This window comes from Collinsella sp. BA40 (assembly GCF_008014645.1).
In the GTDB taxonomy this organism is placed as follows: Bacteria; Actinomycetota; Coriobacteriia; order Coriobacteriales; family Coriobacteriaceae; genus Collinsella.
In genome coordinates this window covers 1-57,671 of sequence record NZ_VOWY01000006.1, presented here as the reverse complement: position 1 = coordinate 57,671, position 57,671 = coordinate 1, and the positions used below count along the sequence as shown (strand labels likewise).

The 57,671-nt window shown below is 59.9% G+C and carries 34 protein-coding genes and 1 pseudogene (1 of these 35 running past the window's edge); 21 read left to right on the top strand and 14 right to left on the bottom strand.

What is annotated here, in order from left to right:
- Positions 1 to 248 carry the 5' portion of a hypothetical protein gene (locus tag E4J93_RS02420; RefSeq protein WP_147587898.1) on the bottom strand. It extends 649 nt beyond the left edge of the window, so 248 of the gene's 897 nt are visible here — the first part of the coding sequence; the start codon lies at positions 246 to 248; its stop codon lies off the left edge, out of view.
- Between the two features lie 241 nt (positions 249 to 489).
- Between E4J93_RS02420 and E4J93_RS02415 the strand changes: the two genes are divergently transcribed.
- Positions 490 to 2,655 carry an NAD(+) synthase gene (locus E4J93_RS02415; RefSeq protein WP_147587897.1) on the top strand — a complete coding sequence of 722 codons (2,166 nt, stop codon included), beginning with the start codon at positions 490 to 492 and terminating at the stop codon, positions 2,653 to 2,655.
- A 153-nt stretch (positions 2,656 to 2,808) separates the two neighbouring features.
- On the opposite strand, the gene E4J93_RS02410 is transcribed toward E4J93_RS02415, so the two are convergent.
- Positions 2,809 to 3,693 (bottom strand): MurR/RpiR family transcriptional regulator, encoded by an 885-nt coding sequence (locus E4J93_RS02410; protein WP_147587896.1) that lies wholly within the window; start codon positions 3,691 to 3,693, stop codon positions 2,809 to 2,811.
- Between the two features lie 255 nt (positions 3,694 to 3,948).
- Here E4J93_RS02410 and E4J93_RS02405 point away from each other — a divergent pair, with 255 nt between their 5' ends.
- From E4J93_RS02405 to E4J93_RS02380, 6 genes are all read left to right on the top strand, one after another.
- Positions 3,949 to 5,973 (top strand): fructose-specific PTS transporter subunit EIIC, encoded by a 2,025-nt coding sequence (locus tag E4J93_RS02405; protein WP_147587895.1) that lies wholly within the window; start codon positions 3,949 to 3,951, stop codon positions 5,971 to 5,973.
- A gap of 101 nt (positions 5,974 to 6,074) precedes the next feature.
- Positions 6,075 to 7,007 carry a 1-phosphofructokinase family hexose kinase gene (locus E4J93_RS02400; protein ID WP_147587894.1) on the top strand — a complete coding sequence of 311 codons (933 nt, stop codon included), beginning with the start codon at positions 6,075 to 6,077 and terminating at the stop codon, positions 7,005 to 7,007.
- Between the two features lie 211 nt (positions 7,008 to 7,218).
- Positions 7,219 to 8,385, top strand: coding sequence for a pyridoxal phosphate-dependent aminotransferase (locus E4J93_RS02395; protein ID WP_147587893.1), 1,167 nt, complete (start codon positions 7,219 to 7,221; stop codon positions 8,383 to 8,385).
- A gap of 162 nt (positions 8,386 to 8,547) precedes the next feature.
- Complete coding sequence (locus E4J93_RS02390; RefSeq protein WP_147587892.1) at positions 8,548 to 9,498, top strand: L-lactate dehydrogenase; 951 nt, start codon at positions 8,548 to 8,550, stop codon at positions 9,496 to 9,498.
- Between the two features lie 222 nt (positions 9,499 to 9,720).
- Positions 9,721 to 10,281 (top strand): PTS glucose transporter subunit IIA, encoded by a 561-nt coding sequence (locus E4J93_RS02385; protein ID WP_147587891.1) that lies wholly within the window; start codon positions 9,721 to 9,723, stop codon positions 10,279 to 10,281.
- 164 nt (positions 10,282 to 10,445) lie between these two features.
- On the top strand, positions 10,446 to 11,450 hold the full coding sequence (locus E4J93_RS02380) for a nucleoid-associated protein (protein ID WP_147587890.1): 1,005 nt from the start codon (positions 10,446 to 10,448) through the stop codon (positions 11,448 to 11,450).
- Between the two features lie 77 nt (positions 11,451 to 11,527).
- Here E4J93_RS02380 and E4J93_RS02375 read toward each other — a convergent pair whose 3' ends face one another.
- A complete protein-coding gene (locus E4J93_RS02375; RefSeq protein WP_147587889.1) occupies positions 11,528 to 12,565 on the bottom strand; it encodes a hypothetical protein in 1,038 nt (345 codons plus the stop codon).
- Positions 12,566 to 13,034: 469 nt separating this feature from the next.
- On the opposite strand from E4J93_RS02375, the gene E4J93_RS02370 reads away from it, so the two are divergent.
- Positions 13,035 to 18,149, top strand: a complete 5,115-nt coding sequence (locus E4J93_RS02370) for an InlB B-repeat-containing protein (RefSeq protein WP_147587888.1) — start codon at positions 13,035 to 13,037, stop codon at positions 18,147 to 18,149.
- A gap of 15 nt (positions 18,150 to 18,164) precedes the next feature.
- Positions 18,165 to 18,986: a DUF4430 domain-containing protein gene (locus E4J93_RS02365; RefSeq protein WP_147587887.1), complete on the top strand. Its 822-nt coding sequence runs from the start codon at positions 18,165 to 18,167 to the stop codon at positions 18,984 to 18,986.
- A 73-nt stretch (positions 18,987 to 19,059) separates the two neighbouring features.
- Here the strand turns inward: E4J93_RS02365 and E4J93_RS02360 are convergent, their stop codons facing one another.
- Positions 19,060 to 19,470, bottom strand: a complete 411-nt coding sequence (locus tag E4J93_RS02360; RefSeq protein WP_229056361.1) for a GtrA family protein — start codon at positions 19,468 to 19,470, stop codon at positions 19,060 to 19,062.
- Between the two features lie 183 nt (positions 19,471 to 19,653).
- Complete coding sequence (locus E4J93_RS02355; RefSeq protein ID WP_147587886.1) at positions 19,654 to 20,055, bottom strand: GtrA family protein; 402 nt, start codon at positions 20,053 to 20,055, stop codon at positions 19,654 to 19,656.
- A gap of 143 nt (positions 20,056 to 20,198) precedes the next feature.
- Between E4J93_RS02355 and E4J93_RS02350 the strand changes: the two genes are divergently transcribed.
- From E4J93_RS02350 to E4J93_RS02340, 3 genes are read left to right on the top strand one after another with little or no spacing between them, the layout of a single operon-like run.
- Positions 20,199 to 21,284 carry a glycosyltransferase family 2 protein gene (locus tag E4J93_RS02350; protein WP_147587885.1) on the top strand — a complete coding sequence of 362 codons (1,086 nt, stop codon included), beginning with the start codon at positions 20,199 to 20,201 and terminating at the stop codon, positions 21,282 to 21,284.
- Between the two features lie 6 nt (positions 21,285 to 21,290).
- A complete protein-coding gene (locus tag E4J93_RS02345; RefSeq protein ID WP_147587884.1) occupies positions 21,291 to 22,358 on the top strand; it encodes a glycosyltransferase family 2 protein in 1,068 nt (355 codons plus the stop codon).
- Positions 22,359 to 22,388: 30 nt separating this feature from the next.
- Positions 22,389 to 23,618: a glycosyltransferase family 4 protein gene (locus E4J93_RS02340; RefSeq protein ID WP_187231576.1), complete on the top strand. Its 1,230-nt coding sequence runs from the start codon at positions 22,389 to 22,391 to the stop codon at positions 23,616 to 23,618.
- On the opposite strand, the gene E4J93_RS02335 is transcribed toward E4J93_RS02340, so the two are convergent.
- Both E4J93_RS02335 and E4J93_RS02330 read right to left on the bottom strand, forming a co-directional pair.
- Positions 23,599 to 25,359, bottom strand: a complete 1,761-nt coding sequence (locus tag E4J93_RS02335) for a DUF6020 family protein (protein WP_222705677.1) — start codon at positions 25,357 to 25,359, stop codon at positions 23,599 to 23,601. The two genes, E4J93_RS02340 and E4J93_RS02335, sit on opposite strands and share 20 nt — an antisense overlap.
- Positions 25,360 to 25,395: 36 nt before the next feature.
- Entirely contained in the window at positions 25,396 to 26,340 is a 945-nt protein-coding gene (locus tag E4J93_RS02330; RefSeq protein ID WP_147587882.1) for a glycosyltransferase family 2 protein, read from the bottom strand.
- Between the two features lie 125 nt (positions 26,341 to 26,465).
- Here E4J93_RS02330 and E4J93_RS02325 point away from each other — a divergent pair, with 125 nt between their 5' ends.
- Together E4J93_RS02325 and E4J93_RS02320 are read left to right on the top strand one after the other, a co-directional pair.
- Positions 26,466 to 27,533: an acyltransferase gene (locus E4J93_RS02325; RefSeq protein ID WP_147587881.1), complete on the top strand. Its 1,068-nt coding sequence runs from the start codon at positions 26,466 to 26,468 to the stop codon at positions 27,531 to 27,533.
- Between the two features lie 61 nt (positions 27,534 to 27,594).
- The gene (locus tag E4J93_RS02320) at positions 27,595 to 29,331 is read left to right on the top strand and encodes a DUF6020 family protein (protein WP_147587880.1); all 1,737 of its coding nucleotides are present in this window, start codon (positions 27,595 to 27,597) and stop codon (positions 29,329 to 29,331) included.
- Between the two features lie 124 nt (positions 29,332 to 29,455).
- On the opposite strand, the gene E4J93_RS08235 is transcribed toward E4J93_RS02320, so the two are convergent.
- The 3 genes and pseudogenes from E4J93_RS08235 to E4J93_RS02310 form a co-directional block, all read right to left on the bottom strand.
- Positions 29,456 to 30,082, bottom strand: a complete 627-nt coding sequence (locus E4J93_RS08235; RefSeq protein ID WP_255431879.1) for an S-layer homology domain-containing protein — start codon at positions 30,080 to 30,082, stop codon at positions 29,456 to 29,458.
- A pseudogene (locus E4J93_RS08230) lies at positions 30,056 to 30,811 on the bottom strand (ABC transporter ATP-binding protein); the annotation flags it as partial. The pseudogene E4J93_RS08230 and the gene E4J93_RS08235, both read right to left, overlap by 27 nt.
- Positions 30,812 to 30,819: 8 nt before the next feature.
- Entirely contained in the window at positions 30,820 to 31,644 is an 825-nt protein-coding gene (locus tag E4J93_RS02310) for an ABC transporter permease (protein ID WP_255431874.1), read from the bottom strand.
- Between the two features lie 151 nt (positions 31,645 to 31,795).
- Between E4J93_RS02310 and E4J93_RS02305 the strand changes: the two genes are divergently transcribed.
- From E4J93_RS02305 to E4J93_RS02295, 3 genes are read left to right on the top strand one after another with little or no spacing between them, the layout of a single operon-like run.
- Positions 31,796 to 33,208 (top strand): polysaccharide pyruvyl transferase family protein, encoded by a 1,413-nt coding sequence (locus E4J93_RS02305; protein ID WP_187231575.1) that lies wholly within the window; start codon positions 31,796 to 31,798, stop codon positions 33,206 to 33,208.
- A 41-nt stretch (positions 33,209 to 33,249) separates the two neighbouring features.
- Positions 33,250 to 34,329, top strand: coding sequence for a glycosyltransferase (locus tag E4J93_RS02300; protein WP_147587876.1), 1,080 nt, complete (start codon positions 33,250 to 33,252; stop codon positions 34,327 to 34,329).
- Positions 34,330 to 34,353: 24 nt separating this feature from the next.
- Positions 34,354 to 35,391 (top strand): glycosyltransferase, encoded by a 1,038-nt coding sequence (locus E4J93_RS02295; RefSeq protein ID WP_147587875.1) that lies wholly within the window; start codon positions 34,354 to 34,356, stop codon positions 35,389 to 35,391.
- Positions 35,392 to 35,584: 193 nt separating this feature from the next.
- Here the strand turns inward: E4J93_RS02295 and E4J93_RS02290 are convergent, their stop codons facing one another.
- Positions 35,585 to 38,191, bottom strand: coding sequence for an S-layer homology domain-containing protein (locus E4J93_RS02290; RefSeq protein ID WP_147587874.1), 2,607 nt, complete (start codon positions 38,189 to 38,191; stop codon positions 35,585 to 35,587).
- Between the two features lie 314 nt (positions 38,192 to 38,505).
- On the opposite strand from E4J93_RS02290, the gene E4J93_RS02285 reads away from it, so the two are divergent.
- Positions 38,506 to 40,125, top strand: coding sequence for an S-layer homology domain-containing protein (locus tag E4J93_RS02285; RefSeq protein ID WP_147587873.1), 1,620 nt, complete (start codon positions 38,506 to 38,508; stop codon positions 40,123 to 40,125).
- A 295-nt stretch (positions 40,126 to 40,420) separates the two neighbouring features.
- Positions 40,421 to 42,022, top strand: coding sequence for an S-layer homology domain-containing protein (locus E4J93_RS02280; RefSeq protein ID WP_187231574.1), 1,602 nt, complete (start codon positions 40,421 to 40,423; stop codon positions 42,020 to 42,022).
- A gap of 334 nt (positions 42,023 to 42,356) precedes the next feature.
- On the opposite strand, the gene E4J93_RS02275 is transcribed toward E4J93_RS02280, so the two are convergent.
- Positions 42,357 to 44,699: an S-layer homology domain-containing protein gene (locus E4J93_RS02275; RefSeq protein ID WP_147587871.1), complete on the bottom strand. Its 2,343-nt coding sequence runs from the start codon at positions 44,697 to 44,699 to the stop codon at positions 42,357 to 42,359.
- 178 nt (positions 44,700 to 44,877) lie between these two features.
- Positions 44,878 to 46,683, bottom strand: a complete 1,806-nt coding sequence (locus tag E4J93_RS02270) for an O-antigen ligase (protein WP_147587870.1) — start codon at positions 46,681 to 46,683, stop codon at positions 44,878 to 44,880.
- A 240-nt stretch (positions 46,684 to 46,923) separates the two neighbouring features.
- On the opposite strand from E4J93_RS02270, the gene E4J93_RS02265 reads away from it, so the two are divergent.
- Positions 46,924 to 52,713, top strand: a complete 5,790-nt coding sequence (locus tag E4J93_RS02265; protein WP_147587869.1) for a leucine-rich repeat protein — start codon at positions 46,924 to 46,926, stop codon at positions 52,711 to 52,713.
- A 368-nt stretch (positions 52,714 to 53,081) separates the two neighbouring features.
- On the top strand, positions 53,082 to 54,578 hold the full coding sequence (locus E4J93_RS02260; RefSeq protein ID WP_222705676.1) for an S-layer homology domain-containing protein: 1,497 nt from the start codon (positions 53,082 to 53,084) through the stop codon (positions 54,576 to 54,578).
- A 235-nt stretch (positions 54,579 to 54,813) separates the two neighbouring features.
- On the opposite strand, the gene E4J93_RS02255 is transcribed toward E4J93_RS02260, so the two are convergent.
- Positions 54,814 to 57,135 carry an S-layer homology domain-containing protein gene (locus E4J93_RS02255; protein WP_187231573.1) on the bottom strand — a complete coding sequence of 774 codons (2,322 nt, stop codon included), beginning with the start codon at positions 57,133 to 57,135 and terminating at the stop codon, positions 54,814 to 54,816.
- Between the last annotated feature and the right edge of the window lie 536 nt (positions 57,136 to 57,671).

Below are 57,671 nucleotides of genomic sequence, written 5' to 3'. Positions count from 1 at the left end.
GAGCTTACGGCGGCTCCGATCACCGAGCCGGCGATGCCGATCTTCGAGGCCAGCAGCATCGAGGTGGCCGCCGCCGCAGCGCTTGCCAGGACCTGGGGCACCGAAATGCCGGCGAATAGGCCCTCTTGCTTCATGATGGGCTGCGTGCTTCCGATCGATGCGTTTTCACGCGGGCGCGTGTATACGCTGCCCTGCGCTACGACGCGCGTGCGCTGTTGGTCGGTGTACTTGGGGAATTCCGATGCCATGTGTGCTCCTATGGTTGGGGCGGCGGGGCCGTCCGATGCAAATTGGTTTTGGTCTCGCTATTTTGGTACCCGTGGGCGCCCGGTGGAACGCGAATGTACGCGTTAACAGAAAGAAGCAACACACAAGGAGAGCGTGTGGAGAATGGCGGATGCGGTCTTGCACCGGCGCACGGCTGCCCTGCGCGCCACGGGGTGCCCGCGCGTATAATGAGAGAAGCTGACTATCTAGATGGGAGCCTTCATGGACGAGCTGTTCTTCTACGGGCCGTGCGGCCAGGCGGGCGTGGGCGCCGGCGACGGATTCTTCCGTATCGCCGCCGCGACGCCCAAGATCCGCGTCGCGGATGTCGCCGGCAACGCCGCGGCGATTCTCGAGTGCGTCTACGCTGCCGCGCGCGAGGGCGTGGGCGCGCTGGTTCTACCAGAGCTCTGCCTTACGGGCTATACGTGTGCAGATCTGTTCCATGACCGCACCTTGATCCGCGCGAGCGAGGTCGCGCTGGCGGGTTTGCTCGAGGATACCGCCGACGTGCCCATGCTCTTCACCGTGGGCCTTCCCGTGGCCGTCGGCTCCGCGGTCTACAACTGCGTCGCCGCGTGCTGCGCCGGCGAACTGCTGGGCCTCACGGTCAAGCAGCACCTTCCCAACTACGGTGAGTTCTACGAGCGCCGCTGGTTCGCCCCCGCGCCCCTCAACGTGACCTGGGTGCCGTTCCTCGGCGCGAGCGTGCCCCTCGGCTCGAACATCGTCTATCGCTGCTCCGATACGGGGCTGGGCGACATCGCCATCGGTGTCGAGGTGTGCGAGGACCTGTGGGTTCCCGCTCCGCCGTCGACCGACATGGCCACGGGCCAGGGCGCGACCGTCATCCTCAACGCGAGCGCCTCGAGCGAGGTCATCGGCAAGGCAGCTTACCGTCGCGACCTGGTATGCGGCCAGTCGGCGCGCCTGTACTGCGCGTATGCCTACGCGAACGCGGGGGAGGGCGAGTCCACCACGGACCTTGTCTTCTCCGGTCAAAACCTAATCGCCGAGAACGGTTCGCTGCTCGCCTCCACCGATCTGTTCACCTGCGATATGGTCGTGGCCGATGTCGACCTCGACCGCCTGATGGCCGAGCGCCGGCGCTCCACCACGTGGGGCCCGTCCGCCCTTGGCCCCTCGTGCGGCCAGGCGGTGTCGTTCTCGTTCGCGGGCGCGGCCTCCTGCGCTGGCTGCCCGTGCGAGGGCGGCACGGCGGACGCGGAATCTCCCGGCAATGCTGGGGACGCGGCCGATGCCGCTTGCGCGCCTGCGCTCGAGGCGTCCGTCGATCCCGATTCCGAGGGCGCCGCGCGCCTGTTCGGCGGCTACCCGCTGCTGTATTCCGCGCTTGAGACCTCCCGCGTCGCACCACGCAAGCCCTTCGTGCCCGCTGGCGCCGACGACCTGGCCGATCGCTGCGAGACCATCTTCAACCTGCAGGCCGCGGGCCTGAAGACCCGCCTTGCGCACACGTCCACCCGCTCGGCCGTCATCGGCCTTTCGGGCGGTCTCGACTCCACGCTCGCCCTGCTCGTCACGGTTCGCGCCTTCGACGCGCTCGGGCTGCCGCGCACGGGCATCCACGCCGTGTCCATGCCCGGCTTCGGCACGACGAGCCGCACCAAGTCCAATGCCGAGCGACTCGCCGAGCACCTGGGCGTCGACTTCCGCACGATCCCCATCGCCGATGCCGTGCGCGGCCATTTCGCCGACATCGGGCACGACCCGGCTGTCACGGACGTCACCTACGAGAACGCGCAGGCGCGCGAGCGAACCCAGATTCTCATGGACCTCTCCAACGAGCTTGGCGGCTTCGTGATCGGCACGGGCGACCTTTCCGAGCTCGCGCTGGGCTGGGCTACCTACAACGCCGACCATATGAGCATGTACGGCGTGAACGCCAGCGTGCCCAAGACCCTCGTGCGACATCTGGTCGCCCATGCGGCTGACGTCTTCGGCGGCGATACCGCCGAGACCCTGCGCGACATCCTGGACACCCCGGTCTCCCCGGAGCTGCTGCCGCCCACGGGCGACGGGCGGATCGCCCAGTGCACCGAGGAGCTCGTGGGGCCCTACGAGCTGCACGACTTCTTTTTGTTCCACATGCTGCGCTTCGGCTTCTCGCCTTCCAAGATCTACCGCATGGCCCGCCGCACGTTCGCCGAGCCCCCCGCCGACGGCGAGCCCTCCTACGAGCCCGCGGTCATCCTGGCCTGGCTCCGCACGTTCTACCGCCGTTTCTTCGCCCAGCAGTTCAAGCGCAGCTGTCTGCCCGACGGTCCCAAGGTGGGCTCGGTGAGCGTGAGCCCGCGCGGCGACCTGCGCATGCCCAGCGACGCCTCCGCGGCGCTATGGCTCGCCGAGGTCGACGCGCTGGCGTAGGGAAATGGAGCGCCCGCAGGGCCGCTTGGCTCGTGCGGGCGCCTCTTCCATCTTGAGAACGACGAACCTTCCGCCGGCGCCGCCCTCTTCCCGTGGGGAATTGCCGCCGCTGCCATGGCGGGGCCTATCGCGCGCTTCGAGCGCGCCGCCTTGCTACTCCATCTCCTTATCGGGTTGGATGAGTTCCTCGTATCCGCTAATTGCGTCGCGCGCCTCCGGCATGAGCGGCAGGAGAAAGTTGTAGATCACCTCGATGACGAGCGTGGCGGGGATTTTAGAGAACGTGAAGTCGGCCGTGGTGAGGAGCGCCTCGTAGTTTACGGTCTGCAGCACGATATCAGCCTGCCGCGCAAGCGGCGACGCGGTATTGCCCGTGATGAGGATGACGGTGCACGCGCCGTTGCGGGCGGCGTGCAAGACCCGCTGGAGGCGCTGGGATTTTCCCGAATTCGAGATGAGCACCAGAAGGTCTCCGGCGCCCAGGGTGAGCGCCAGCGAGGTCGAGCTCTCGGTGATGGTGTTGGCGATGCTCCTAAGGCCGAGCTGGCCGAATTTGATCGAGGCGTCGATGGCGACCGCCGTGGTGTTGCCGACGGCGGCGAATAGGATCGTCCCCGCTTCGGCGAAGAGGTTGACGACCCGGCGAAGCGTGCTTTCGTCGAGCGCTTCGAGGGTGGACTCGATCTCGCGGTTTTTCGCGTTCTTGATGTTGGCGATCGACTGCGCGATATCGTCGATCGAGACTTCGCGGGTGATCTGCACGTCGTCCGCCTGCGTGGCGAGGTCGTGAGCGAGCGAGAACTGGAACGCACGATAGTTTTTGAAGCCGAGCTTCTTGCAGAAACGCGATACGGAGGCTTCCGAGGTCTTGCTGGCGCGGGCGAGCTGCGCGCTCGTCATATGGGGGGCATGGTCGGTGTTGCCGAGGATGAAGTCGACGATGCGCTGCTCGCTGCCGAGGAAATCGCGGGACGAGGTGATCAGCGGCAGGGCGCTCGGCTGCTCGTGGGTACGTGCTTGTTGGGTTGCTCCCGACATGACGGCTCCTTTTGACATCTTGTTTCTCCAATAAGAAGCATAGCGAATCATGTTCCATTTGACGAATGACTTTCATCAATAAACCAATGAATGGAAGTTTCATACCGTTCACCGACTCAAAAGTACCTTTCACAATTGATGAGGAACATGAAAGAAACCCGTCAAATACGTCATGCTACATTCGGGTTGTCGATAAACGCCCCATATGGGACGAAGGAGCGCTCCGATCGGGGCGCACGAGTATAGGGAGGGAACATGGCAGAAACGTTCGACATCATTGCTGCCACGGGCTGCCCCACAGGCATCGCCCACACCTTCATGGCGAAGGAGGCGCTCGAGAAGGCCGCGGCCGAGCGCGGCCTTACCATCAAGGTCGAGACCCATGGCCAGGTCGGCGTCGAGAACGCGCTGACGCCGGTCGAGATCGCCGGCGCGCGCGCCGTCGTGGTCGCGGCGGACAAGGACGTGCAGGCCCAGCGCTTCGCGGGCAAGCCGATGGTGTCCGTCGGCGTGTCGAAGGCTATCGACGTCGAGGCCGCGGGCAAGTTGATCGACGCGGCGCTTGCCGCGAAGGCGGATCCGGCTGCCGCGGCCGCGGCGGTCGCGGTCGAGGAGGCTGCCGAGAAGGAGTCCCTGGGCCACCAGCTCTACAAGCATCTTATGAACGGCGTGTCCCACATGCTGGTGTTCGTCGTCGCGGGCGGCGTTCTCACGGCGCTGTCGTTCCTGTGGGGTATCACCTCGTTCGATTCGACGGCGGCCGACTACAACTCCTTCGCCGCCATGCTCAAGATCATCGGCGGCATCGCGATGAACCTCATGGTTCCCGTTCTGTCCGCCTATATCGCCGAGTCCATCGGCAAGCGTCCCGCGCTCGTGCCCGGCTTCGTGGCCGGTATGATCGCCATCCAGGGCCTGCCCGTCAACGCCGCGACCGGCATGATCGATGCGGGCGGCTCCGGTGTGGGCTTCGGCTTCCTCGGCGGCATCGTCGGCGGTTTCCTGTCCGGCTACGTGATTGTGCTGCTCGAGAAGGTCTTCTCCAGGCTCCCCGCCAACCTCAACGGCCTCAAGGCGATCTTCCTCTATCCGTTGTTCTCCACACTCATCGTCGGCCTCGTGATGCTCGGCATCTCCGGCCCCATGGTCACGATCAACAACGCCATGATGGACTTCCTGCGCAGCCTGCAGCACGCCGGCGCCATCCCGCTGGGCATCGCCATCGGCTGCATGTGCGCGGTCGATATGGGCGGTCCGGTCAACAAGGCCGCCTACGTCACCGGCACCATGCTGCTCGGTGCCGGCCTCGAAGCGGGCGTCGGCACCGACGCCTACGCCGACGGCACCGCGTTCATGGCCGCCGTTTCCGCCGCCTGCATCGTTCCGCCCCTGGTCACGAGCTTCGCCGTCATCGCGGGCAAGAAGTATTTCTCCCAGGAGGACCACGACGCTGGCATCGTCAACATCATCCTTGGCTGCACGCACATCACCGAGGGCGCCATTCCGTTCATGACCAAGAACATCTGGCCCGTCATGCCGATCATGATGCTGTCCGCCGCGATCGCCTCCGTCCTTACCCTGCTGCTCGGCGTCCACGTCCCCGCCCCCCACGGTGGCTTCCTGGTCCTGCCCGTCGTCGACGGCGGCATCCAGTGGGTGCTCGCCATCCTCGCCGGCACCGTCGTGGGCGGCATCCTGTTCACCATCTTCAAGAAGCGCGAGTGGACGCGTGCCCAGCAGCAGCGCTCCGCTTCCGCCACTGACGACGCCGTCGTCGCTGGGAACGCCGCGGAAACGGCCGTCGCGGTCGCTCCCAAGGCAGCTGCCGATGGTTTCGTCTCCGCCGAGAACGTCCTCTTCGCCTCGAGCGACCTCGATCGAGACGCGGCGCTCGATGCGATCGTCGCCGCAGCCGTCGATCAGGGGATCGTCGACGACGCCGCTGCCCTGCGTGCCGCCTTCCTTAAACGCGAGGCCGAGGGCACCACGGGCATGGTAGACGGATATGCCATTCCCCATGCCAAGACGGATGCCGTGAAGCGCGCCTCCGTGCTCGTTCTCAAGGCCGATGGCCCCGTCGCCTCCTGGGAGACCCTCGACGGCGCCCCCGTCACCTGCGCCATCGCCCTGCTCGTTCCCGAGTCCGAGGCGGGAACCTCCCACCTTCAGATCCTTTCCAAGGTGGCGACCGCCCTCACCGACGACTCCTTCCGCGCCGCCTTCAAGGCCGAGTCCGACCCGGCTCGCCTCGCCGAGCTGATCAACGCCCGCCTCGATTAGCACGCTGAGCCGTACCGCATGCCCGCCCGGTTTCGCTGCCGCGGCGGGCATGCCCCTAGAGCTTCCGATCATGGAAGCGGACTGTTTGTCAGGAGGAGTTCATGATCTATACGCTTACGGCAAACCCCGCGATCGATTACAACGTTTCGTCCGACGGGCTTTCGCCCAACACCGTCACGCGCACGAGGGATGCTGTCTACACGCCCAACGGCAAGGGTCTCAACGTCTCGTTCACGCTCGACCATTTCGGGATCCCCACGGCCATCCTCGGGTTCTTCGCAGGCTTCTCCGGGCGCTTCATCGTCGAGGGCGCGCGGGAGCGCGGCGTCGAGGTCCATCCCGTGTGGACCGAGGGCATCACGCGCGTCAACGTGTTCCTGAACGCCGGCGACGATACCGAGTACAACATGGTGAACGCCGGCGCGGCCATCGATGCTTCGGACGAGCGGGCCATGTTCGAGCTGATCGACGGGCTCGAGGGGCTCGATTGCCTCGTCATCTCCGGCTCGCTGCCCCCGAATACCTCGGAAGGCTTCCTGCACGGGGTGATCGAGCGGGTTCGCGCACGGGGCGCCGAATTCGTGCTCGATATCTCCAGCCCCCAGCTCGCCGATCTGCTCGCGTTGCGCCCGCTGCTCATCAAGCCCAACGACGACGAGCTTCGCGACATCTTCGGCATCGAGGTGTCCGGCGGAGACGACGCGTCCGTCGAGGCGGCCATGCGCGAGCTCCACGGGCGCGGAGTCAAGAACGTGCTGCTCACGCTCGGTGGCGACGGTGCCTATTTCTCGAATGGGGAGCACCTGTGGTTCGCGAACCGCACGTTCGACGTCCAGGTCCTCTCCACGGTGTGCGCCGGCGATTCCTCGCTCGCGGCCTTCCTGTCCGTTTGGGCCGCCGAGCCCGCGCGCGTCGAGGATGCCCTGCGGCGATCCATGGCCACCGGCGCCAACGTCGTCGAATGCGCCGGCCTCGGCGACTTCGCCCACGTGGACGCGTACGAGCCCCGTATCCTCGTCCGCCGGGTGCGGTAGCGCCCCGCCGTGGCGTTCGCATGCGCCTTGCTTTCAAGATGTCCGCAAAAGCGCCGTCGTTCCTCGGCGGCGCTTTTGCGTGAACTGGCGCATAATGGGGATGTGCCGCATGCTCCGAGGTGCTTCGCTGTTCCGGGCATTCCGCGGCGCTCATCGATATGGGCTGTCTTATCGGTCGGTTCGGTAGGATTCGAATATAGGAGGGATTCCCATGCAGTTCGCAGATAAGCTCGACCTCTTCGGCGAAGAGGTCTTCGCCTCGCTCAACCACAAGCGCCTCAAACTCGAGGCGGAGGGCCGTACCATCTTCAACCTGTCCGTGGGAACGCCCGATTTCGCGCCGTACCATCATGTGGTGGATGCGCTTACCAGCGCGGCCTCCGATCCCGAGATGTGGAAGTACAGCCTGCGCGACCTGCCCGAGATGAAGCAGGCCGTGTGCGATTACTACGCCCGCCGTTTCGGCGTGGAGGCCATCACGCCCGACATGGTCGCCTCCTGCAACGGCACGCAGGAGGGGGTGGGCCATCTGGGCTTGGCGCTGCTCGATCCCGGCGATACCATTCTGGTTCCCGACCCCTGCTACCCCGTTTTCGAGGCCGGCGCCAAGATCGCCGGCGCTCAGCTGGCATACTACCCGCTCAACGCCGAGCATGACTTCCTGCCCTACGTTGCCGGCATCGACCCGGCTCTGGCCGATCGCGCCAAGTACATGATCGTATCGTTGCCCGCGAATCCCGTGGGCTCCGTGGGCACGCCGGAGCTGTACGAGGAGATCATCGCGTTCGCGCGCGAGCACGACCTGCTGATCGTGCACGATAACGCGTATTCCGACATCACCTATGACGGCCCGCGCGGCGGCAGCTTCCTGTCCTATCCCGGCGCGCTCGAGGTGGGCGTGGAGTTTTTCTCCCTTTCCAAATCGTTTAACGTCACCGGCGCGCGCATCGGCTTCATCGTGGGTCGCGCCGATGTGGTGGCCGCGTTCTCCAAGCTGCGCAGCCAGATCGATTTCGGCATGTTCCTGCCCATCCAGAAGGCGGCCATCGCCGCGCTCGAGGGTCCTCTCGACGAGGTCGAGGCGCAGCGCCTGGCATACCAGGAGCGCCGCGACGCTCTGTGCTCGGGACTCGAGTCGCTGGGTTGGGAGCGGCCCAACGCACACGGCTCCATGTTCATCTGGTGCAAGCTGCCGGGCGGCCGGACGGATTCGATGGCGTTTTGCGAGGAGCTCATGGAGCGCGCCGGCGTCATCGTCACGCCCGGTGCGAGCTTCGGACCGCATGGCGAGGGCTATGTGCGCATGGCGCTCGTGCTGCCTCCCGACGGGCTGCGCGCCGCGGTCGAAGCGATTCGCGAAGCTGGTATCACTGGATAGAACCGCTTTCAGAAACCGATAAAACTGTCAATAAAAAATCGGTATACGGCTCTTTATTTTCAGTGGCCGAGCGCTACAATCGGAATTGTTATTCGATATGAGGAGCGGTGCGGGCTGGTTCGACGCCCTTGCCCCCGCGTCTCGATAGGGAAGGAAACACCCATGGTTAATGACAGGAAAGTCGCTATCGTCGGTTGCGGTTTCGTTGGTTCTTCCTCCGCGTTCGCCCTGATGCAGAGCGGCCTGTTCAGCGAGATGGTCCTCATCGACGTCGATCGCGATCGCGCTGAGGGCGAGGCGCTCGACATCAGCCATGGTGCCCCGTTTGCCAGCCCCATGAAGATCTATGCCGGCGACTACAAGGACGCCGCCGACGCCGCCATCATCGTCGTGACTGCCGGCGCCGCCCAGAAGCCCGGCGAGACCCGTCTCGACCTCGTGAACAAGAACGTCAACATCTTCAAGTCCATCATCCCGCAGATCCGCGAGGTGGGCTTCGAGGGCATCCTGCTCATCGTTTCCAACCCGGTCGACGTGCTTACCTACGCCGCCATCAAGATGTCAGGCCTGCCCGAGAGCCACGTCATCGGTTCCGGCACCGTCCTCGATTCCGCGCGCCTCAAGGACGCGCTCGGCGCGCACCTGGGCGTCGACCCGCGCAACGTCCATGCCTATATCATCGGCGAGCACGGCGATTCCGAGCTGGCCGTCTGGTCCAGCGCTAACGTCTCCGGCGTGCCCCTGCACGATTTCTGCGAGATGCGCGGCCACTTCGACCACGAGGCCGCGCAGGAGCGCATCGCCGACGAGGTGAAGAACGCTGCATACGAGATCATCTCCAAGAAGCATGCCACCTACTACGGCATCGCTATGTCCGTGAAGCGCCTGTGCACCGCCATCATGCGCGATGAGAAGCACATCCTGCCGGTCTCCAGCCTCATGGTTGGCGAGTACGGCCTCGAGGATATCGCCATCTCCATGCCGACCATCGTCGGCCGCAACGGTGTCGAGTGCCGCGTGCCCGTTTCTCTTGATGAGGGCGAGCTCGCTGAGCTCCATCGCTCGGCTGCCGCGCTCAAGAACGTCATCGAGCAGGTTGATTTCGAGGCGTAGGCGCTTCGTTACCAAGCGGTCTGCTGAGCGGACGGCCATCGCGTCGGCGACGAAATCCCCAACGGAAGGAGTGAGGAGTCGCCGGCGCGACGGGCCGTCCGCTTATTCTTTTGTTCGGCGCTTGTACGGCATTCTGGCCTTTTCCTGCGCGGTGCTTGGGTACCATGTATCCAATGGCGAGCGCGCCCGGGCGGGCGGCTTATGTACGCTGCAGGAGGTAGTATGGTGCTGTTTGAAAAGATCAAGAAAACGCTCGGCCTTTCCACCGAGGAGCGGGATTATCCCAGCGCGACGTTTGCCACCAGGCCCGATTCGCTGTACGCACCCATCAACGGCGTACTGGTCGAGCTGTCCGAGATAGGCGATGAGACCATCTCGTCCGGTCTCTTCGGTCGCGGTTACGGTATCGTTCCCGTGGGCAACGTCATCTACGCGCCCGCTTCGGGCCGCATCGCCGCCACCACGGTGAGCAACCATTCCATCGGCATTCGCACCGACTCGGGTATCGAGCTCATCATCCACGTGGGCATCGGTACCGTGAAGCTCGAGGGCAAGGGCTTCAAACGCCTCGTCGAGTCCGAGCAGCGCGTCGCCGCCGGCGAGCCCATCCTCGTGTTCGACGACGAGGCCATCAAGGCCGCGGGGTACGATGACGTGATCACCGTTATCGTTACGAGCCCCTCGCTGCTCGATAAGGTAAAGCTTGTCGGACAGTCCAACACGCTGTTTGCCGGCCATCCGCTTGTCAAGGTCGGCGATCCGCTGGTCATCGTGAAGGAATAGGCGCTTTCCAGCGTGTGCGCAGCGCGCGCGAACCCGCTTTCCAGGCTTATGGTCGGCCTTCGGATGCCGTCCGTCCCGCTGTTCACCGTCTCGCCCCCTTGCATTCACCCTCCGTTGCGCTGCCGTGCCTTCGCGCGGCAGCGCTGTTCATCAGAAAGGCGCCCATGAAGGTCAATCACGCTATCTTGCACATTCTTGACTTCGAGTCGGCGGTCAACGTGTTCTCGCAGCGCGAGCTCGACCTGGATGCGCGCACGGTGCGCTCGTTCGTCACCTCGCATCTGCGTCGCGCGAGAACGTCGGGAGACAACAGGCGCGGCTCCTTTGCGGAGAATAGCGGGTTTGCCTCCGAGCTGAAGTCGTACTTCTTTGGCGAGCACGATTTTATCGACCTATCGCTGCAGATCGCCGAGTTCGTTTCCGGCGAACTCGCCAAGGCCGAGAAGGCGGAGTCCACGGATGTGTTCGTGGCTGATTTCGAGGATGACGACGACGTGCGCTGGTTTGCCGTGATGCTCATGGGCAGCCGCATGGCGTTCATGCATGAGGTGGCGCGCGAGGGGGGAGAGGTGCGCAACGATATCGCGCGCCACTATGCCATCCTGCCGAGCCCCTCGCAGAAGGTGGCGTCCTACGCGTTGGTGCGCGCGAGCACGCTCGAGGTGTTCTATCAGGAGAAGAAGCGTAAGATCGCCGGCGAGGACGTCTATTTGATTCCCGATGGCCTGTTGCAGTGCGAGACGGGTGTGTCGGGCAAGGAAGTCATCGATACGGTGACGCGCGTCGTCGAGCAGGTTGCCGAGGAGCATGGTGCAAACACCGCGGTGGCGCTTGCTAAGGCTAAAGCCGCCGTTGCCGAGGCCGTTGAAGAGGATGAGGAGCTTCCGCCCTGGGACATCGTCGACGAGGCCTTCGAGGACGAACCGGTTATCCGCGATGCCATCAAGGCTACGTTGCGCGAGGAGAAGCTCCCCGAGCGGGTACCCGTCGAGCGCGCCCAGGTAGAGCGCGCGGCCGTGCGCAACCACAAGATCCGTACCGACACGGGTATCGAGATCAGCTTCCCGGCGGAGATGGGCAACAACCCCGAGTACATCGAGTTCGTGAACGAGCCCAATGGTTTGATCACGCTTGCACTGAAGAATATCGGGAGCATCGAGAACCGCTGACGGCATGTCCGCTCATGCGAATGGATGCGCGCGCTTGAGAAAACGCCCCCTCGGTCGAGGGGGCGTTTTCTTGAATCTTAGATGCGGTTCATCTCGGAGAGCGTCGTGGTGTACCAGTGGTACCAGTTGGGCGGGCAGTACTTCTTCGCCGCCTCGACGCTGATGGTGTAGCCGTAGCCGCGCGCCAGTCCGCGCACGTGCGTGTCGATAGCCTGTTCCCAGCTGTCGAAATCCATGGAACCCCAGCCCCAGGCGTTGAAATCGCGGAAGCAGTAGCGGCCTTTTGAACTCTCGGTGTTGGAGATGGCGGGGGACCAACGGGGGTCGACGCCGTACTTCCACGCGGCGGCGGCGAAGGTGGCACCCTGGCCCTCGAGCGGTGAGCCGGCAAGGTAGGCATCGATACGCGCCGACCACTCGGCTACGAACGCGGCCTGATCGGAGCCCCAGTCTACGCCGTCGGCACCGGGGGCGGCGGGCAGGGGGGCATCCGCGGGCGCGCTCTGAGCAGCCCGCTGAAGCTCGGCGAGCTCGGCGGCCGCTTCGGCGTCGGCCTGCTGCTGCGCCTGCTCGCGCAGGGCCTGGGCCTCCTGTAGCGCCTGCTCGGCGATCCTGGTTTCGCTTTCGGCCTTGGCCTTGGCCTGCTCGAGCTCGATTTTCTGCTTTTCAAGGTTGCCCTGCGCGGCGTCCAACGCCTTCAGAGCGTCCAGGTTGGACTCTTGCACGTGGTCGCGGTAGGCCATCGTGGTGATGAGGTCGTCAAGCGTCTGCGACCCGAAGAGGAAGCTCATGAAGCTGTTGCCGGCATGGTTTGATTTATACATATCGCGCATGGCGATACCGGCCTTTTTCTGAAGGGCGGGAAGCCGGTCCTCGAGCTCGGCTATGCGTGCGGCGGTCTCATCGATCTTCGCCTGCAGCGCGCTGGCGTTCTTCGACGCCTCGTCGTACGCGGCTGCGGATTGCTCGACCTTCTTCTGTGTTTCGCTGAGCTTGGCCTCGGTGGCCTGGGTGGCGGCATATGCTCCATGCGGGGCCAGCGCGGTGCCCGAGAGGGCCACGGTAAGGGCCGCGCCCACAACGAGCGCCCGGCGAGCGTGTCCAAAATCGTGCATATATCATCCCTTGATATCGCAACGTGTCGTCCTTGCTGCAGTATAGCGCAAGTTTAGAGTTGAACTTGAACCTTAGACAATGTTTAAGGGTCAAGTTGAAGGTTTAGGATAGGTTGTACCTGCGCGTCTGTTGAAATGTGGAGCAGCTGTAGAGTTTCAAGTTCATCTTTAAGGTTAGGCTTACAGCTGCGATATCGCGTAGCGGTGCGCACAAGATCGCATCGGCGCTATGTTAGGATGAATGAACTTATGGCCAAGATGGTGGTGCGGAGACGCACGAGCTCGCCTCCCGATGGGGCTGGCTTGGGAGAATAGGGGTGTGAATCCCCAGCTGTACCAGTAACCGTGATGCAAGCGTCCATGGTGTAAACGTCGTAGATCGGGCGGCGTTCATGGGGGCGAATTGCTCAGCCGGATCGCCTCCCATCTGCGCGCGCAGGCGCGTGGCTCTGGATAGAAGGGATCCGCTATGTTCGGATGGCACGACGCTCGTTTGGGCGATTCGGGCTCCGATGCGGCGCGCCGCAGGCGCCTGGTGCTGCATCGGTGTATAACCGCTGTACTTATTTCATCGTTGGTTCTGGGCCAGACCCCGGCGGTCCTGTGGGCGAACGGCCTTGCGGACGAGGACGCTGCCACCCAGGCTCTCGACCAGGAACTCGTCACGCCGCGTGACGGGAGCCCGTCTTTGCAAGATGAGCCCTCGGCGCCGGTGGACGAGGGGGCCGACGAGTCGCCTGCGGCTCCGTCGCTCGAGAGTCCCGCGCCCTCCGTTGGTGCTGCGGACTCCGACGCCGCCGTGCCGTCGGCGCCCGCGCAGCCGGACGCGCGGGATGAGCGCGCGCTCGACGACGACTGCTACATCATGGTGCAGGACGAGAAGGATAAGGACGACAGCTATTCCAAGCTCACCGGTGCGCTCGATGCGGGCGCCGTGCTGTGGGCCAACGCGTACGACTGGGACGACTGGGTCGTTCCCGCCGAGTCCGGTTGGACATACCAGTGGATGTGGTCGCCTACCAAGACCGCCGATACGGGCGCGTTCGCTCCCATAGAGGGCGAGACCAAGCAGAGCCTCCTCCTTACCGACGAGCTCGCCTCCAAGATCGCGGGCGGCTATATAGCGGTGAAGGTCAATGCGGGCGATGTCGAGCTATGGGGCCCTGCTCGCAGCTACGGCTCGCTCTCTTCGTTCGACCTGCCTGGTCCCGTGAACGCGGTGGACGCTATCAACTTGTCGCGTGTCGAGCTGCGTCGTTCCGGAGCCAAGATCAGCGGCGATATCGACGCCATCCTCGCTCCGGGCGATGCGGTGGAGGCGGTGGCCATCACAGGTGGATCGCCTGCGGATACGGCCACCAACGGCTCCACGGTCGACTCCGACAAGGTGTCGTTTGCCTGGACGCTTCTTGAGTCCAAGGACGCTGCGACCGGGCAGGCGCTGGGCACCGCGCCGTCTGCGGTCATCCCTGCGGGCGATGCCGTCCTGGGCCGCTATCTTAACGTCAAGGCTACTGCCGGCGTGAACACCGTCTCTTACACGATGGGCCCCATCTGCCGCGCCGGAGCGCTGCGCCTGGCGAACATCTCCATCGTCGCGAGCGGCGATGGAACGACTGTCGAGGGTGCGACCCTCACCGCGAAGCCCGTTCTTACTGCAGGCAAGGTGCCGCCCACGGGCTCCGTAAGCTATCAGTGGTGGATATCGCGCGCAGCCGCCGGCGAGTTCGAGCCCATCGAGGGCGCTACGGACGCGACGCTGCATGTCGATGCGACGATGATCGGCGCGCGGCTGCAGGTTACGGCTTCCGCTGGCGGATACAACGAGGTGCGTGCGACCGCCGGCCCCATTCTACCCGGAGCTTCGGCCGCCGCGGCGGCCGCCGCGCTCGATAGCGCCCGTTTCGTGCCCGCGCCCGTTTTCGGTGAAAGCGAGAACGTCCGCGATCTGGTCGAACGGGAGCTTGCTCGCTTGGGCTATCCTGCGGCAACGGTGAGCGTTATCGCGGCTACCGAGGGCGCCGGCGGTGCGACCGTCTCGTCCGCTCCCGGCGAGCGCAACGGCGCCGTTCGGTTTTATTACGAGGATCCCGAGTCCGTTGAAGAGCCCGCCGGTATGGCGAGCGTCAAGGTCGATTTCAGGATCGAGAGCGGCGGCAGCGCGGCCACGTGGACGCGCTTCATCACGGTTCGTTGGGATATGGACCGCGTCCAGCAGCGCTTGGAGCAGCTCGTCGCCGATGAGCTGCGCGCCTCGTCTCTCGTGGCCTACGAAGGCGGTTCGGCGAACAACGAGCTTGATACCATCGAGGCGCGCCGCGACCTGGTGCTGGACGACTGGATTGCGACCTGGGCCGACATCTCCTGGTCGTCTAGCAACGAGGACGTGCTCAAATCCGATGGCACCCTGGTACGCCGGCAATCTGCGGATGGAGAGGCTTCGCTCACCGCGACGGTTCGTTTCAACAAGGGAGCCGATGGCGAGCGGGTTCCCGTTGCCACCAAGGACTTCACCGTCACGGTGAAGTCCATCGATTCCGATCCCACGCTCGAAGAGGTGCTCGACGCCGCCCTCGGCCGCGTGCAGCTGAAGGACTTCGCTTCGAAGCAGCCGGTCGACCCATCGTGCGTCGTGGCAGATATCCAGCTCCCCACCCGTCGCGACCTGGGCATCACGGGTTCCGGGTATGCCCTGGCGTTTGCCGTGGACCCGAGCGGCTCCCAGGCCTGCCGCGTCAACGGCGCCCGCCTGGTGGTTGCCCGCCCCGCGCCCGGCATGCCCGATGCGCACGATACGCTGATCGTAACCGTTTCCAAGAACGGCGTCGCCCGCTCCGCCTCGTTCGACATAGCCGTGAAGGCTTTGGGTACCGAGGAGATCGACGCCGAGCTCGCCTTGATGGCGCGCGTGAAGGAGGCGTACGCCGGTGCGCTTCTGGGGGAGAATGCATCCGCTGACGCCGTCACCGTCGACCTGAAGAGCTTCATCTCCGTCCACGCCGCCGATGACGGCTCGCTGACGTGGGTTCGCTCCGCAGGCGGCACTGTTCCCTCGGGTATCGCGGCCGTGTCGATCGACCCATCTCGTCCAAGCGAGCAGTGGGATCGCTTCAAGTCCAGCAAGCCCGCTATCGTGGAATCTGAGACGCTGCGCCTGGTCAAGCAGCCCCAATACAACACGCGCGTCACCATTACGAGCTGCTTGTCGAGCGAGCGGTTCGGCGATTACTACGCGCGCTACAAGGATGATCCCGCGATCGACCCTGTCGTTCTCGAGAAGTACCGTGCGCTCAGCCGCCAGGAGGTGTCCGCATCCTTCATCGTGCGCGGCACCAGCGGCCTGGATGACCCGGATGCCCCCGCAGCGAAGACCGTCACCGCCCGCATCGTGGGCGTGAGCGAGCACGATGCCCAGGGTTCCTTCCATGCTCAGACGTGGGTCCCGTTGCGCGAGGTCGTCGTCCCCGGCGACGAGCCCGCTACGGCATGGGATGTCTTCGCTCGGCTTTTGGACGAGGCCGGCTATAGCTATAGCCTGGACGGCGGCGTGCCGTATTCCGTCACAACGCCCGATGGGTCGCGCACCCTTGCCATGTCCGATACGGCTCCCTGGTCGTACTGGAGCTTCCTGTACAACGGTGAATACGCGAGCGACTACGCGAACAACGTCGTGGTTGCCGACGGCGACACCATCGAGCTCGTCTACGTGGACGGCTCCGGCACCGCGTTGCCCGAGAACGACATCGTCATCGATGCGGGCGCGGCTCGTCCCGATTGGGGCAGCGAGTGGCCGAGCTTCACCACTTCGAATAAACCCACCTCGTCCCTTACGCCCGTCGAGGCCGCTCAGGAGAAGTGGGTCGTGCAGATAGGCGGCGCCCGCGAGAACCTGTCCGACCCCATCTTGGCGGGCGACTACCTCTACATCGCCTCGACCGACCGCTTGCTGATGGTGGATGCGGCAACCGGGACAACGGTGCGCGAAGCCAAGCTCGCCTCGTCGATCGATTCCACCGCGCGCATGGTTTATGCCGAGGGCGTCGTCATCGTGCCGCTTCACGGCGGCCGCTTGCAGGCGCTCACGGTCGACACCCTCACGACCACTTGGTTGACCGAGCCCCTGCCCGCCGCTACGACGCCGTCCGGCTCGACGGTCGAGCAGCAATCGCTCGGCACGCTCACTGTTCGCGACGGCTACGTGTACGCCGGCACGAGCGACGGCAGCTATGATGGTTCGGGTACGGGCTATCTTTTGAGCGTGAATATCGCGACGGGCGCGGTGCGCTTTACGCGACCGATGGCAGGCGGCTACTACTGGGCCGGTGCCGTGCCGATGGGTGACTATCTGGTTGTTGGCGACGACGCGGGCAACGTCTACGCGTTCGACCCCGTCACGGGCGCGACCGTCGGCACGCCGCTTGCACTTGGCGCGCAGGTCCGTTCCACCATCGTCGCGGAGGGCGGCTACCTGTATGCCGCCGACTATAAGGGCACGCTTCATAAGCTTGCAATGGATGCCGACGGCACCCTCTCCGAGGTAGCCCGCGTGACGTTTGGCAAGTATTGCACGTCCACGCCGAGCATCGTGAACGGGAAGATCGTGTTGTGCGGCCAGTCCGCTACGCAGGGGCCGAGCAAATACATGAAATACGCAGCCGTATTCGTGATCGATGCCGAGACCATGACGGTCGAGCACGAGGTCTGCAAGACCACCGACGGCGGTGCGCTTCCCACGATGTACTCGCAGTCCTCGCCCCTCGTATCGGTCCAGGACGGTGACGCGTTCGTCTATTTCACGGTTAACTGGAATCCGAGCGGCCTCTATCGCTATCGTGTGGGCGATGACGCCGTGGACGTGCTGTATACGCCCGCCGAAGCCAACCAGGAGTATTGCATGAGCTCCGTGGTGGCGGGCGCCGATGGCTCTCTGTATTACATCAACGACTCCGGCGCGTTATTCGCCCTCAAGGGCGCGCCGTCGTGGCGCGTGAGCTTCGATGCGGCTAACGGGACGTCCGCGACAAGCGTATACGTGAAGCGCGGTGCCGCCGTGACCAGGCCCGCCGATCCCGTGCGCGCGGGGTACGATTTCGACGGTTGGTACATCGATCCCGCTTGTAGCACGGCATGGGATTTCGACGCTCCCGTACGTGCCGATATGACGCTGTATGCGAAGTGGATCGAACGCCAGGTGCAGACCCAGCCGCCCGTACCGGAGCGCCCGATCGAGCCTGGGGATGCGCCGTCCGGCAGCAACGGGGGCACCGGCGCTTCGGGCTCGCCGGCCCCGGTTGCCCCTGCGGTTCGTCCGCAGGCGAGCGGTACCGTGGCGCCGGTCGGGCGCCCGGTTGGCGGCCAGCGGAAAACCGCTGCGTCGACATCTGCGGCCGTCCGCCCGCAGGACGAGGCTGCGTCTGAGTCCGAGGCCGGGGCGCCCGCGTCCACCGGCGGCCGAAACGCCGAGGGGGATGTATCGCCCTCGGGAATGTCGATCGTGATGGTCGCTATCGGTTTTGCCGGCCTGGTGGGCCTGGTCGTCACCGGCGCATGGCTGCTGATCGCAGCAGCTCGAAAGCGCAAGTAGAGAGAGGGGAGCGTCGTGACCGACGTACAGGAAGAAACCGAGCAGATCGAGACGGCGTCTGCAATAGGCGGGACGGCGCCGGAGGAGGATGGGCGCGTGTATCCCGGTGCCACCGTAGACGGGTCCGACGGGGACCGTCCGGCGGGGGCGCCGCGGATCGTGCGAGCGCTCTTCGCCATCTCACTCGTTATGGTGGTGTTGGCGGCGGCGTATTTCGTGTTCAACCCGCCTTCGAGCGAGATGGCTCACGATGATGCGTCGTTCCTGCAGACCACGGCGGACGAGGAACCGCAGACGGCTGCAGCCGATGGCGGGGCGTCGGGCGCGGATGGAGCCGCGGCCACAGGCGATGCGCAGGTGGCCGACGATGCCGCGGCCGCGCAAAGCGATACGGCCGCTCAGACGGCACCGGCTGCAGGGGCACCGAGCGGGTCTGGCGCCTCGGCTCCGGATTCCTCGGCCGCATCCGGGCTGTCGGGCTCTTCGGGCGCCGCGGGCGACGCTGCGCCAGCTCCTCAGGCGCCTTCTACCATCAGCGTGCGCGTGCTGGTCGATTCCTCGGCAGCCAATGGCTCGGTGAGCGCTGATACCACGCTTACGTTCGAGGAGGGGGCTACGGTGTACGACGCCCTGTGCGCTACCGGCCTCTCCGTCAACGCGCGCAATTCCGGCTTCGGCGTGTACGTCGCGGGTATCGGCGGACTGGCGGAGTTTGATTTCGGCGGTGAGAGCGGCTGGAAGTACAGCGTGAACGGAAGCTTCCCCGGTCATTCGTGCAGCGTGCATACCCTGCACGACGGCGACGTGGTGAAATGGGTCTACGTCACGTCCCTCTAGCGGGCGTAGATATACGACGAGGGCGGTCCGTTGAAGAACGGGCCGCCCTCGATGCATTCGTTGAGTACGCGCGCTACGACTGATTGCTTAGGAACTTGCGACGCGAGAAGAAGTTGTACCAGGTAACCAAGAACGTGGAGATGAGCTTCATGGCTTGGTAGCCGATGTTGAGCATGCTGACGCCCACGAACATGTAGAAGTCGTTGAGCGCCAGGCCGATGGCGGAGAGGATCGCGAAGATGGTGAACTCGCGCTTGCGGCTGATATCGTCGCGATGTTCGAATACGAAGCGCATGCTGAGCACGTAGTTCACGATGATCGAGGCGATGAAGCTGATGGTGGTGCTGGGCAGCACACCGAGGTGAACGACTTCGACGAGGTAGAGCAGGGCCGTGTATTCGACGGCGAGCGATATAAGCCCCACGACGGCAAACTTGCCGAATTGCTTGGTGGAATCTTTTGCAATGAGCGCGTGCACCCGCATGGTCCTTTCGCCTTCGACTAACGCGAGATGAACTATACGAGCTTTGTGCAGGGCGCGCATCAGGTTTCGTGCAAATCTACCGTTTCTGCACGTTGATGTAGGAAACGGGGCCGCCTGCGCTGCGTGGTGCGCGAGCGCCGCGGGTAGGACGGCGGGCGACTGCGGCCGTTGCGCCATATCGCGTTAAGACGCCTGCTGCTCGCCGCCATCCAGGAACAGCTTGCGCGTAACGAAGTTCCATACCATAACCACCGCCGTCGCGCCGATCTTCACGATGCGGTAGTCGATTGCGACGAGCTCGGTTCCCGCCCACATGAGTCCATCGTTGATAAGCAGGCCGATCACGGAGAGCACGACGAAAATGACGAACTCTCGCTGCTTCGACATGCCCTCTTTGTGCGAGAACACGAACCGCATGCTGGCTACGTAGTTAAACACCACGGATACGATGAACGATACGGTCGCCGACGCGACGGGGGCGAGGCCGACCAGTTCGGTGAGGGCCACCATGAGGCCGTAGTCGATGACGAAGGCGAGCACGCCCACGATGCCGAATTTCATGATCTGCTGGATGAGGCGCTGCATGCGGTTTTGCTCCTTACGTGGCCGGGCGTCGGCCGTGTCGCGGGTTCTTTGGCGTTCGTGGGTAGAAGCCGCCCTATGTAACCGAGCTGCATGGGCGCTGTGTTACCATCGATTGCGTTTCTGTTCGATTGTATAGAGGGGGCATGGTGGATCGCGCTGCGCTAACGGAAGACCCGCTCTTCTCCATTATCATGCCCTGTTATAACGTCGCGTCCTATCTCGACGCCGCGATCGATGCCGTTCAGGCGCAGACGTGCGAGAACTGGGAACTCATCTTGGTCGATGATGGCTCGGCGCCGGACGAGGCCGCCCTGCTCGACGCCCGTGCGCAGGCCGATCCGCGTATTCGCGTGGTAGCGCACGAGGTCAATCGGGGCGTCGCCGCCGCACGCAATACGGGTCTTGCGCACGTGCGCGGCTCCTATGTGTGGATGGCCGATCCCGATGACCGCTGCGATGCGCGCCTGCTCGAGCACGTTGCCGCCGCCCTTGAAACCCCGGATGTCGATTGCGTCGTGTTCGGCTGCACGGAGGTGTACGTCGATGCAGCGGGCGAGGTCTCGCTGAAGCGCGAGGTGTTGCCGCCCGTACAGGGGTATTTCTCTGGCCAGGGTCTGCGTGAACAGGTTTTGCCGCTCGAAGAGTCCACGCTCTACGGCTATCCCTGGAACAAAGTGTATGCGCGCCGCGTCCTGGAGGGGCTGCGATTCGAAAACGTCCCGCTCATCGAGGACATCCTCTTCAGCATCGCCGCATTCGACCGCGCGGATGCCGCCGTCTTCCTGCAGGAGCCCCTCTACGAGTACGCCAAGCGCCAGGCAAGCAACCTTACCAATAGGTTCGAGCCGCGTTACTACGACGTGCACCGCAGGCGCATCGAGGAGCTCTATTGCCAGCAACAGCGCTGGGGTGCCGATACGCCGGAGGTTCGCTCGCGCTTGGGTTCGCTCTACGTGCGCTACATCATGAGCGCGCTCGAGCGCAACTGCGATCCGCGCGCGCACATGTCGCATGCCGATCGCGTTGCGTGGTGCCGCACCGTGTTCGATGACGAGCTGTTCCGCACGCTCGTTCCGGGCGCTGTCTCGCGCGGCGGGCGAGCGCTATCGGCCGGTATCAAGCTTATCTCGCTGCGGTCGCCCTTCGTCGCGTGCGCGCTGGGGCGTGTGATACATCTGGTGCGCCATGGCATGGGAGCCAGCTACGCGAAGCTTAAGATGGAGAGGTAGATGGATATGGCACATAACGTTTCCCCTGCTTGCCATGGGAGCGCTTGCGCGGAATCGCCGGTGCTCACCATCGCCATGCCGTCGTACAACGTCGAGCGCTATCTTGCCCACGGCCTCGCGTCCTTTTGCGACGAGCGCCTGGCCGGCGTGCTCGAGGTGATCGTGGTGGACGATGGCTCTACCGATGGCACGCGCGCTATCGCCGAAGCGTTCGCGCAGCGCGAGCCGCGCATCTTCCGCGTCCTCTCCAAGGAGAACGGCGGGCACGGCTCGGCCATCAACGCGGGCCTCGCCGCCGCGCGCGGCACCTATTTCCGCGTGGTCGACGGCGATGACTGGGTGGACACCGACGGGCTGGTGGCGCTCATCGGTCGCCTCCGTGCGCTTGGCTGCGAGCTCGTGGTCGACAAGAAGCGCGAGGTCCATATGGTAACGGGTGCCACCGAGCTCTTCGAGCTGGCCGACGGCGTGGAGCGCGACGCGGTGCTGCCGTTCGAGCAGGTGTGCGCCAACGACGCGGCCGCCGCGCAGATCATGATCCACACGCTCACGGCGCGTACGGATTACCTGCGCCGCATGGGTCTCCATCTGCTTGAACACACCTTCTACGAGGATTACGAGTACATCGTTAAAGCGAGCGCTCCCGCGCACTCGATCGCGTTCCTCGATATCGAGGTCTACCAGTATCTGGTGGGTAATGCCGGCCAGAGCGTGAGCCAGGCAAATTACGTCAAGCGCTGGGCCGACCACTCGCGCGTGGTCGATGAGATGCTGCGCTACCTATCGGATGCGGAATCCGGCCACCTTGCCGAATCCTTGGAGCCCTGGGCGCTTGCGTACCTGCGGCATAAGGTGCATCTCATCGTTGATACGCACTACAATATCGCCTTGCTGTTCGATGATGATCGGGCCCGCGGCCGCGCTCGCGCCAAAGCGTTTCGCGACGAGCTCAAACGCGCGAACGAGGATCAGTGGAAGATGGGCGAGGAGCGCTATAGGACGGCGCTGCTGCTGAATCGCCTGGGCATTTCGTATACTCGTATGCAGCAGATGCGTGCGAAGCTCGGCCGCTAGGCACGGGATTCGCCTGGGAAGGGATAGGATATGAGCAAGAAGCGCATTGCCATCTTTAGTATCGACGCCAAGCTCGGCCACGAGGTCAAGGGCGCCACGCGCTACGTCTATCTTGCCGAGACGCTCGCCGCCGAGGGCTACGAGGTCGATTTCCTCACCTCTCGCTTCCAGCACTGGGAGAAGCGCCAGCGCGACGTCGAGTCGTTCGATGCAAGCGTGCACTCGTTCAACGTGCGCTTCATCGAGGAGCCCGGCTACCCGAAGAACATGTGCCCGCAGCGCATCTGGGCCCATCACGTGATGGCAAAGAACATGCGCGCATATTTCGAAGAGCATCACGATTACGATCTTATCTATTGCCAGATTCCACCGAACGACGTTGCCCTGGCCGTCGGTCAGTCGGCGAAGCGCTACGGCATCCCCTTCGTGGTCGACGTGAACGACCTGTGGCCCGAAGCGTTTCGCATCGCGCTCGATGTCCCTATCGTTTCCGATATCGCGTTTGCGCCGTTCTACCGACAGGCTCGGCGCACGTATGCGTTGGCCGACGCCATCGTGGGCACGTCCGACGAGTACGCTGCGCGCGGTTTTCGCGATCGCGCGGAGGACATTCCCAAGGTCGTTGCCTATGTGGGCAATGACCTGGCCGCGTTCGACTCCGGGGCGCTGGCATATGGCTCTCAGGTGGCAAAGCCCTCCGGCGAGTTCTGGGTCTCGTATGCGGGCGCGATGAGCAACTGCTACGACCTGCGCACCCTCGTGTACGCGATGTCGCGCCTGCAGCGCTCGCACCCTTTCATGAAGCTCAAGCTCATGGGCGATGGCACCATCCGCGAGGAGCTGGAGGCGCTTGTCGCCGAGACGGGCTGCAACGTCGATTTCTTGGGCTACATGCCGTATCCCCAGATGGCCGCCTATCTGGTTGCCTCGGACGTGCTGGTGAATTCCTTGGTCGAGAACGCGCCGCAGAGCGTTCCCACAAAAATCGGCGACTACCTCGCCGCCGGCAAGCCTATGCTCAGCACCTCTATGAGCCCGGAATTCCGCGCGAAGGTCGAGCGGGACGGATTCGGCGTGAACGTGCGCCCCGGGGACGTCGAGGGCCTGGCTGCGGCTTTGGAGCGCTTGGAGGCCGACGCTTCGGCGCGCGAGCGCATGGGCGCTGCCGCCCGCGCCATCGCCGAGGACCAATTCGATCGCAAGCACTCGTATCGCCAGCTCGTCGAGCTGGTCGAGCAGCTTACGCGCTCGTCACGCTAGGGGGATTGGCACCCGGCTCGCTATTGACAGCTTCTTCAACGTGTTCGCGGATGGATCGGTCAAGCGGTCCGTCCGCGTTTTCGTTGATGCGTCCAAGTGCGAACGCGAGGGTGAAGGGCGCGGTATAGAGGAAGGGGAGCGTATAGCGAAGCGCTTCGAGATTGCTCGAGGCGTCCGAGACCGGAGACACCCATAGCAACGGCAGGGATGCGAGCACGGGGAGCAGCGCTACCAGGCGCTCCTTGGTCAAGCGGCGTATCCGGAAGCTAAGAAGAAGGCAGAATGCGGGGATCAGGGTGGTGTAGAGCGCCGGCGTGAAAAGAGGCCCCAACAGCCGGTCTGTTGCAGTCCGGTTGAGGGCTTCGACGGCGTGCTCGGCTCGTGCGCGCATCGATTCGGGCCGCGAGATGTCGGGGACGCCGTTTTCCGGGGTATCTGCCATGCCGTAGTTGATCGCCACCTGATAGCGCAGGCTCAGATCGAACCATCCCGACTCAAGATCCAAGATGGCCTGCACGTTGTTCTCGGGGTGGCGCAGGAGCTGGGTGGCAAATACCTGAGCGTAGGCGCGAACCATTTCGGTAGACGGGTCGATATCGACGCCTTTTCCGTGGTTCACCATATCGACGATGTCTTTCCGATAGCGCTTGGCCAGCGTTTCGTAGTTCAACAACCGGTCTATGACCTCGCGCTCATCGGGAGCGACCTCTTCGGGATACTCGCGCACATAGCGGGCGGTCTGCTGGTAGAAGAACCCGAGCATCTCGTTTTTCGACCCGGGGGATACATCGAGCAGGGGGAACACCACGGCGGGGAACACCACGGCGGCGAGCACGATGGCGGGCGCCATGCAGGCGAGCAGCTGCTTCCGTAGCGCGCGCTTGAGGACGAGCGCCCCCAGCAGGCAGAGCGCAGCCACATATAATCCCGTACGCTTCGTAAGCGCCAGCAGCACCGTGCAGCAGAACAGGCCGGCGAGCCAAGGAAGACGTGGCGAGTTCGACAGGGCTATCCGCGAGAACTCGACGATAAAGGCCAGGAAAACGATTATGAAAAGCGTGTCTTTCACCGGCGAGGCCGCCATGAAGGGGAAGACGGGAAAGAGCGAGAAGAAGGCGATGGCGATTGCAAGGGATGGCGGTCGCCATGAGAATCGGACCGCGACATGGCAGATCGTTCGGCTGATGCTCAGGGCGAGCAGCACGCTTTGCACGATCACGAGCAGCATGAAGCCGTCGTTGGCCGAGCCGTGCTCCATCCCGATCTTCACCAGGGAGCCCATGATGAGCGTGTCGAGAATGGGATGATGGTCGCTAAACGCGCTGTCGGGCACGATGCAGTATGGTCCGAATTCGGGTGGATTGCCGAAAAACTGGCAAAGCTGGCTTGACGTATCGGAGAACGTGACGCCTGGATACAGCGTGTCCAAGAGGGGCATCCAGCATATAAAGATGATGGCGGCGAAAGCGAGGATGTGGGGAATCCTGACGCGCGAAAGCGCGCCTGCGTTTCGCGACGGCATGCGCGAGGCCAGGTGCTCGCAACCAAGGAACACGACTGCGAACGCAGCGAGGTAGGCGCCGAAGCGCACGGCGCCCTCGTCGAATGAAAAGGCGGCATTCGTCGACTCCGCCATCGTGCAGAGGAGAGATAACGCTGCCAAGACGAGGAGGTAGCCGGCGTAGCCGCGCACCCTGTTGCATCCCCGTATAATCCGGGATGGTTGTTGCGGGGTATCCAAGGGGGCTCCTAGTGGGAAGAGGTTCTTCGCGAGATGCTATCGATCTTGTTCCATGACGCGGTATACGTTGAGCTCCCATTGCTTGCGCTCGTTGCGGGCGACCGTATCGAGAATGAGTCCGGTTGCCAGGGAAAGACCCGAGAGGAAGACGAAGCCCACGGCAAGCACCGCCGTTGGAAGCCTCGGCACGAGTCCGGTCTGTATGAACTCGACGATGACGGGAATGCCGCAGATAAGGCCGAGGGCGAGGAAGAGCGTCGCTATGCTGCCGAAGCAGGCGAGCGGCCGGTAGTTCTTGAAGAGCGTGCCGATCATCAAGATGACCTTGATGCCGTCGCTTACGGTATCAAGCTTCGATTCGCTGCCCTCGGGGCGATCGCGGTAGACGATGGGGACGTCGGCTATGCGCCAGCGCCGGTCTACCGCGTGGATCGATAGCTCGGTTTCGATCTGGAATCCCGTGGAGAGCACGGGAAACGTTTTGACGAACGGGCGGGAGAAGGCCCGGTAGCCGGTCATGACGTCGTCAAACGTGTAGCCGTAGATCCATTTGATCATACGGCGCACCAGGTTGTTGCCAAAGCCGTGGAACGCGCGCTTGTTCTCTTTGGCGTATGTGCCGTTGGAAAGGCGGTCGCCAACGACCATGTCGGCCTTGTTGTCCAAGATGGGTGCGCAGAGCTCGGCGGCCTGTTCGGCAGGGTAGGTGTCGTCGCCGTCGACCATGAGGTAGCAATCCGCTTCGATGTCGCGGAACATCTGACGGCATACGTTGCCTTTGCCCTGGCGGGGTTCGTGGCGCACGATCGCACCGGCGGCACGTGCCTTGTCGGCCGTGCGGTCGCTCGAGTTGTTGTCGTAGACGTAGACGGGCGCGCCGGGCAGCTCGCGGCGGAAATCGGAGACGACCTTCTCGATGGTGACCTCTTCGTTATAGCAGGGAATCAAAACGGCTATACGTGAAGTGTCAACGGTTTTCATAGGGTGCATCTCTCCTGGTTGCTCTGAATGCAAGCTAGCTTTCCAGTATATATCGGTTCCCAAACAGGCTATGATTCTCCTTGAATCTTCTAGCGTTTGCGATCAATTGGAAGGGAAGCGAACGAATGGGCACGAAGCCTCGCTACATCTACTTCGACATCCTGTCGATCGTCGCCAGCCTTGCCGTCATTTTCTTGCACTGCAACGGCATCGTGCACTGGGGGCCCGCAACGCCCCATTGGTCGCAGGCGCTGGCGGTCGAGGTCGCGTTCTATTGGGCGGTCCCCATTTTCTTCATGTGCTCGGGTGCTAAGACGCTGGCGTATCGCGACCGGAAGGATACCAAGGCCTTCCTGGTGTCGCGTATGAAGGGCATCTTCGTGCCGTTCGTGGCCTGGTGCATAATCCAGTACCTTGTGCGGACGAGCGGCCTGCTCAACCCCGTTCCCGAGGGTTGGACGCCATCGCTCGGCCATTTCTTCAACGTGTTTATGAACGGCCAGATCGACGGCACGTACTGGTTCTTCTTTTCCATGCTCGGCGTCACGCTGTCGATGCCGGTGCTCTCGCGCCTGAAAGACCATGCGGATACGATGTGGTACCTGGTGGGGGCCTACGTGCTGCTGTCGGGAACCATCGCGCCGCTCTTCAAGGTGCTGGGGCTGCCGTGGAACGGCGGCATCGCCATCAGCGTTGCCGGCGGCTACATCATGTATACCGTGTTGGGATACCTGCTCTCCCAGGATACGAAGATATTCGCTGTCCGCGGGCGGCGTCTGGCGCTCTACGGCCTCGGCGCCCTGGGCCTGGCGGTCCGTTATGGCTACACCTGGATCTCTTCCCAGCAGGCGGGCGTGCTCGACAACGCGCTGTTCGACTACAACTACCTTACCGCCATCTTGCCCTCCGTTGCGGTATTCATCTTCTTCAAGCAGGTTGATTGGGATGGGTTGCTGGCACGGATCCATGTCAGCGCGAAGCTGGTCAAGCAGGTCGCAGGCCTCACCTTCGGTGTCTACCTCATGCATTATTTCGTGCTCAACGAGATCTTCATCTCGCGCCTCGGTATGGATATGACGTCCCATGTCGTGCGCCTCGGATTGCCCTGGGTGATCTTCGCCCTTTGCCTGGCATGCTCCTATGCGCTCAACCGCATCCCGTTCGTACGTGGTATCGTAGGCGGTTGGCGATAGGGGCGCCTTCTGGTGCAGGCGCGACCATGGGTGAGATTGCAGCGATTCGCAGGGGGATAGCTTGAACGATACGAAGCAGGTCGAACGATTCGGATCCGGTCGAGGTGCGTCCGCTGGGCGCATCGATGCTCGGTTCGCCGTGGTGTCCGTGCTCTTTTCGTTGCTCTATGCCGCCTCGTTGGCGATCGGCCGCAACCTCGCCCGTACGGGTACGTGCGACCTTGGGTCAATGGCTACATGGGTGACGGTGCTCGTGTTGGCCGCACCCTTGTCTATCGCGGGATACGCGATGCTCTCGCGGGCCTCCTCCCGTCATCGCGTGGCGGCATCCGAAGGTCTTCGCATGCGCGTGCGCCATCCGTTCTTACTGGCCTGGAGCGTTATCTGCCTTGCGTGGCTGCCCGTGCTTATTGCGCGCTGGCCTGGCGATTTCTGTTTCGATGCCATGTGGCAGACGGCGTTCGTCGCGCCGGATACAACCAATATCTCCGAGTATTGGTCCCATCTCAACGCGTGGCATCCGCCGCTGCACTCCCTCTGGCTCGGTGGCTCGCTCGTTTTCGGCCAGACGCTGTTTGGCTCCTACGGTGCTGGATTGGCGGTCTATACCGTAAGCCAGACGCTCATCTTCTCGCTGTGCCTCGCGCGCGTCGTCTCTTATGCGTACGAGTCGGGGCACCTTCGTATCTACGTGGCTGCCCTCGCGTTCGCCGCGCTATTCCCGGGCTTCTCGGTCTATGCAACCATGACCACCAAGGACGTTGTGTTCTCGGGTCTATTAGCGCTGGTGGCGCTGTGGGTCTACCGTACGGTACGCGACGATATTCCGTCTACGGGTATACGCAGCTGGCTGGTGTACGGCTTCTTTCTCTTCCTGCTGTCCATGCTCATGCGCAACAACGCGCTCCATGCGTTCCTGGTCGTGGTGCTGCTTGCGCTCGCGCTTCATGCTGGTCGGGCGTTCGATGCGCGCCGCCTGCTCGTTGCACTCGTCTCTGCTATCGCGCTGTCGCTCGTTATCACCGGTCCAGTGTATAGGGCTCTTGATATCAAGCCGGGTCCATCTAAAGAGATCATGAGCGTTCCTTCGGTGCAGCTTGCGAGCGTCTTGGTTGACCATGGAGCCGAACTCGATCCTGCCGACCGCGCCTATATCGAGCAACTTGTTCCCGATTGGCGCAAATACGACCGCAACACGCTCGCCGATGCCACGAAGGAGCACTTCAACACCGGTCTCGTCTCCTCTGATCCGCTGCGGTTTGCTCGTCTCTATCTCGGGCTCGCGCTTCGCTATCCTGGCAATTTCATCAATGCGTGGGCGCTGCTTTCTGCAGGGTACTGGAGTCAGTCGGTATCCTATGCCAACGAGGCGGATGCGGTCCAGCTATCGCTCATGTGCCCGTATGACGCGGTGCGCGGCGCCTTGCCGCAATACCTCGCGGTTCCCTTCGAGCGTCCCGTGCCGCCCTTGAGCGACGCGGTCGACTCTGCTCTGGCATCTCGATTCGAGGCGAACGTCCCCGTTTTGAATCTGCTCTTCAAGGCTTCGACGTGGTTCTGGCTCGCCATGGCCTACGTGTTTGCATGCATAGCCCTGCGCATCCCAGCGAGCCGCATGATACCTGCCGCCGTCCTGCTTGCGTATTGTTTAACGCTCTTCCTTGGTCCGGGGTCGCTGTATAGGTATGCCAGCCCGTTGTTCACGAGCCTGCCTTTGCTGCTCGTCATGATGGCCGACCTTGTCGGGGCGTCCGCTGCGTCCGACTCCGCGTATGTCCCGGCACACATGCGTGCGTAGCGAATGATCGTCACGCGATCGTTTGTCTACGTGCTGCCGAATGCGAAAAGAGGGGCCCGAAGCAGGTCTGTGTGAACTGCTTCGGGCCCCTTCGTCGCGCGCTGCTTAAGGCTGCAACGCGTTTCTAGAACTTACGCTTGGCTTCTTTGCGCTTTTGCTCCTCCTGGATGCGCTTCACGCGAATCTTGTGAACGCTGTAGAACATGATGGCCACATCGCGGCGGGTGATCACGTCGTTGGGCGCGTACATGCCCTCGGGAGTGCCATACTTCACGCCGGAGGAGGCAAGCCACCAGATCTCCTTGGCGCCCGGGGTCTCATCCGTAACGTCTGGATACATGTCGCGCAGGCGCTCGGTGGGCTCGAATGCGGGCTTACCGTCGAGCAGATAGAGCATCCTGGCGAGTTCGTAGCGCTTCACCTGGTCGTGCGGGCGGAATTCGTCGCCGGCCATGATCTGCGCGATTCCGGCATGACCCAGCCACATGATGGACTCTGCGTGCGGCGTCTTGTCGTCAACATCCTTGAACAGGGTGCGATCCTCGTCCGAAGGAGCGTAGTCGACTGCATCGGAGTAGCGGTAGAGCATGGCGGCGACATCGCACCGCGCCACCAGCACATCGGGGCGGAAGGTGTTATCGGGGTAGCCCTTGGAAATCTTCTGGCGGGCGAGCCACCAGATCTCCTTGGCATGCGGCGTGTCCTCGGCGATGTCGGTAAAGGCGAACTGCTCGCGGTACGCCTGGCACACGTCCTCGACGGGGCCGTCCATGCGCATGTCGCCCTTCTCGATCCAGATGGCGCGCTCGCAGATGCGCTCGACCTGGTCCATGGAGTGGCTGACCAGCAGAACGGTTACATCGCCCGAGTCGACGAAGTGCTTGATGCGCTTCTCGCACTTGCGCTGGAAGAATACGTCGCCTACGGAGAGCGTTTCGTCGACGATGAGCACGTCGGGCTCCGTGATGGTGGCGATGGCGAATGCGATGCGCGCGGTCATACCGGAGGAGTAGTTCTTCAGCGGCATGTCCATGAAGTCCTCGAGTTCGGCGAACTCGATGATGTCGTCCATCTTGCTGTCGATGAACTCGCGCGTATAGCCCAGCAACGCGCCGTTGAGGTAGATGTTCTCGCGTGCGGTGAGCTCGTAGTCGAAGCCCGCGCCCAGCTCGATAAGGGGTGCGATGTTGCCGCGGACGATGCAGTTGCCCGAGGTGGGTTCGAGCACGCCGGCGATAACCTTGAGCATGGTGGACTTGCCCGAGCCGTTGGTACCGACGAGGCCGACCGTCTCACCGCGCCTGATCTTGAACGAGATGTTCTTGAGAGCTTTGAACTCCTCAAAGAAGAGCTCGTGCTTCATGATCTTGATGAAATACTCTTTCAAGCTGTTGAGCTGCTCCGATGCCATGTTGAACACCATGGTGACATCGTTGACCTCGATTGCGTATTCTTCGTCCTTCTTGATGTCGGAAGACATGGATGCTCCTAAATGTAGAGGATGAACTTGTGCTCGGTCTTATGGAAGATCAGGTAGCCGATCGCCATGGCGATGACCGCCCAGGCGGTGCAGCTGATGAGCACGGCGGCGCTGGGGCTCGTCTGATACAGGAAGATGTCGCGCATGAACATGACGTAGGCGTACATGGGATTGGCCTTGAGGATGACCTGCATGATCGGGTTCATGCCGTCGATCATGGCGAAGTCCCAGAAGAGGGGGGTGGCGTAGGTCCATGCGGTCATGACGACGCTCCACAGATGGATGACGTCGCGGAAGAATACGGATAGGGCCGAGAGCGCCAGGCCCACGCCCATGCAGAAGAGCATGAGCAGCAGCAGGCCCACGGGCAGCCACAGGATATGCACGGTGGGCATGATGCGGAACCAGAGCATGACGATGGCTACGGCGATGAGCGAGAAGAAGAAGTTGACCAGCGCGAAGAGAACCTTCTGCACCGGGAACACGAAGCGGCGGATCTTGACCTTCTTGAGCAGCGACGACGACCCGATGATGGACATGAGCGACGAGCTGGTGGCGTCGTTCATGAGGCCGAAGGTGATGTTGCCCAGGATGAGGTAGAGCGGGTAGTTCACGATGTTCTCACCGCGCAGGCCCACGAAGAACGTGCTGAACACAGCGGACATGACGATCATCATGAGCAGCGGGTTGAGCACGCTCCAAAGCACGCCCAGGAAGCTGCGGCGGTATTTGAGCTTGAAGTCCTTGCCCACGAGCTGCTTGAGGATATAGATATCCTTCTTCAAGTCGTTCTCATGATGGACGGGAACAGTATTTTGGTTGGTTGAATCCACGGGTCGACCACCTTCATACGCAGACATTTTACAATGGGCTATATTAGCATTAAGGTTTCTGAGTCATAGAATCTGCGCGATGCGAAAGCGGTTCGCTTTCGTCTCTCCAGCCGTTCCGTACGTCCTCTTCGTGAATGCGGGGTACTTATATATGAGTGTCAAGTCGGATGTTCGCTCGGTGCTGCCCGCCAGCAACCGGTATTTCGAGCAGCGCGTCTCCGAGGTCGTCGGGCAGATCGCCGAGGTGCGCGACGAGGCGCGCGGGCTGCACGAGGAATCCCTGCAAAAGATCGATGCGCTGCGCCCCTTGTTCGACCCCGTTTACGGGTCGTTGCGCGAGATGGGCGACCGCCTTTCGGCCTTCGAGGCGGCGCGCGACAAACCCAGTTATTGCAACCTGGAATATCTTGGACTCAACCGCGAGTACACCGGCCGCCGCATCCTTCTTGCCGGCTGGTATGGTGCGAGCAACTGCGGCGACGAGCTCATGATGCGCACCATGCTGCAGCATCTCGAGGGCCGCGGCGTCCGCGTGTCCGTGCTGCTGTGGGACGATCCCGACTACGATTTCAGCCTCCTGCCCGCGTGCGCCGACCAGATACACTATCCGCGTTCCATCTGGGAGCTCCGCCAGCTGGCCGAGTACTTCGATGTTCTCGTATGGGGCGGCGGCGCCATCATCGATGAGCGCCAGTTCAACCACGATCCCAAGAACATCAACACGGGAAACCTGTTTATCTGGCTGAGCGAGGAGATGCTCAAGCGCGACAAGGACGTCTACGCCGTCGGCCTTTCGGCGAACGAGTCTCTCGAGCCCAACACGGAGTTCTCGCGTCGTCTGGGCGGTGTTGTTTCGCGGTGCTCGCACGTATCGCTTCGCGACGGCTACTCCCTTGAAACGCTGCGCCGTGCCGGCGTCGACGTGTCCCATGTCGAGCTGTGCGAGGACATCGTTTTCGGCAACCGCGCCGTCGGCTCGCGCTCGCCGCGCGATGATGATGCTCCCTTCACCGTGGGCATCGTCTTTATGACGGGCGACGTCACCAACGCGCACAACCGTCTGGCCCTTCCGCGCATCCTCGATCGGATGCGTGAACGCTTCGGAGATGCCTGCCGTATCAGGCTCATTCCGTTCTACAACTTCTGGAAGTTCGACACCACGCTTCTGGGCCAGCTGGTTGAGGAGCTCGGTGTGGCCGATCGCGTCGAGGTCGCTCCGTATACCGACGATTTGCGCGAGCTCGCTTTTCTCGATTGCGATGTGGTGGTGGCGTATCGCTACCACGCGTGCCTCGTGTCCGCAGCAGCCGGCATTCCCACGCTGTTCATGTGCGTTGACGACCATCCGCATTACCGAAACAAGATGCGTCGTATCGCCGAGGTATTCGGCATGTCGAACAATCTGCTCATGGCCAGCACGTGCTTAGACGACGGGTCCTTCGATGCCCGCTTCGGCGAGATGCTGTCCGAGCCCGCCATCCCCCTCGTGCCCGCGGGGCTGTTCCAGGAGAGCTTCGATTTCCTGGAGCGTATTTGCAGTTCGATTGTAGAGCCGCGCGCTTAGTTATACTGGTACCCGTTGTGTAGTTCAGGAGATTGGCCGTTATGTCACCCAAAGTTTCTGTTGTCGTGCCCGTTTACAACGTCGCCGCCTTCCTTCCCGCCTGTCTCGATTCCATTTGCGCCCAGACGCTCAAGGATATCGAGATCATCGTGGTGAACGACGGTTCGACCGATAACTCGCTCGAGATCGCGCAGGAGTATGCCGCCAAGGACGATCGCGTCAAGGTGCTTACCAAGGAGAACCGCGGCTACGGCCACACCATGAACCTCGGCTTCTCCCATGCCCGGGGCGAGTACATCGGCATCGTCGAGTCCGATGACTGCGCGCGTCCCGAGATGTTCGAGACCCTGTACAACCTTGCCGTTCAAAACGATGCCGACGTCGTGCGCTCCAATTACTGGAATATGTCTGAGAACGGCACCAAGTTCGATCTGGTCGACGTCCTCAATCTCTGCGATGCGCCGTACGATTCGGCGTTCGACACCGTAAACCACCCCGATATCCTGCGCGGCAGCCCGGCCATCTGGACGGCCATTTACAAAGCCTCGTTCCTCAAGAACAACGGCATCGAGTTCCTCGAGACCCCGGGTGCCTCCTTCCAGGATACCGGCTTCGCCTTGAAGGTCCTTACGTCTGCTCAGCGCATGGTTATCACGCGCAAGGCGTTCCTCAACTATCGCGTGGATAACGCTGGCTCCTCGGTGAAGTCCGGCGCCAAGATGTTCTGCGTGTGCGACGAGTACGACTCCTTCGAGGAGCATCTGGCCCGCAATCCGCAGCGCGCTGAAGCGTTCCGCTACGTTATTCCTTCCAAGAAGTACGAGACGTACGTGTGGAACTACAACCGTCTGGATGATTCCCTCAAGCCCGAGTTCATGGAGCGCATGTCGCGCGAGTTTGCCGAGGCCAAGGCCGCTGGCAACCTCAAGCAATCCGCCTTCCAGGACGTCGAGTGGCTCGAGCTCAACGAGCTTATCGAGAATCCCGCGGCGTTTAGCAACCGCGCCCTTACGGTGCAGTATCCTCCCCAGGATTTCAAGGAGCATCGTCGCACGTGCTGTGCGAACGGTCTCATCTCGCGTCTTCGCATGTACGCTTCGTTCATCAAGCACGCTCTGTAATATCGTTTGACGAAAGCCGTATGTATGAATGTAGATAGCCCCAACGCTTCCCAGCCGCTCGTTTCCATCGTGGTGCCGGTGTATAACTCCGAGCGCTACCTGCCCACGCTTCTCGATTCCCTGCAGAACCAGACGTATCGCAATCTGCAGATCATCTGCGTGAACGACGGATCCAAGGATGGCAGCCTTGCTATTCTGCAGCAGCGCGCGCAAGACGACCCGCGCCTCGTGGTGATCGATAAGGTTAATTCCGGGGCAGCTTCTACGCGTAACGTTGGTATCGACCGCGCGACCGGCGATTACCTGTGCTTCGTCGATTCCGATGACTACGTGGTGCCCACGGCGCTCGAACAGCTCGTCGCGGTCGCGCTCGAGCATGATACCGATGCTGTGATCTTCGATATGGACAACTTCGACGACAAGACGGGGGAGACGGCTCCCACCAACGCCGTCTTCAAGGAGTTCGTCCCCGCGCGCACGGTGTTTGGAACTACCGATATCGATAACTTTTACAAGCGCGTGGTGGGCTTTACGGTCAACAAGCTGTATCGTACCTCCTGCCTAAAGGATATCAACCTCAAGTTCCCCAAGGTGGGTGCGCACGAGGATATGCCCTTCACGTACATCGCCCTTACGGCGGCGCCGCGCCTGTACTATCTAGATGAAACGCTGTACTATTACCGCCGCGCCCGCGAGGGTAGCCTTAGCGATGGCACCAACGACGACTACCGCTATATGCTCGATGCGCTCGAGGCTTTCCGCGATGGCCTTAAGGAGCACGGCTTGTGGGGTGCGTGCGAGCGCAACTTCGTGAACTATGCCCTCCACATGTGCCACTGGAAGTACACGGTGCTTGACGAGCAGGGTCGCCAGACCTTTGCCGACGACCTGCGCACCCGCGTGTTCGATTTGTTCGATATCACGCGCCATGATGCTGAGTACTTCTTCGACTCGGATGACTACGCATTCTACGAGCATATCTCGAGCTCGACGTTCTTCTCGCGTCTGTACGATCGCCTCTACTTCTTCCTGCGTCGCATCTGGCATAAGATTCGCAGGTAGGCTCAAAAGCGGCATTCATGTACCTTTGAGTTGCTACAAGCTGCTGCATGCAAGCGCTCCCGCATCCGGAACCATCTGGGATGTGGGAGCGCTTTTCTTGTGCGAGGCGACGTAATAACCGCGCGGCGTTGCCATCAGGCGCCCCGCGGTCGATGCATCATCGGATGTGGGGCGCCGTCATGTACGGGGCCGATTAGACTCGCTGCGGCGTTGCCATGCCGCTGTGACCGGGTTGCGCCAGCCAAGCTTCGAGGGCGCTTGTATCGGCAATTCGATTGTCTTGGATATAGAGCATCGTCAGGCTCGTGAAGGGGCTTACGTCGAACGATGTGAGCTCGTTTGATTGCAGGAAGAGGTTGTCCAGCTTGGTGCAGCCGCTCAGGTTGATGCTGTGCAGCTTGTTAAAGCCCGCATAGCAGCTAAAGAGCGAGGTGCAGCCGGAACAGTCGAGCGACTGCAGCTTGGTGTTGGCGACGTGCAGGTTGAGCAGGCTGCTTACGCCGGAGAAGTTGAGCGCGGTGAGATTGGGTGCAAATACGGTGATGTCCGTAAGGTCTTTGCAGCCGCGCGCATCTATAGAGGTGATGCCTGTGGCAGCCTTCGGGATGGTAACAAGGACCACCGGTAGCCCGTCGATCGAGGCGGGGAGTGTGGCCGCGCCCGACTTGCTCGTGTTTACGATGTAGATGCCCGAGCCGCGGAACGTGATATCGTTCCCCTCGGCATCCTGGCCAACGACATCGCCCCAGGTGAGCGTTGTGTTCTGGTTCACCTTGATATAGGTGAAGCCGTCTTTCGTATGCTTCGTGGGGGAGCTGGGGTCCTTCTGCGGCAGCACGCTGCCCGTATGGCCCGGTTGCTTCAGCCATCCTTCGAGGGCGCTGGTGTCTGCAATCAGATTGCGCGAGCAGTCCATCTGGAAGAGGTCGGGGCAGGGACTGATGTCAAGCTGCGTGAGCATGTTGTTGCTCACGAGGAGGTTATGCAGCTTGGAAACGTGACGCAGGTCGATGCTGGAGAGCTTGGTGTCATAGATACTCAGCACGTTCAGGTTGCGGCATCCCTGGAGGTCGAGCTGCGTAAGATTGCAGTTGCTCACCGTGAGCTGTTCGAGCTTGGTAAGCGTGTCGGGAGCGATGGTGAGCCCGGAAAGATTGGAATTCGAAACCGTGAGTACGCGCAGCTCGCTCGCCGCATCCACATTGATGCTTGCGAGTTCGGTTTTCTGATAGCCGCAGGCGATGTGCGCGTATACCAGCGGGTGGTTGTCGATGGTGCGGGGCAGCGTAAGGGACTTGGCGTTTTGCGGAATGGACGTGATGTAGGCGCCCGGGCCGTAGTACTGGATGGGGGCGCCGCTTTCGGTTGTCGTGATGACGTCGTACTTCTTATAGCCGCATGCCTCGCTCACGTAGAGGTACGTGCAATCATTCCAGGTGCCGGGGACGGGCTTGGCTGCTGTCTGGCGCTGCGGTTCGAGCGTGCCTGTGCGACCGGGGTGCTCCAGCCACTGCTTGAGGGGCGCTAGGTCCTGGATGTTGTTCATCTCGCATTCGAGCTCGCTTAGCATGGGGGAGTCGCTGATGTCGAGCGATGCAAGCTGGTTGTAGCTGATCGTGAGGAATACCAGCATCGGCAGGTTGCTCAAATCGATGGACGCCAGCTGGGTGTCCTTCACATAGAGCGTCGTGAGGCTCGGGTTGTCGTGGCAGGTGAGGCTGACAAGCGCTTGCGATGTGCTATGCAGGCCGCGCAGCTCGGGCAACCCGTGCGCCGCGATGGACGTGAGCCTGTCCATATCGGCCTGCAGGAACACCAGGTTGCGGGCGGCCGTGGCATCGATACCTTGCAGGTTGGGCGCCTGCTCGGGCGCTACGAAAGGCTTTTGGAACTCAGCCGAGATAACGGGCGTGCCCTTTATGGTGGCGGGCAGCTTCAGCGTGGTGGCAGAGCCCTCGTAGTCGTAGAGATAGATGCCCTCACCGCGGTAAAAGATCGTTGTCGTATAGTCCTTTCCGGGGACTTCAACAACTTGGTCGTAATCGTTGAACCCGCTGCCATCCTTGATGTTCACATAGGAGAATCCGTTATACGTCCCAAGCTCGTAGGGCTTTTCCGCAGGGGGTTGCTGGGAATCGAGGTAGGTATCCAAGCGATGGAGAAACGCCGCCATATCGCAACGGACGATGTCGAGGTAGGGGCGGAAGGTCTTAGTTCCATCTTTCTCGTTCCAGCCCGTTGAGATTTTGGCATCTGCAAGCCATAGGATGGCGCGCTTGTGCGGCGTGGCCGAATCAACGTCCGCGAACCCGTTCGCTTCATTCTCGTTTACCTGCGGCTCTCCGGCAAGGCGGTAGAGGAACGCCGCCATGTCGCAGCGCTTCACGATTTCGTACGGGCGGAAGCTGAACGTTCCATCGTGATTGTCCCAACCGCTGGAGATGCCCTGATGGGCGAGCCATAGGATGGCACGGCGATGCGGCGTGGAAGCATCGACGTCCGAGAAAGCGGGAGCATCGTCTTCGTTGAATTGCGGCTCTCCAGTCAGACGGTAGAGGAACGCTGCCATATCGCAGCGCTTGACCGTTTCGAATGGATGGAAGCTGCTGGTGCCGTCGCCATTGGGCCAGCCTTTGGAGATGCCCTCGTCCGCAAGCCAGGTGATGTGCTCCGCATGCGGCGTGTCGGCGCGTACATCGGTAAACGATGCGGCCAGAGCCGGCGTGGCGCATGAGAGCACCAGCAGGAACATGGAGGCCATGCCCAATATGGCTTGTAGCCTCCGCTTCGATTTCGCCATCGTGTCGTTCTCCTTCCTGTCCGTGCGGCGCCTGCCGCACGTATCCGTTTTCGGCAGTTGCTCGGCCCGGGTCTAGGGGGCTAATACTGCCTTAGAAGTAGACTATTCCTATCGAGTCGATTGTGGAATAGGCTACTAGGGCTAAATAGATTGATGGTGAAGAGGCAGCGTTGCCGAGCGGGTGCATCGCGCGAGATGCATGCGATGTTGTTCGCCGTCCATACTGGTGGTTTTGCGGATTGCACGACTGTGCGCATGGCCTGCGATGCGATAATCGCAGCGACTTGCGTCAATGCGTCTGTAAGGAGAATTCTATGGGATATGGAACGGGTGTCGTTCGCATTCGGCAGGCATGTGCAGCTGCAGCCTGCGCGCTTGCATTCTTTGCTCCCACGGCGTCTGCCTGGGCGGAAGCTCCGCTCATGGGAGCCGGTGTCGATGAGATTCCGGGTATCGAGGGTATCTCGGGTTCATTGGCGGTGGGCAGCGCGGATGTGACGGAGGCTATCGGGAATCCTGCGGCCTCGGGCGAATCTGCGGCAATGCCGCTGCATGCGACGCGTGCGGGCGGTACGTTCTACGCCTCCATGGATGGCGCGGTGTGGCAGTCCGAAGCGCACAGGATGCTCGCGATGGTGAACAATGAGCGCGCTCGCCTGGGCGTGCCCGCGCTTCAATGGGATTACGAACTTGAGCAGTCAGCCATGCAGCGTGCTGCGGAGACCTTCATCATGTTCAGCCACGATCGACCCGATGGAAGCTCGTGCTTCACCGCGTTCCCTAGCGGGCTCAGTATGTATGGCGAGAACATCGCCATGGCTTCGTTCGGCAACGCGGATAACGCTTATAACATGTGGTATAACTCGCCGGGTCACTACGCCAACATGACTCATACGGGCTTTACCAAGGTGGGCATCGCATGCTTTAGGGGACCCGATGGCGTCTACTGGGTCCAGTGCCTCGGTGCTGGCGGGTCGAGCAACACGACCGCCTCGCTCTATGACGGCGCGGCCTCGTTCGCCGTACCCCTGCCAGACTCAATCATTACGGCGAGCTACACGAGCGCCTCGGCGCTCACGCCGGGCGTCGGTGCGCTGCGCGTTTTGCCTACGGTGACCTTTGCGTTTAACGGCGTGGTTGGAAACAGGCGGATCAACGGTTCCGCAACCTATGGCAACGAGATGTTCTCGTGGAGGACGGATGACGAGCGCATCGCCGGCGTCGGCGAGCACATAGGGAGCCGGTGCTGCATCGGCGTCGCTCCGGGTAGGACCACGCTGCATGCCGAGTTTCCGTCTTCCTCGCGTCTGAACAAGGATGTTCCCGTGATCGTCACGCGTGAGGGCGCATTCATCGATGTCGACGCGAACACGCCTCATCGTGATGCCGTGCTATTCATGTCCTCCCTGGGCGTGACGGCCGGTTACGCCGACGGGTCGTTCAAGCCCTATGTTGATGTTGCGCGTGCCGACATGGCCGCGTTCCTGCGCCGTTTTGCTATCGCCTCCGGCGTGGAAGGAGCCGATAGCTGGCAGCCTTCCCAGGCCGATTGGAATAGGTTCTCGGACGTGCATCAGGATACGCCGCATGCCCAGGACATCCTGTGGCTTGCGCATGCGGGTATCTCCACCGGTTTCGACGACGCGACGTTTCGTCCGTTCGCGAGCGTGACCCGCTGCGACATGGCTGCGTTCCTGCGTCGATTCGGTAAGGTGGCGGGTATCGAGAGCGCGCTTTCCTGGACGCCGAGCGCCGGCGATTACGCCGCGTTCCCCGACGTTGCTGCTACGACGCCTCATCGCGATGACATCCTGTGGCTCGCGCACTGCGGCGTCTCGACGGGCTTCCCGGACGGCACCTTCGCTCCGTATGCCATTGTGAAGCGCTGCGACATGGCCGCGTTCCTGAAGCGCGTGTCCGAGCTGCCTGCGTAGCGCGCTTGGGGTCGTCGTTCTGTACTGAATGACGCTGATGGCTAACGGCTGGATTGCGATTGAGGGCCAGGGCGCGAGTTGCCCTGGCCCTTTTGCTATGCCGCTGTATTTCAAACTTTGACAGTTCTGAGTTGATGACGGCGACGCTATATGCGATCAGCTATTTGCGCTGCATTCCATTTTAATTGGTTTGTTGCGCAACAAATCTATCTGAATTGCTTTTAGGCTAGAGATGGCATTATCCAATCCGTCGTCAGTAATGATGCGGTGTTACCGGAATGGAGTTGGAAAGAAGATGGCCATATCGAAACGTATTTTGCTATCTGGAATGGCTGGGGCTTTGTTGATAAGCCCCTGGATTCCTTCGACGTCAATTGCTATGGATGTGAATTCTCAGAGTTTTGAGTCCGGCTGTCGTAATGCGGAAATGATTTTGAATGATTTCTCACCGGCCGTGGAATATGATGGCAGCGTTGATCAGTTTGATGATTCAATCCTCACTGAGGAAAACCTGGAAGGTCAGCAGGAGTCTGAACGTTCTGGTAGGGCTTTCGGAATCCCATTGAAGAACGGGGTTACAAAACGCTATAAGGTCTCGACCGACCTTGGATATGTGCCATTCACGGTATCTATTTCTAGTTCCACGGTAGCCCAGTTTGACGTTGCCCTCTCGGCGCCCGGTGGTTCCGTTGATGTGTATATCGAGAATTTTAAGGGCGTCGATCAATTTCTCGGTACCGTGTGGTCAGCAACTCATTTGCGCTCATACCCCGTATCGGTTCCTGCAGGTAATTACACGTTAAAGCTCTATTTCCATCTGTCTAATCCCGGTTTGATGAATATCGGATATATCACCGTACCAGGAATGGATGCCTATTCTCGTACTCATGTGTATGAGTACGAGAATAATAATGTTACGGCTCATGCGAATGCGCTGTATGGGCGGTCATCGTGCTTGGGATTTATGTACGACCTTGGGGCTGCATATACCTCGCATGCACACGTTGATACGGACTTCTTTTCATTTGAACTCGCTGAGGATGCTTATACAAGGATAAAGTATGCTGCAAAGCCAGGGGTACATGTGGCGTTGGTGGATGCTTCTGGCAACACATTGCGATACAACCTGAATTCAGATGAAAATCTGCTCCAGGCCACCGTTCCATACGGACAAGGGGATACGCCGTCAGGCTTCTTTGATTGCGGGCTGTTGAAGGCCGGGAAATATTTCATCAAGGTGTGGAACGATCAGCCGTCAAATGTCAAATCATTGTATATGGCTGAATATGAGCTCCGTGATACTCAATATATGGATGTTCAAAATAACACGCCTCATAAAGATGACATTATGTGGTTAACGAATACCGGGATATCTAAGGGTTGGCGCGAGTGGAACGGTTATTCATTCCGACCGATCAGCGATGTTGCTCGAGCCGATATGGCTGCCTTCCTTTACCGCTTGGTTGGATCCCCGATGTATGTCCCTTCAGCTGAAGAGAAGGCTCGTTTTGTGGATGTGGATGACAATACTCCGCATGCAAAGGAGATTTGGTGGCTTGCCTCGACAGGAATCACAACAGGTTGGGATATGGGTGATAGGCAAGAATTCCGTCCTTATGCGAGCGTCGCGCGCGCGGATATGGCTGCCTTCCTTTACCGTTTGGCTGGTTCCCCAGAATATAAGCCGTCTGAGTCCGAGTTAAAGGCGTTTCGGGATGTGAATAATGAAACGTCGCATGCCAATGAAGTCTATTGGCTTGCCTCTGCTGGAATTTCGAAAGGTTGGACCGAAGGTGACGGGTCTCATACCTTCCGTCCGTATTGGACGGTTGCTCGTGCCGATATGGCTGCATTTCTGCACCGTATGTCAAATATCGGCTTGCTACCTTCTGAATAGCTAGCGTGTAGTATACATTCTCTGCCGCTTTATGCTTTTATTCGGGCTTGTGGGCTGGATATGGTAGGGAATTGTGTGTTATATGGGAAGCCGGCGCATCGAACCATGTCCCGTCTTCCTTGTGATAAACGGGCACCAATATATGGTTGAGCGTGGTTTGACAGGTCTCAGATCCGTCGCTGGCTCTCTATAAAAATGCTAGGCGAGGCCCCTCTTCGTGATGAGAGGAGAGGCCTCGCTTCGTTGGAGCATTCGGCTATGTGCACCTGAATCTATGTGCACCTGAATGCATGCGGCCTTGTTCAACGATCGGTGCCGTGCGGGACGGTTCGGATTACTTCACCAATCCGTTCTCATCCATGCGGTGCAGGAAGGCCGCCATATCGCAGCGGGATACGTCAAGGTAGGGGCGGAACGTCTTGGTGCCGTCTTTTTCCTCCCAGCCCTTCGAGACTCCTGAGGCTGCAAGCCATAGGATGGCTTCGCGGTGCGGTGTATCGGCGACAACATCGGCAAAGGAGGCAATCGCACCCTCGTCGATCGTGGGGTTGCCAGCCAAGCGATAGAGGAACGCGGCCATGTCGCAGCGCTTCACGATCTCGAACGGCCGGAAGCTGTACGTTCCGTCATGGTTGTCCCAACCCTTTGAAATGCCCTTATATGCCAGCCAGAGGATGGCGCGTCGATGCGGCGTGTTCTGGTTGACATCGGAGAAGCGCGGGGCGGCGTTCTCGTCGAATTCCGGCTCGCCCGCCAAGCGGTAGAGGAAGGCCGCCATGTCGCAGCGCTTCACCGTGTCGTACGGCCGGAAGCTGTGGGTGCCGTCCTCGTTATCCCAACCCTTCGAGATTCCCTCGGCGGCGAGCCATGCGATGTGGTCCTTGTGCGGGGTGGATGCGTCTACATCGTTGAATGAAGGTGTTTCAGGAGAAGGCTTCTCGGGTGCTTTGCCCGACGTATCCATGAAATACCACATTCCGTCTTTGTGGACGAGGAGCATATCTTTGGAATCCAGCGTTCCCATATCGTAGATGCTGTCGAAGATCGCAGGCATGGCCAGTTCCTGCGTCTTTGTGTTGATGGCGCCGTAGTGGCCCTCGCCATCTCCAACATAGGTGAGCTGTCCGTTGAATATGGTGTTGCCGGCAACAACATAGTTGTATTTGCCCGTCTGCATGAGATCGAGGTTCGCACTGTAGAGCTTCTTAGGGAGATGGTGCTTCGTGCTGTGCTCGTTGGTTAGAAGCGGGAATGCGAGGTTGCCCTTGATGAGATAGGGCGAGTCGAGGTCCAGGCGGCCGTCAAGCTCCTTGATGACGTTGAGTTTTGAGTCGAGATAGCGACTTGGACCATTGAATAGGTGTAAACCTGGGAATTGGAAGAGTCGGAGCTCTGCATTCTCAAGCAAGTATGCGGGACCCTGATCGGTCCATGTCTTCGTTGATTCGATGAGCCAGTGCTCGTTTGGATCAAACGTCTGAAGCGTACGTCCGGAAGAGTCCAAGATGGCGGTTACCATCGCAAGGGAGTAATCGCCAATGGAGACGTCGGTCTTTTTAATGATGAACTGGTTGAGTGCGGAATAGGTGATGTTGTTACTCTGGACGGTTTCGAGTAGCTTTGCCTGTCCGTTAGGTCGATCAACATAATAGGAGTATGTACCGTGGTCGTCGGTCCAGCATAGCGATGCGTCGCTGTGGGCGAGTCTGGTCACGCTAGCGTAGCCCTTGCCGGAAAACAGCTCCGTGCCATCGAGCGTGAAGTAGCGGTATGTCAACGCGCCTTCCTCCGCCCACAAAAGCGGGAGTTCGCCGTCGTTGGTCTGCACATAGACGGAACGGAACGGACCGCTGATCACCTTCTCGCTACCGTCGGGCTGCGTGATCATGACCTTGGCGATTTGGTTTCCGTTCCGTTGTAGCCGCACCGTGTAGAACTGGTCTTTATACACGAGTTCGTTATCAAAATCGATGCCGGGATAGTCTTCGGTATGAAGCTCCATGCGGTTGTTGGAAACCGTGACGTAGGTGTGCTTGTTGAGGTTCGTATAGATGTCGATCTGTTTTCCATCATCCGAGTTGTAGACGCCTTCAACCACCGTGGCCCCTTGGAAGCCCTGAAGGGTGTGGAGCGTTTCTCCCGAATCGAGGTCGACGAGCTTCAATTCGATACCGTTCTGGCGGACCCATGCGCCGATGGCGAGCTTGTCACTGTAGAGGATTGCCGCTCCATCGCAGTCGGTTAGCACGAGACGTCCTTGAGCGTTCACCACAACGACCTTGTCGTTGGTCGTATCGATCGCGCGTATGCCACCGTGGGAACGGGCGAATTCTCCGCTAATCGATGCACGGCCGTCGCTTAGCGGCTCGAACGGCTTGTAGCGGAAATCCTTGCTTGCCGTTACGTCTCCGTATTGATCGGTTTGGTAGCCCGTTTTAAAGAGGACGGTTCCGTCGGAGGCAACGAGATCGAGCTCGTAGACGGTGGTTTCGCCGGATTTGCGTACGGTTTTTGCCATTTGCGCATTGCCGTTTACCACGCCGTAGACGTCATCGTAGACGAGGCCCTTTGACAGGACGGTGCCTCCCCACGAGCCTGCTTGTGCGGCAAACGGCAGCGCGCACAGGCAGAGTGCCGCTACGGTTGCGGCGAGGACTGCCTTGATGTTCTTTTGCACTATCTGCTCCTTCCTCGAACCCCTAGCGCGGGGACCTAGCTAGCTGCATATATCGTAACGGTTTGCACGGACACATGCGCGTCGATGCTGGTAGTTGGTATGCGATCATGCGCATCGGTATCCTGATGGCGAGATGGGATTGCGTTTCGGGTCGGTTGTCGGGCTGGAAACGGGTGCCTTAGGGTTGCTGCGCCTCGATCCGCGGGGGTTCTTGCTGATTGTTCAGCAAGTTGGCGGGCCATGCCGCAAGGTAATCCAGGCTGCGCGTGCGCAGCGTTTCGTAGCGCTGCTCTGTTTGCTCGCTTACATCGTAGCGTGCGAATAAATCTGCGGCTTGGGTGTAGGCTGCTACGTTGTATGGCTGATCTTGAAGTGCACGCAGAAGCACGAGTTCCGCTTCTTCGGGGCGGTCTGCGGTGTAGAGGCAGCGGGCAAGCGCCGTCATGCCCGGCGTCGTAACGGTGATGGGGTCTCTTCTCTGCAGCTTGAGAACGGCTTCGCATTCGTCTTGTCTGGTGCAGCATTGGTAGAGGCGCGTGCGCACGGTCTGGTCACGACAGGCGAGCGGATCTTTGGCAATCTGCTGCGAAGCGGCATGAGGACCCAAGGCTTGAATATCGGTAAGAATCTGGTTTTCGCGAACGTCGAACGTGAGCGCGCTTGCGCCGCAAGCGAGGAGGATGATGACAAGGGCGGCGGGTAAGAGGAATCTTGCCCGAGCGCGCTGATCGGGGGTGGAGCTGGCCGTACACGCGGTCGAGGCGAGCTCTCTATTGGAGAGTAGGGCGAGCACGAGCAGCATGATGATCGATCCGAACGCTAGGTCGAAGTCGACGAGCGCATGGAGAAGTAGCAGCGTTGCGGCAGCGTGCGTGCCCGGTATTCGGTCTTCTGTTGCCTTTAGCGTGCCTTTCCATAGCGTCACCATGCAGAGCACGGCCAGCGTGGTGCCGATCAGCCCATAGGACAGGGTGAACCCCAGGTAGCTGTTGTGGATCACGTTCGCGGTGTACTGCGCCGATTGCACCCGGGGGTGCACGACGCGCCATTGCTGTGGTCCGATGCCGATATGCGGCGCAGAGGCGAGAGCGCGCGTTCCATCTATGGTTTGTATGAGCCGTTCCATACCCGTTTGCAATGCCGAATCGAGGCGATCGGGGGCGCCGATGCAGATGGCGAACACGGCCAGTGCACCGATACCGAGGACCGCGATGGCGATCTTGCTAGTCGACGCTTTCGTTTGCGTGGCGTTGTCCCGCTTCAGTCGAGTCAGCTTGAGGTTTTTGAGCACCCATGCGCACCCAACGATTGCGATGACGGTGAACGTTCCCATCGATTGCGTCAGAGCGGTGCAGATGATCGGGGCCGTGACGAGCGCCTTTGCTGCACGGGTGCGAGCCTGTGACCATACGAGGCAGCTCATGACGGCGAAGTAGGCGCCCGCGGTGTTGGCGTACTGGAATGTGAACTGCAGGCGTCCGTCTACGACGGCGCCAGGATAGGGGAGCACGCGGGCGAACATGAGAAGCGCGACGACCGAGAAGAGCACGCTCTCGTACGCGATCAACTGGATGGCGGAGCGCTTCTCGGCTTGTGAGAGCTGCAGCCAGTACGTTGCCGTGGCTATGGCGAGGGCTGGTCGCGCCATAGCCGCAAGTGTTTCGTAGCTCGCGATCCCGTCGAGGAGCGGCCGTGCCGCGCACCACGCGAGCATGCAGATGGCAATTGCCGCCGATATGGCGAGGAGAGGCGGGGTGCAGCCGCTTTTCTCGTTTCGAGATGCTCCCGCGCCTGTTGTGGCGAACGCCTTCCATTTCCCGCGCCGCACGACAGCGCGCGCCAGAGCGAGTAGCGAAAAAGCGATTACCGCCAGAGCGCACAACGCTGGATAATATCCACCTTGAAATGCGATAAGTGCTGCAATTATTACTACTGGCGTTGAGGTCGAAACGGTAGCGTTGCGCGCGCCGAAACTGTATGCCATTTGCCATCCCCTTTCTTTGGATACAGGATATCTGATAAGGCTGAAACTGTGTTAAAGCTAAAGGGGCTGCTATTAAAGTATTACCTGACGAAATACGGGGGCTTCCATTGACACATACAGATTTGTTTGCCGTTTGTCGATAGCAATCATGTTGCACAACAATAGTTGATAGACCAGTGTTAGCGTTGGTCTTAATGATCCCATGAGATTTTGCGGTTCTGTTCTTATGGAGGGGTGTAAATGGAAGCGCTGAACACGAGAATTCGATTATTAGCTGTTGTTTGGGTTGTGATATTTGCCTCAGCACTGGGGTTCCCATTGTCAGGTTATGCGGTAGCCCCCGAACTCTCCGGAGCTGTTGATTCAATTGAATGGTCTATCTCAGACGGGTGCTTAAATGTTCGTCCTGCTGGCGGTGCGCAGGAAGGCCGTTTGGAAAACCATGACGGTAGCTATCCATGGGATGGCTACCGTTCCCTTATTAGAGAGGTCGGCTTTGAGGGAAGCGTAGCCGTCGCTACTGCAAAGGGGATGTTTAGGGATTGCTCCAATCTCGTTAACGTGGATCTCCGGGGGCTCGACACTGCGAATGTAACTGATATGCAATCGATGTTTTCAGGCTGCGACTCTTTGAGCGAGTTGTCAATTGACCAACTTAACACGCGGTCTGTGGTTAATATGGGCTCCATGTTCAGCGGTTGCAAGAGCTTACTAAGAATGAGCCTCTACAGTGTTTATATGGGTAACGTGCAGACGATTATGGGCATGTTCAGAGGCTGCGAATCTCTTGAATACGTTGAATTCTCCATGGCGAACACGCCTTCGCTCAGGTATGCAATGGGATTATTTGAGAACTGCAAGAGCCTTGTATCAATTAATTTTGGCCAACTTGATACTTCACTTGTTGAAAACATGAGTTATGTATTCAAGGGCTGTAGTAGTTTGACTAGTTTTGATGTGTGGCCTGTTTCGATAAATTCTGCTACAACGCTTGATAGCATGTTCGCTGATTGCAGCTCTTTGGAATCTGTGAATCTGTACCTTGGGGATACATCTTCGGTGCGGAGCTTTGCTGATATGTTTAGGGGGTGCACAAGCCTTGGCGCCCTTTCACTTGATATGAATACCGTATCTGGCGAGGATTTTTCTGGGATGTTTTCCCAATGCAGCAGTTTAAGAATTGCTGATTTGTCGTCGTTCGTTACCCCTAGGGCTACCGATATCTCGGGCATGTTTGCAGGTTGCTCGCTCCTGGAGTCCTTAGACTTGAGTGGTTTCGATACAAGGAATGTTCGTTCTGCCAATAATCTCTTTGATGGGGTGCTCAATCTTCGACATGTAAAAACCGGCAATAACTTAACGTTCAATCCTTCATATAACTGCTCTTTTTCTCTTCCGAGGCCCGACAAGCTTCCTTCTTATTATGGAGCGACGGGCAATTGGTTTGATTACATTACTCTGACAACGTATGATTCGGATAATATTCCGAGCTTTGTCGCTGCTGACTATTATGCTGAAAGGGCATTTCAGAATTCTTTAATTATGGTTGATTTGACTCCTCAGGACTACACTGGAAAGCCCTTGACGGTTCCTATTTCCTCTTCCCTAAAGGTTGAAGAGGATTATCGCGTGAGGTATTTGAACAACATAAATCCTGGCGTTGGTGTCGTTGAGATATATGGCATTGGCCAATATTTGGGCTGTCATGCATCTTATTCGTTTGATATTCTTAAAATTGATCCAAATTACGATATTCCCGACAATCTTGTAGCCAATGCTGGCCAACGGCTTTCAGAGATCGTGCTTCCGAACGGGTTTGGCTGGCAGGAGCAATCGGAGCAGGTCACCGTCGGGGGGCCTGGAGATCATACTCATTTGGCTTATTTCATACCTGAAAATACCGATATTTATAATGTCGTGTATGACATTCCTATTGTTATTCACGTTTCGGGTGATCTTGCTGCAGAGATGTTCGATATTGATTTGACGGATGTCGTATATAACGCGAGGCCTCACTACCCGAAGGTTTTATCTAGCTTGCGCGAAAACGATGACTACATCGTGAAATATGGAAATAACATAGACGCTGGTCAAGGTTCAATTCATATAGAGGGATGTGGAGCGTATCGCGGTTCCCTGGACTTCAATTTCAAGATTCTTAAAGCTACTCCATCATATTCAGTTCCTAGTGAGCTAAGGGCGACGTATGGGCAGCTGCTGTCGGCGGTTTGCCTGCCGTCAGGATTTGCATGGCAAGACGATCCAAATTCCACCCAGGTCGGTGAGCCCGGGCGGCAGAGGTTCCTTGTGAGCTTTACTCCTGAAGATACGGACAACTACATGGTTGTCAATGACATTCCCGTTCTTGTGAAAGTTACGAAGTCTCTGGATGAGGGTATGTTCAGAATGGAGGTAAATGAATATACGTATACGGGAAAGCCTATCGAACCCCGTGTTACTTCCTCGCTGATGCTAGATCAAGATTATGAAGTGTCTTATATCGATAATATCAATGCTGGACAGGCTTGGATCAAAATTGATGGCTGCGGTATATATGATGGATCGCTGAAATTCCCGTTTACAATTCAGAAAGCGGTTCCTTCTTTCGTTGCTCCTGATGGTTTTGTCGCCGCGTACGGTCAGCTGCTAAGTGATATACGTCTTCCTCATGGTTTTGCGTGGCAAGACGATGCTCTCTTGAACACACTGGGCGTGCATGAGTATATGGTTTCGTTTACTCCAGATGACTCTCTGAATTATGAGGTTGTTAAAGACATTGCGGTTACCGTCACTGTTAACAAATCTATTTCTGTTGATATGTTTAAGGTCGACGTGAGGGATGTTGTATATAACGGGGCCGAGCACCGTCCTTCGGTTTCTTCCAATTTGACGCCTGAAGTAGACTATCGAGTGATCTATAAGAACAATATAAATGCTGGTATTGGTTTAATTCGTATTGAGGGAATAGGTTCCTATGCCGGTTCCTTGGAATATGAATTTGAGATATTGAAAGCTGATCCCGAGTGCGCGGTGCCTAAAGACTTGCATTTAACTTATGGTGAGTCTCTGGGAGATATTGAACTCCCCGATGGTTGGAGCTGGCAGAACCAGTCGGCAAGACCTTCCGATTTAGGTTGGAATTCTTTTCTGGCGGACTACACTCCAGCCGACGTGAACAACTATAATTCCTTAACTGACGTAGCTATAGAGGTGTTTGTTGATCCTAGGTATATCGAACTTCCTGCTATAGATCCCTTGGTGTATAGCGGCAAGCACCAGGTTGCATCGGTACCGTCTTCTGATGATTATGTAGTTGTTTCAAATTCAGGCGGTATCAATGCGGGTTCGTATAGCGTTTGTATCCATCTTGCGGATCCTGAGCACACTCGTTGGATAAACGGGTCGGCTGAGGATGTGCAAATCAGTTATGCAATTTCACCGCGGACGCTAGCGGGTGTTAGCTTCACTGAGATTCCAGGACAGATATTTAATGGGCGTCCTATTACGCCTACACCTGATTTGTCCTACAACGGCATCTCTTTGGTTAAAGATGTTGACTATATCGTAGAGTATGACTCCAATGCTAATGCTGGAGCTGCTGTCGCCATTGTTACCGGTAGGGGTAATTATACTGGTTCGCTTCGTATTCCGTTTTCCATTAAGCCACTTGACCTTGGGGAGGGTGTCGTAGCTGACGATATTCCGCGTCAGGAATATGACGGTTTACCTCTGTGCCCCAGTGTCAGCTTATCGTTTAACGGTATCAAGTTGGTCTTAGGACAAGACTATTCTGTTGAATATCTTAATAACGATCGCCCTGGAACGGGCCGTGCTCGGGTTACCGGAATGGGTAATTACGTTGGCCATTTGGATCTGTCGTTCTCAATCAGCTTAGCCGATCGTCCTGAAAACTACGGCAGCCTTGTTGATCAGGGTTCGTGCGGCACAGGCGTAACGTGGGAGGTGTACGACTCGGGCCTGCTGATCATTGATGGTGCGGGTAAGATGGACTTCCGGGGCTCCTACGAGGGTCCGTGGGTGAGGAAGTACGGTGAAACTATCCGTGGAATAATTGTTGGTGAAAAAGTTGAATATATCTGCAGCGATGCATTTAGGGGCTTGCATAACAGCCAGATATTGATGTTCAAGGGCTCGTGGTCCCGCGACCGATTCCATAACGATGCTATGGACGGCTTCGATATTAACCATCACAGCGTAATTCTGCGCACTCCCGGGGACGCTTCTTGGAAGCAGTACAAACCCTGGATTCCTAGTATGTTTGATATAAATTGGGCAACGATGCGCGACATTGGAATTTGTGGCGAGAGTGCCTTCTGGGTCCAAAACGAAGACGGCATGTTGGAGATCTGTGGCGCCGGGGAGGTCTCTGAGGACATCTTTACCGAGGATGGGAGCCTGGCAACATCGGTGGTTGTTCGTGAGGGCATCACAGGATTTGGTGACGTTTCTTTTTCCGATTATTCGTATAACAATCTCAAGTCATTCACCTTTGCTAATTCGGTGCGCGTTCTCCCCGACGGTATGTTTGCGTACAACGATGTCATCGAGCGTATTGCCGTTCCACAGGGTATAACGTCCATACCATCCCGCTTTTGTAGGGGCTGCTCAAAACTAGCGAGCTTCGACTTGCCCAGTGGCTTGACCTCTATAGGCTCGGAGGCATTTGAGGATTGTTCCATTCTGACGAGTATTAGTCTCCCTGATAGTCTGACCTCGATTGGTGATGGGGCATTTAGAGATTGCGAGCAATTTGCCCCCTCCATACTGCCTGCCGGTCTAATTGAGATCGGAGAATATGCTTTCTACGGTTGCGCCGCTGTTGATAACGTTGTGATTCCTGAAAATGTTGCTTCGATCGGGCAACGGGCGCTTTCGTTCCCCGTGAAGCGTTTTGATTTCAAGGGCGCCCTGCCGTCATTCAGTTCGGCGTTCAACGATTCCGAGGCCATCGCCACCCATCGGCCTGGTGATCCAAGCTGGGATACGACTGACAAATTCAGCTTCGGAAAGAATGTAACGTGGTTTACGCTTGGTGCTGATGGCAACTTGGTTGAGGATGGCTACATCAGCTCGAATGAAACTACAGTGCTTGAGTACGGTAAGTTTTCCACGGAGACGCAGTTCAAGGACTGGTGGTTCCATGCATTCAAATTCACGGTCGAGGAGTCTGGCCCTGTTAAGTTGAATTTCAGCTTGGATTTCTTCCCCAACTGCACCCATCAGAGCATTTCGATATCGCTTATGTCTTGCAGGGGCAACGATGGTCAGAAAATTGCCAATTGGCAATATCGTGACGACGAGCTCGTATGGGATGACAAGACGGTTAATCTTGAGGCCGGAGACTATTATCTCGAGGTTTCTTACTTCACCTCGCACTCCGGAAACTTCGGATCGATTTCGGTTTCATATGAGTATCCGAACGTATTCAACGATGTGTACTCTTCGACCCCGCACAACGAGCATATCCAATGGCTCGCTCGTAAGGGAATCTCTAAGGGCTGGGACAACGGCAACGGTACTTTCAGTTTCCGTCCCTATGCGATCGTAGCCCGCGCCGACATGGCCGCCTTCCTGTACCGTCTCGCGGGCGAGCCCGCGTTTGACGAGTCTTCGGCGCCTCAGTTCACCGATGTCGATGCCTGGACGCCGCACCGTCGCGCCATCCTGTGGCTAGCATCCACCGGCATCTCCAAGGGCTGGAACAACGGCAACGGCACCTTCAGTTTCCGTCCGTATGCCAACGTCGTGCGCGCCGACATGGCCGCGTTCCTCTACCGCCTCGCCGGCGAGCCTGCATTCGACGAATCTTCGGTTCCCGGCTTTGCAGATGTGAGCGCCTCCACGCCGCACCGTCGCGCCATCCTGTGGCTGGCGTCCTCCGGCGTATCCAAAGGCTGGGACGAGCCGAACGGCACCAAGACGTTCCGACCTTACCTGGAGGTCGCGCGTTGCGACATGGCCGCCTTCCTGCACCGCATGGAGCAAAACGGCCTGGTGAATAAGGGGTAGCGATATAGCTGCAGGTGGTTTACTTCTTTCCGAGTGAACTCTATTAGGGCTCGTCGAATATCGATTCGACGAGCCCTCTTATTTAGGTTCATAGGTGACTTGCCGCTTACTGATTCTGCTCCTAATTGTTGCGCAACAAACCGCTGTTGCGTGGCGATATAGTAAAAATGACCATTGTGGTTGGTTCTGTTCATTTAGGGGAAGGAGCAAAATGCTAAAACCTGTTAGTCGCGCGCTTGGCCATGTAGGAGTGCTTGCGTTAGCATGCGCTTGCCTGGTTGCGCCTACGACAGCGCATGCCGTTGAGAGCTTGGCTGTAAATCTCGATGGCGCGGCTCTCGCATGAACTGGAGGGGCTCGAGGAGGTCGTGTCTGACCAATGGGAGCCAGCTGAGCAGGTTGAGGCCAAGGCCCTTGACCAACTCAAGGACTCTTACGCCGACATCGCTGATACGGAGGCGGTATCGGCGCCTAAGATGCTTTCTAAGAACGATGCTCGTTTGGGCGGCAGCTATCCCGTTCAGGATGGTGTCACGAAGTGGGTGAGCGTAGACCGCAATACGCTCTTTACCGATTTTACGTTTACGATCCGCCGATCGACGGTTGTTCGATTTGCGGCTCGTACAACGTCGTATCGCAGCTCGGCTTCATTTATGATCCAGAACGAGCATGATCAGGGCTGTATTATTGGTCTTGCTAAGTACGGCCTCGATATGGAAGCGTTCCCCGTCGCGCTTCCCGCTGGTACCTATACGGTAACTGCGCTTATCAGTACTGATTATTCCGGTAGCCTGGGCTTTGTATACGAGACCGTGCCCGGCATGGATAAATATGCCGATCAGTACGCGTACGAGTACGAGGATAACGGCAGCATAGAGGACGCCACGCCCCTTGCTGCCCATAATGGCGCCCTGGGCTTCCTATATAACGCTGCCTTGAGTGGGACTACGCAGGAAATCGCCGATCTTGATTACTACAAGTTCACGCTTTCCAAGCCGGGCTCCGTTCGCGTGATGCTTGCTGGCCTGCCTGGCATCATGTATGCACTCGAGAACGTGCGGGGCGACATTCTGCACTTTGGTCTCGATCCAAACGAGAATGCCCTGGTTGGTCAGACGCCGTATTATGGCGGTTCGTTGGATGAAACAACGGCCACCTTCTTCGAGACCGGTGTGCTTCCTGCTGGCACCTACTACATCGTAGTTGTGAGCGATCTGCCTCGCGTGGCTGGATCTCCTTATATTGTCGGCTACGAGGTTACTCCGAGCATCTTCATGGATGTGACCGCCAACACCCCGCACCTCGAGCATATCAACTGGCTTGCTAACGCTGGCATTTCCAAGGGTTGGCGTGAGCCCAACGGCTATACGTTCCGCCCCTTCGCCAACGTCGCTCGCGCCGACATGGCGGCCTTCCTGTATCGCCTCGTTGGCTCGCCCGAGTACACGCCTTCCGCAGCCGAGCGCGCGAAGTTCCGCGATGTCGATTCCAGCACCCCGCACGCCAAGGAGATCTGGTGGCTTGCTTCCACTGGCATCAGCGCTGGTTGGAACATGGGCAACGGCGTGTACGAGTTCCGTCCTTATGCTGAGGTGACGCGTTGCGACATGGCCGCGTTCCTGTATCGCCTTGCTGGTTCGCCTGCGTTCGAGCCCAATGCTTCCGAGCGCGCGGCGTTCCGCGACGTGAACGCCAGCACCCCGCATGCGAACGAGATCTTCTGGCTCGCCTCCTCTGGCATTTCCACGGGCTGGAATGAGTCCGATGGATCCAAGACGTTCCGTCCGTACAACATCGTCGTTCGCTGCGACATGTCGGCTTTCCTGCATCGCATGTCCGACTACGGCCTGCTGCCCGCGGAGTAGCCGCGCCGGTTCCGATTGAGTTTGTGGCGCTGAGTTTCACGTGATCACAGGCTCTTTAACGTAAAGGTGCCCGTCGGTTGTAGCCGACGGGCACCTTTTGTGTAGCGGAGTGTATCGCAGCTATTGCTGGATTGAACTACCTCATGCTGCCTTGATTGACGTGGCGCCCGCCATGGAACTCATCCGTGACGGGCGCATTGCTGTAGACGGGCCTGCTCGTCGGTGCTCGCGTGGGCTAGGCTTCGCCCACCAGCCCCTTCTCGTCCATGCGGTGGAGGAACGCGGCCATGTCGGCGCGCTTCACCGTGTCGTAGGGGCGGAAGGTCATCGTGCCGTCCGGCTCGGTCCAGCCCTTGGAGATCTCGTTGGAGGCGAGCCAGAGGATGGAGGCGCGGTGCGGCGTCGAGCTCCCGACGTCCGCGAACGGGCTGCCCGCCGAGGGGGCCGCCGCCCTGGTCGCGGCGGAGAGCCGGTCGAGGAACGCGGCCATGTCGCAGCGCTTCACCGTGTCGTAGGGGCGGAAGGTCCTGGTGCCGTCCGCCTCGTCCCATCCGGCCGAGATGCCCTGCGCAGCGAGCCACCAGACCTCGCGGGCGTGCGGCGTCCCCTCGTCCACGTCGCGAAACGCGGCGCACTGCTCCGCCGTGGGCTCGAAGGCGGGCTCTCCCGCCATGCGGTAGAGGAACGCCGCCATGTCGCAGCGGGCGACCTCGGCATAGGGGCGGAAGGAGTAGGTGCCGTCGCCGTTGCCCCAGCCCTTCGACACGCCGCTCGCCGCGAGCCAGGCGATGTGCTCGGCATGTGGCGTCTCGCCGGCGACCACGTCGCTGAAGGCGGGCGCCTGGGGCTGCGGCTCCCGCCCCGTCACGTCCATGAAGTACCATTTGCCGTCGCGCTTCACCAGGATGGTGGAGTCGTCCAGGTTTTCGCCCAGGTCGCAGATGTTCTCGAATGCAATCGGAATCATCTCGCGTCCCCGATCGTCCAAAGCACCGTAGCGCCCCTTGCCATCGGTGACGTAATTGAGCTCCCCGCGCCCTGCGGCACCGGCCGCCCGTACGCGCTGCATGCCGTTCAGGAGCGCGGGCTGGATGTTCTTGTCGAAGAGGGGGAGCGGCCTGTTGCCGTAGGGGGACGCCGTATTGGGAAGGAGATGGGCGAGCATCTCGCCATCGATTTCCTGGGCGACGCCGAGGTCCCCATCGAACTCGGTTATGAGATTCAGGTCCTTATCGTAATAGGCGTTCTTACCATGTTGCTCTTGCACACGATAAATTTCCGGCGAGGGGGCGGGGTAGTCTTCCTCGTTGTAGTACACCTTCCAGAAATACAAGCACTGCTCGCTAGGATCGAATGCCAGCCGCACGGATCCCGTGCGGTCGAAAATGCGCGTGAGGCGCCGTTCCCCTGTGTAGTTCCCAATGACTTCCGTGATGTAGGATCCCACGACCTCGCAGGTGCCGTGTTCCGCCGTATGCAATGGCGTTCCCGCGCTTTCATCCGGGCGGCATATCTCGTAAGTAGGCCAGCCATCGACGCTGCGACTGCAAAGGTACTCGGTGCCGTTTTCGATACGTACGATGCGGCTAAAGCCCCTGCCTGCAAAGAGCTCCGCGCCATCGATTGTGTAGAAGTGCGTTTCGTATGCGCCGCCGTTGTCTTTTGAAGTCGTAATAATGCCGTCGGAGCTACAGCTTGTATTCAGGAACGGGCCGCGAATGATGAAGGACGTGCCATCGGGCAGGGTGAACGAGAGGTCTCGCGCCTCCGTGAGCTTGATGGTGTAGCCGTTGCTCGTGTGCACGTTATCTGGATCGTAGGGCGGCAGGGGAGGTCTTGAATCCGGATCGCTGTAATCGATATGCATCTTGTTGTCGATAATCTCGATGCTGTGCCGCGCGCGCTCATCGTCAGACGTCTGGGCATACCAAGACACGCTCCAGTCGCCATCGTATTGCGGGTCGAAGCCGTTGAAAAAGCTGATGCTGCGGATGGCGTCACCCATTCTTTGCTGGTCCAGAAGCCGTCCCGATGCTGTGTCCCACAGCTTGAGGTCGAGTGCGCCGTCGTTCAACCGCGCCTCGATCGCTTGGCTGATGCCAGGGGCTGTTGCAATGCCGTCAGCTCCGGAGACGAATGTCTCTCCCGCCGGGGTCACATAACTATAGCTATCGTCCTCGTTGCTCTGGACGACGATGCTCCCGTCACCGGACCTGAACGCGTACGACGAGCCAGGGCCCCTGCCGCCCCATCCGCTCGCTGGTCGATACGCGTATGATTCATGCGGTAGCATCTGCGGATATGGGTCATCGTTGAAGATGAATCCGGTGCTGAACTTTACGGTGCCGTCGGAGCCTACCAGGTCCATCTGCATGACGTCGAGACCGGCCTGCTCATCGACCTTCTTCGTCATGATGGCGTTGCCGCCCACTACGCCGTACACGTCGTCGTAGACGAGTCCTTTGGAAAGGACAGTCCCTCCCCAGGAGCCCGCCTGGGCCGCGAGCGGTGGTAAGCACAGCACAATGAGGGCCATCGCGCCCAGCAGGATGCTCATGAGCGGTCCGCGTACCGATTCACGCCCATAGCGGTCCGGCTTCTGGTGCCGTGGCGCGTGTTGTTGCGCCGCCTTCCATGCCCGTCCGGGTCGCCGCCCCTGCTCGGATTGTCGTCTCTGTGCGTTCATGCGTATCGGTCTCCTTCCGCGCTTTCTGGCTTAAGAGGTTTACCATCAATAGTACGCCGCCGCCCTTTGGCGTCCGAGATGGGTCGGGGAGCGGTTCGAACGCGTAATGTGCCAGGCGCCCCCGGCCGCTTGGCATGATCGCTCGCGACCGGGGACGCTGCATAGCTGGTTGTTCACTTGCCTGGAAACCTGTGAAGTCGAATCGGGCTGTATGGGTCATGGATTGGCTTGAATGAGCCTTACCAGCTACTTCGCTTCGCCCACCAGCCCCTTCTCGTCCATGCAGCGCAGATGGGTCCGTACATGCCCCAATGGTTTTCACGTGCCGGTTTGCAGTCACTGTACCCATTACAGTTTGAGCCGTCCGTAAGGGCGGCTCTTTCACCTTCAAGGCATTACGATTGGGC

Bases quoted from the DNA above. Each gene is read 5' to 3' on its own strand.
- E4J93_RS02370 (WP_147587888.1), top strand. From the start codon at position 13,035: ATGTTCGGATGGCACGACGCTCGTTTGGGCGATTCGGGCTCCGATGCG.
- E4J93_RS02355 (WP_147587886.1), bottom strand. From the start codon at position 20,055: ATGCAGCGCCTCATCCAGCAGATCATGAAATTCGGCATCGTGGGCGTG.
- E4J93_RS02390 (WP_147587892.1), top strand. From the start codon at position 8,548: ATGGTTAATGACAGGAAAGTCGCTATCGTCGGTTGCGGTTTCGTTGGT.
- E4J93_RS02290 (WP_147587874.1), bottom strand. From the start codon at position 38,191: ATGGCGAAATCGAAGCGGAGGCTACAAGCCATATTGGGCATGGCCTCC.
- E4J93_RS02380 (WP_147587890.1), top strand. From the start codon at position 10,446: ATGAAGGTCAATCACGCTATCTTGCACATTCTTGACTTCGAGTCGGCG.
- E4J93_RS02350 (WP_147587885.1), top strand. From the start codon at position 20,199: ATGGTGGATCGCGCTGCGCTAACGGAAGACCCGCTCTTCTCCATTATC.
- E4J93_RS02295 (WP_147587875.1), top strand. From the start codon at position 34,354: ATGAATGTAGATAGCCCCAACGCTTCCCAGCCGCTCGTTTCCATCGTG.
- E4J93_RS02375 (WP_147587889.1), bottom strand. From the start codon at position 12,565: ATGCACGATTTTGGACACGCTCGCCGGGCGCTCGTTGTGGGCGCGGCC.
- E4J93_RS02255 (WP_187231573.1), bottom strand. From the start codon at position 57,135: ATGAGCATCCTGCTGGGCGCGATGGCCCTCATTGTGCTGTGCTTACCA.
- E4J93_RS02305 (WP_187231575.1), top strand. From the start codon at position 31,796: ATGAGTGTCAAGTCGGATGTTCGCTCGGTGCTGCCCGCCAGCAACCGG.
- E4J93_RS02400 (WP_147587894.1), top strand. From the start codon at position 6,075: ATGATCTATACGCTTACGGCAAACCCCGCGATCGATTACAACGTTTCG.
- E4J93_RS02340 (WP_187231576.1), top strand. From the start codon at position 22,389: ATGAGCAAGAAGCGCATTGCCATCTTTAGTATCGACGCCAAGCTCGGC.
- E4J93_RS02285 (WP_147587873.1), top strand. From the start codon at position 38,506: ATGGGATATGGAACGGGTGTCGTTCGCATTCGGCAGGCATGTGCAGCT.
- E4J93_RS02265 (WP_147587869.1), top strand. From the start codon at position 46,924: ATGGAAGCGCTGAACACGAGAATTCGATTATTAGCTGTTGTTTGGGTT.
- E4J93_RS02385 (WP_147587891.1), top strand. From the start codon at position 9,721: ATGGTGCTGTTTGAAAAGATCAAGAAAACGCTCGGCCTTTCCACCGAG.
- E4J93_RS02405 (WP_147587895.1), top strand. From the start codon at position 3,949: ATGGCAGAAACGTTCGACATCATTGCTGCCACGGGCTGCCCCACAGGC.
- E4J93_RS02280 (WP_187231574.1), top strand. From the start codon at position 40,421: ATGGCCATATCGAAACGTATTTTGCTATCTGGAATGGCTGGGGCTTTG.
- E4J93_RS02325 (WP_147587881.1), top strand. From the start codon at position 26,466: ATGGGCACGAAGCCTCGCTACATCTACTTCGACATCCTGTCGATCGTC.
- E4J93_RS02330 (WP_147587882.1), bottom strand. From the start codon at position 26,340: ATGAAAACCGTTGACACTTCACGTATAGCCGTTTTGATTCCCTGCTAT.
- E4J93_RS02395 (WP_147587893.1), top strand. From the start codon at position 7,219: ATGCAGTTCGCAGATAAGCTCGACCTCTTCGGCGAAGAGGTCTTCGCC.
- E4J93_RS02415 (WP_147587897.1), top strand. From the start codon at position 490: ATGGACGAGCTGTTCTTCTACGGGCCGTGCGGCCAGGCGGGCGTGGGC.
- E4J93_RS02360 (WP_229056361.1), bottom strand. From the start codon at position 19,470: ATGCGGGTGCACGCGCTCATTGCAAAAGATTCCACCAAGCAATTCGGC.
- E4J93_RS02345 (WP_147587884.1), top strand. From the start codon at position 21,291: ATGGCACATAACGTTTCCCCTGCTTGCCATGGGAGCGCTTGCGCGGAA.
- E4J93_RS02410 (WP_147587896.1), bottom strand. From the start codon at position 3,693: ATGTCGGGAGCAACCCAACAAGCACGTACCCACGAGCAGCCGAGCGCC.
- E4J93_RS02300 (WP_147587876.1), top strand. From the start codon at position 33,250: ATGTCACCCAAAGTTTCTGTTGTCGTGCCCGTTTACAACGTCGCCGCC.
- E4J93_RS02270 (WP_147587870.1), bottom strand. From the start codon at position 46,683: ATGGCATACAGTTTCGGCGCGCGCAACGCTACCGTTTCGACCTCAACG.